The organism is Kitasatospora sp. NPDC049285, assembly GCF_040678815.1.
Lineage (GTDB): Bacteria > Actinomycetota > Actinomycetes > Streptomycetales > Streptomycetaceae > Kitasatospora.
In genome coordinates, this window is record NZ_JBFAQR010000035.1 from 1 (window position 1) to 55,976 (window position 55,976).

At 74.5% G+C, this 55,976-nt stretch carries 55 protein-coding genes and 1 riboswitch (1 of these 56 running past the window's edge); of the genes, 33 read left to right on the top strand and 22 right to left on the bottom strand.

Annotated features, from left to right (window positions below; all coding sequences use genetic code 11):
- The 6 genes from folP to AB0K51_RS21770 all read left to right on the top strand — a co-directional run.
- A partial coding sequence (gene folP, locus AB0K51_RS21745) for a dihydropteroate synthase (RefSeq protein WP_363457941.1) occupies positions 1-744 on the top strand: 744 nt, incomplete at its 5' end.
- Between the two features lie 2 nt (positions 745-746).
- Positions 747-1,244 (top strand): nuclear transport factor 2 family protein, encoded by a 498-nt coding sequence (locus AB0K51_RS21750; RefSeq protein WP_363457943.1) that lies wholly within the window; start codon positions 747-749, stop codon positions 1,242-1,244.
- A gap of 195 nt (positions 1,245-1,439) precedes the next feature.
- Positions 1,440-1,799, top strand: a complete 360-nt coding sequence (gene folB, locus AB0K51_RS21755) for a dihydroneopterin aldolase (RefSeq protein WP_363458119.1) — start codon at positions 1,440-1,442, stop codon at positions 1,797-1,799.
- Positions 1,800-1,832: 33 nt separating this feature from the next.
- The gene (folK, locus tag AB0K51_RS21760; protein WP_363457946.1) at positions 1,833-2,432 is read left to right on the top strand and encodes a 2-amino-4-hydroxy-6-hydroxymethyldihydropteridine diphosphokinase; all 600 of its coding nucleotides are present in this window, start codon (positions 1,833-1,835) and stop codon (positions 2,430-2,432) included.
- 148 nt (positions 2,433-2,580) lie between these two features.
- On the top strand, positions 2,581-3,078 hold the full coding sequence (locus AB0K51_RS21765; RefSeq protein ID WP_363457948.1) for a DUF3180 domain-containing protein: 498 nt from the start codon (positions 2,581-2,583) through the stop codon (positions 3,076-3,078).
- Positions 3,079-3,226: 148 nt separating this feature from the next.
- Positions 3,227-4,297: a hypothetical protein gene (locus AB0K51_RS21770; RefSeq protein ID WP_363457951.1), complete on the top strand. Its 1,071-nt coding sequence runs from the start codon at positions 3,227-3,229 to the stop codon at positions 4,295-4,297.
- A gap of 91 nt (positions 4,298-4,388) precedes the next feature.
- Here AB0K51_RS21770 and AB0K51_RS21775 read toward each other — a convergent pair whose 3' ends face one another.
- Entirely contained in the window at positions 4,389-4,964 is a 576-nt protein-coding gene (locus tag AB0K51_RS21775; RefSeq protein ID WP_363457953.1) for a TerD family protein, read from the bottom strand.
- A gap of 102 nt (positions 4,965-5,066) precedes the next feature.
- Entirely contained in the window at positions 5,067-5,555 is a 489-nt protein-coding gene (locus AB0K51_RS21780) for a hypothetical protein (protein WP_363457956.1), read from the bottom strand.
- 75 nt (positions 5,556-5,630) lie between these two features.
- Between AB0K51_RS21780 and arfB the strand changes: the two genes are divergently transcribed.
- Entirely contained in the window at positions 5,631-6,059 is a 429-nt protein-coding gene (arfB, locus tag AB0K51_RS21785; RefSeq protein ID WP_363457959.1) for an alternative ribosome rescue aminoacyl-tRNA hydrolase ArfB, read from the top strand.
- Positions 6,060-6,083: 24 nt separating this feature from the next.
- Here the strand turns inward: arfB and AB0K51_RS21790 are convergent, their stop codons facing one another.
- Positions 6,084-6,623, bottom strand: coding sequence for a flavin reductase family protein (locus tag AB0K51_RS21790; RefSeq protein WP_363457961.1), 540 nt, complete (start codon positions 6,621-6,623; stop codon positions 6,084-6,086).
- 321 nt (positions 6,624-6,944) lie between these two features.
- On the opposite strand from AB0K51_RS21790, the gene AB0K51_RS21795 reads away from it, so the two are divergent.
- Positions 6,945-8,771: a diguanylate cyclase gene (locus AB0K51_RS21795; protein ID WP_363457964.1), complete on the top strand. Its 1,827-nt coding sequence runs from the start codon at positions 6,945-6,947 to the stop codon at positions 8,769-8,771.
- A gap of 76 nt (positions 8,772-8,847) precedes the next feature.
- Positions 8,848-9,768, top strand: a complete 921-nt coding sequence (locus AB0K51_RS21800; RefSeq protein WP_363457967.1) for a hypothetical protein — start codon at positions 8,848-8,850, stop codon at positions 9,766-9,768.
- A gap of 41 nt (positions 9,769-9,809) precedes the next feature.
- Here AB0K51_RS21800 and AB0K51_RS21805 read toward each other — a convergent pair whose 3' ends face one another.
- The 4 genes from AB0K51_RS21805 to AB0K51_RS21820 form a co-directional block, all read right to left on the bottom strand.
- Positions 9,810-10,664 (bottom strand): class II fructose-bisphosphate aldolase, encoded by an 855-nt coding sequence (locus tag AB0K51_RS21805; protein WP_363457970.1) that lies wholly within the window; start codon positions 10,662-10,664, stop codon positions 9,810-9,812.
- A 98-nt stretch (positions 10,665-10,762) separates the two neighbouring features.
- Positions 10,763-11,965, bottom strand: a complete 1,203-nt coding sequence (nagA, locus tag AB0K51_RS21810; RefSeq protein WP_363457973.1) for an N-acetylglucosamine-6-phosphate deacetylase — start codon at positions 11,963-11,965, stop codon at positions 10,763-10,765.
- Positions 11,962-12,894 (bottom strand): ROK family protein, encoded by a 933-nt coding sequence (locus AB0K51_RS21815; RefSeq protein ID WP_363457976.1) that lies wholly within the window; start codon positions 12,892-12,894, stop codon positions 11,962-11,964. The genes nagA and AB0K51_RS21815 overlap by 4 nt, the downstream gene beginning before the upstream one ends.
- 147 nt (positions 12,895-13,041) lie before the next feature.
- Positions 13,042-13,971 (bottom strand): sugar isomerase, encoded by a 930-nt coding sequence (locus tag AB0K51_RS21820; RefSeq protein WP_363457979.1) that lies wholly within the window; start codon positions 13,969-13,971, stop codon positions 13,042-13,044.
- 162 nt (positions 13,972-14,133) lie between these two features.
- Between AB0K51_RS21820 and AB0K51_RS21825 the strand changes: the two genes are divergently transcribed.
- The 4 genes from AB0K51_RS21825 to otsB all read left to right on the top strand — a co-directional run bounded on the left by AB0K51_RS21825 (position 14,134) and on the right by otsB (position 17,555).
- The gene (locus AB0K51_RS21825; protein WP_363457981.1) at positions 14,134-14,928 is read left to right on the top strand and encodes a DeoR/GlpR family DNA-binding transcription regulator; all 795 of its coding nucleotides are present in this window, start codon (positions 14,134-14,136) and stop codon (positions 14,926-14,928) included.
- A 162-nt stretch (positions 14,929-15,090) separates the two neighbouring features.
- The gene (locus AB0K51_RS21830) at positions 15,091-16,356 is read left to right on the top strand and encodes an extracellular solute-binding protein (RefSeq protein ID WP_363457984.1); all 1,266 of its coding nucleotides are present in this window, start codon (positions 15,091-15,093) and stop codon (positions 16,354-16,356) included.
- Positions 16,357-16,424: 68 nt separating this feature from the next.
- On the top strand, positions 16,425-16,652 hold the full coding sequence (locus AB0K51_RS21835) for a DUF3263 domain-containing protein (protein ID WP_363457986.1): 228 nt from the start codon (positions 16,425-16,427) through the stop codon (positions 16,650-16,652).
- A gap of 57 nt (positions 16,653-16,709) precedes the next feature.
- Positions 16,710-17,555, top strand: a complete 846-nt coding sequence (gene otsB, locus AB0K51_RS21840) for a trehalose-phosphatase (protein ID WP_363457989.1) — start codon at positions 16,710-16,712, stop codon at positions 17,553-17,555.
- A 15-nt stretch (positions 17,556-17,570) separates the two neighbouring features.
- Here otsB and AB0K51_RS21845 read toward each other — a convergent pair whose 3' ends face one another.
- Together AB0K51_RS21845 and AB0K51_RS21850 are read right to left on the bottom strand one after the other, a co-directional pair.
- Positions 17,571-19,037: a trehalose-6-phosphate synthase gene (locus AB0K51_RS21845; protein ID WP_363457992.1), complete on the bottom strand. Its 1,467-nt coding sequence runs from the start codon at positions 19,035-19,037 to the stop codon at positions 17,571-17,573.
- Between the two features lie 97 nt (positions 19,038-19,134).
- Complete coding sequence (locus tag AB0K51_RS21850) at positions 19,135-20,157, bottom strand: glucosyl-3-phosphoglycerate synthase (RefSeq protein ID WP_363457994.1); 1,023 nt, start codon at positions 20,155-20,157, stop codon at positions 19,135-19,137.
- Positions 20,158-20,296: 139 nt separating this feature from the next.
- Positions 20,297-20,426, top strand: a riboswitch (SAM riboswitch).
- A gap of 17 nt (positions 20,427-20,443) precedes the next feature.
- On the opposite strand from AB0K51_RS21850, the gene thrC reads away from it, so the two are divergent.
- The 6 genes from thrC (at position 20,444) to AB0K51_RS21880 (ending at position 25,612) form a co-directional block, all read left to right on the top strand.
- Positions 20,444-21,721: a threonine synthase gene (gene thrC, locus AB0K51_RS21855; RefSeq protein WP_363457997.1), complete on the top strand. Its 1,278-nt coding sequence runs from the start codon at positions 20,444-20,446 to the stop codon at positions 21,719-21,721.
- A gap of 41 nt (positions 21,722-21,762) precedes the next feature.
- Positions 21,763-22,041, top strand: a complete 279-nt coding sequence (locus tag AB0K51_RS21860; protein ID WP_354641865.1) for a MoaD/ThiS family protein — start codon at positions 21,763-21,765, stop codon at positions 22,039-22,041.
- Between the two features lie 562 nt (positions 22,042-22,603).
- Entirely contained in the window at positions 22,604-22,813 is a 210-nt protein-coding gene (locus tag AB0K51_RS21865) for a cold-shock protein (protein ID WP_363458001.1), read from the top strand.
- A 304-nt stretch (positions 22,814-23,117) separates the two neighbouring features.
- Positions 23,118-24,740 carry a chaperonin GroEL gene (gene groL / locus AB0K51_RS21870; protein WP_363458003.1) on the top strand — a complete coding sequence of 541 codons (1,623 nt, stop codon included), beginning with the start codon at positions 23,118-23,120 and terminating at the stop codon, positions 24,738-24,740.
- A 264-nt stretch (positions 24,741-25,004) separates the two neighbouring features.
- Positions 25,005-25,361: a hypothetical protein gene (locus AB0K51_RS21875; protein ID WP_363458006.1), complete on the top strand. Its 357-nt coding sequence runs from the start codon at positions 25,005-25,007 to the stop codon at positions 25,359-25,361.
- Positions 25,358-25,612, top strand: coding sequence for a DUF4031 domain-containing protein (locus AB0K51_RS21880; RefSeq protein ID WP_363458009.1), 255 nt, complete (start codon positions 25,358-25,360; stop codon positions 25,610-25,612). The genes AB0K51_RS21875 and AB0K51_RS21880 overlap by 4 nt, the downstream gene beginning before the upstream one ends.
- 6 nt (positions 25,613-25,618) lie before the next feature.
- Here the strand turns inward: AB0K51_RS21880 and AB0K51_RS21885 are convergent, their stop codons facing one another.
- Entirely contained in the window at positions 25,619-26,248 is a 630-nt protein-coding gene (locus AB0K51_RS21885) for a hypothetical protein (RefSeq protein WP_363458012.1), read from the bottom strand.
- 148 nt (positions 26,249-26,396) lie between these two features.
- Here AB0K51_RS21885 and AB0K51_RS21890 point away from each other — a divergent pair, with 148 nt between their 5' ends.
- The 5 genes from AB0K51_RS21890 (at position 26,397) to AB0K51_RS21910 (ending at position 31,970) form a co-directional block, all read left to right on the top strand.
- Positions 26,397-27,116 carry an ABC transporter ATP-binding protein gene (locus tag AB0K51_RS21890; RefSeq protein ID WP_363458015.1) on the top strand — a complete coding sequence of 240 codons (720 nt, stop codon included), beginning with the start codon at positions 26,397-26,399 and terminating at the stop codon, positions 27,114-27,116.
- Complete coding sequence (locus AB0K51_RS21895; RefSeq protein WP_363458017.1) at positions 27,113-29,908, top strand: FtsX-like permease family protein; 2,796 nt, start codon at positions 27,113-27,115, stop codon at positions 29,906-29,908. Before AB0K51_RS21890 ends, AB0K51_RS21895 begins: the two co-directional genes overlap by 4 nt.
- Positions 29,909-29,933: 25 nt before the next feature.
- Positions 29,934-30,278, top strand: a complete 345-nt coding sequence (locus AB0K51_RS21900; RefSeq protein WP_363458019.1) for a PadR family transcriptional regulator — start codon at positions 29,934-29,936, stop codon at positions 30,276-30,278.
- Positions 30,275-31,201, top strand: coding sequence for a hypothetical protein (locus tag AB0K51_RS21905; RefSeq protein WP_363458022.1), 927 nt, complete (start codon positions 30,275-30,277; stop codon positions 31,199-31,201). Before AB0K51_RS21900 ends, AB0K51_RS21905 begins: the two co-directional genes overlap by 4 nt.
- A gap of 82 nt (positions 31,202-31,283) precedes the next feature.
- Entirely contained in the window at positions 31,284-31,970 is a 687-nt protein-coding gene (locus tag AB0K51_RS21910; protein ID WP_363458024.1) for a copper homeostasis protein CutC, read from the top strand.
- Between the two features lie 17 nt (positions 31,971-31,987).
- Here the strand turns inward: AB0K51_RS21910 and AB0K51_RS21915 are convergent, their stop codons facing one another.
- Positions 31,988-34,057, bottom strand: a complete 2,070-nt coding sequence (locus AB0K51_RS21915; RefSeq protein ID WP_363458027.1) for an ATP-binding domain-containing protein — start codon at positions 34,055-34,057, stop codon at positions 31,988-31,990.
- A 305-nt stretch (positions 34,058-34,362) separates the two neighbouring features.
- Between AB0K51_RS21915 and AB0K51_RS21920 the strand changes: the two genes are divergently transcribed.
- The gene (locus tag AB0K51_RS21920) at positions 34,363-34,518 is read left to right on the top strand and encodes a hypothetical protein (protein ID WP_363458030.1); all 156 of its coding nucleotides are present in this window, start codon (positions 34,363-34,365) and stop codon (positions 34,516-34,518) included.
- A gap of 6 nt (positions 34,519-34,524) precedes the next feature.
- Here AB0K51_RS21920 and AB0K51_RS21925 read toward each other — a convergent pair whose 3' ends face one another.
- Entirely contained in the window at positions 34,525-36,156 is a 1,632-nt protein-coding gene (locus AB0K51_RS21925) for a DNA repair helicase XPB (RefSeq protein ID WP_363458033.1), read from the bottom strand.
- A gap of 46 nt (positions 36,157-36,202) precedes the next feature.
- Positions 36,203-37,804, bottom strand: coding sequence for a DUF2079 domain-containing protein (locus AB0K51_RS21930; protein WP_363458036.1), 1,602 nt, complete (start codon positions 37,802-37,804; stop codon positions 36,203-36,205).
- A 200-nt stretch (positions 37,805-38,004) separates the two neighbouring features.
- Between AB0K51_RS21930 and AB0K51_RS21935 the strand changes: the two genes are divergently transcribed.
- Positions 38,005-38,277 carry a hypothetical protein gene (locus AB0K51_RS21935; protein ID WP_363458039.1) on the top strand — a complete coding sequence of 91 codons (273 nt, stop codon included), beginning with the start codon at positions 38,005-38,007 and terminating at the stop codon, positions 38,275-38,277.
- Between the two features lie 199 nt (positions 38,278-38,476).
- Here AB0K51_RS21935 and AB0K51_RS21940 read toward each other — a convergent pair whose 3' ends face one another.
- A complete protein-coding gene (locus AB0K51_RS21940) occupies positions 38,477-40,972 on the bottom strand; it encodes a helicase C-terminal domain-containing protein (protein ID WP_363458042.1) in 2,496 nt (831 codons plus the stop codon).
- Between the two features lie 198 nt (positions 40,973-41,170).
- Between AB0K51_RS21940 and AB0K51_RS21945 the strand changes: the two genes are divergently transcribed.
- On the top strand, positions 41,171-41,998 hold the full coding sequence (locus tag AB0K51_RS21945; protein WP_363458045.1) for a hypothetical protein: 828 nt from the start codon (positions 41,171-41,173) through the stop codon (positions 41,996-41,998).
- Positions 41,999-42,066: 68 nt separating this feature from the next.
- Here AB0K51_RS21945 and AB0K51_RS21950 read toward each other — a convergent pair whose 3' ends face one another.
- A complete protein-coding gene (locus tag AB0K51_RS21950) occupies positions 42,067-42,741 on the bottom strand; it encodes a TetR/AcrR family transcriptional regulator C-terminal domain-containing protein (protein ID WP_363458048.1) in 675 nt (224 codons plus the stop codon).
- Positions 42,742-42,888: 147 nt separating this feature from the next.
- Here AB0K51_RS21950 and AB0K51_RS21955 point away from each other — a divergent pair, with 147 nt between their 5' ends.
- Entirely contained in the window at positions 42,889-43,251 is a 363-nt protein-coding gene (locus AB0K51_RS21955; RefSeq protein WP_363458051.1) for a hypothetical protein, read from the top strand.
- Between the two features lie 22 nt (positions 43,252-43,273).
- Here AB0K51_RS21955 and AB0K51_RS21960 read toward each other — a convergent pair whose 3' ends face one another.
- Positions 43,274-44,284: an ABC transporter substrate-binding protein gene (locus tag AB0K51_RS21960; protein ID WP_363458054.1), complete on the bottom strand. Its 1,011-nt coding sequence runs from the start codon at positions 44,282-44,284 to the stop codon at positions 43,274-43,276.
- 101 nt (positions 44,285-44,385) lie between these two features.
- Here AB0K51_RS21960 and AB0K51_RS21965 point away from each other — a divergent pair, with 101 nt between their 5' ends.
- Entirely contained in the window at positions 44,386-44,991 is a 606-nt protein-coding gene (locus tag AB0K51_RS21965; RefSeq protein ID WP_363458056.1) for a haloacid dehalogenase-like hydrolase, read from the top strand.
- Between the two features lie 7 nt (positions 44,992-44,998).
- Here AB0K51_RS21965 and AB0K51_RS21970 read toward each other — a convergent pair whose 3' ends face one another.
- Positions 44,999-45,244, bottom strand: a complete 246-nt coding sequence (locus tag AB0K51_RS21970) for a hypothetical protein (RefSeq protein ID WP_363458058.1) — start codon at positions 45,242-45,244, stop codon at positions 44,999-45,001.
- A gap of 177 nt (positions 45,245-45,421) precedes the next feature.
- Here AB0K51_RS21970 and AB0K51_RS21975 point away from each other — a divergent pair, with 177 nt between their 5' ends.
- Entirely contained in the window at positions 45,422-46,555 is a 1,134-nt protein-coding gene (locus AB0K51_RS21975) for an alpha/beta hydrolase-fold protein (RefSeq protein WP_363458061.1), read from the top strand.
- Positions 46,556-46,880: 325 nt separating this feature from the next.
- The gene (locus tag AB0K51_RS21980) at positions 46,881-47,270 is read left to right on the top strand and encodes a cold shock domain-containing protein (RefSeq protein ID WP_363458064.1); all 390 of its coding nucleotides are present in this window, start codon (positions 46,881-46,883) and stop codon (positions 47,268-47,270) included.
- Between the two features lie 7 nt (positions 47,271-47,277).
- Here the strand turns inward: AB0K51_RS21980 and AB0K51_RS21985 are convergent, their stop codons facing one another.
- From AB0K51_RS21985 to AB0K51_RS22000, 4 genes are all read right to left on the bottom strand, one after another.
- Positions 47,278-48,129 (bottom strand): 1,4-dihydroxy-6-naphthoate synthase, encoded by an 852-nt coding sequence (locus AB0K51_RS21985; protein ID WP_363458067.1) that lies wholly within the window; start codon positions 48,127-48,129, stop codon positions 47,278-47,280.
- Position 48,130: 1 nt separating this feature from the next.
- Complete coding sequence (locus AB0K51_RS21990; RefSeq protein ID WP_363458070.1) at positions 48,131-48,868, bottom strand: futalosine hydrolase; 738 nt, start codon at positions 48,866-48,868, stop codon at positions 48,131-48,133.
- A 12-nt stretch (positions 48,869-48,880) separates the two neighbouring features.
- Positions 48,881-49,402, bottom strand: coding sequence for a hypothetical protein (locus AB0K51_RS21995; protein ID WP_363458073.1), 522 nt, complete (start codon positions 49,400-49,402; stop codon positions 48,881-48,883).
- 62 nt (positions 49,403-49,464) lie between these two features.
- Positions 49,465-50,760, bottom strand: a complete 1,296-nt coding sequence (locus AB0K51_RS22000; RefSeq protein WP_363458122.1) for an MFS transporter — start codon at positions 50,758-50,760, stop codon at positions 49,465-49,467.
- A 512-nt stretch (positions 50,761-51,272) separates the two neighbouring features.
- On the opposite strand from AB0K51_RS22000, the gene AB0K51_RS22005 reads away from it, so the two are divergent.
- Together AB0K51_RS22005 and AB0K51_RS22010 are read left to right on the top strand one after the other, a co-directional pair.
- Positions 51,273-52,154, top strand: coding sequence for a DUF3027 domain-containing protein (locus AB0K51_RS22005; RefSeq protein ID WP_363458075.1), 882 nt, complete (start codon positions 51,273-51,275; stop codon positions 52,152-52,154).
- Positions 52,155-52,222: 68 nt separating this feature from the next.
- Positions 52,223-55,555, top strand: a complete 3,333-nt coding sequence (locus tag AB0K51_RS22010) for a molecular chaperone Hsp90 (protein ID WP_363458078.1) — start codon at positions 52,223-52,225, stop codon at positions 55,553-55,555.
- A gap of 70 nt (positions 55,556-55,625) precedes the next feature.
- On the opposite strand, the gene AB0K51_RS22015 is transcribed toward AB0K51_RS22010, so the two are convergent.
- Positions 55,626-55,976 carry the 3' portion of an HAD-IC family P-type ATPase gene (locus AB0K51_RS22015; protein WP_363458080.1) on the bottom strand. 2,088 nt of this gene lie beyond the right edge of the window, so the window shows 351 of its 2,439 coding nt (coding positions 2,089-2,439); its start codon lies off the right edge, out of view; its stop codon occupies positions 55,626-55,628.

Here is a 55,976-nt window from a genome sequence, read left to right on the forward strand (position 1 = left end):
GCGGTCGCACACGGACTGGACCTGGTGGCCCGCGGGGCGGACCTGGTCGACGTCGGCGGCGAGTCGACGCGGCCGGGCGCCCAGCGGGTCACCGAGGCGGAGGAGCTGCGCCGGGTGATCCCGGTGGTGACCGAGCTGGCCCGGGCCGGGGTGGTGGTGTCGGTGGACACCATGCGGGCGAGCGTCGCCGCGGCGGCGGTCGAGGCCGGCGCCAGGGTGGTCAACGACGTCTCCGGCGCGCTGGCCGACCCGGCGATGGCCGAGGTGGTGGCGGCCACCGGGGCGCCGTTCGTGGTGATGCACTGGCGCGGCCAGTCCGCGGACATGGACGCCCTCGCGGTCTACCGGGACGTGGTCGCGGACGTGGTGGCGGAGCTGACCGCCCGGGTGGAGGCGCTGCTGGCCGCCGGGGTGAAGGAGGAGCAGCTGATCCTCGACCCGGGGCTGGGGTTCGCGAAGACCAGTGAGCACAACTGGGCGCTGCTGGGCCGGCTGGACGCGCTGACCGCTTTGGGGCGGCCGGTGCTGGTGGCGGCTTCGCGCAAGCGCTTCCTGGGTACGCTGCTCGCCAACCCGGAAACCGGGGAGCTGCGCCCGGCGCGGCAGCGGGACGACGCCACGGCGGCGGTCTCGGTGCTGTCGGCCCGGGCGGGCGCCTGGGCGGTGCGGGTGCACGATGTGGCCGGCACGGCTGACGCCGTACGAGTGGTCGCTGCCTGGCAGCGGGCGGCGCGAAGGGGGTAGGCGTGGCGGAGGCAGTGAGCGGCAACGACCGGGCGGCGCTGGAGTCGGACCGCGAGGCGGTGCTGGCGGCCAACCAGACGCTCTACGAGGCGCTGGAGACCGGCGACCTGGAGGCCGTCGAGTCGATCTGGCTGGGGCCGGACGAGGCTGACGACAAGGGCGGCGTGTTCTGCGTGCACCCCGGCTGGCCGGTGCTGATCGGGCGGGCCCAGGTGACCCGCTCGTACATGCTGATCATGGCGAACACCGAGTACATCCAGTTCTTCCTGACCGACGTCGAGGTCGACGTGCAGGGCGATGTGGCGCTGGTCACCTGCACCGAGAACATCCTGTCCGGCGGTGAGCCCGAGGAGGAGGGCGAACTGGGGCCGCTGGTGGGCGGGAAGGTCGTGTCGACCAACCTGTTCCGCCGCACCTCGGACGGCTGGAAGCTGTGGTCGCACCACGGCTCGCCGGTGCTCACCAGCGGCGACGACGACGAGGACGACGAGGACGAGTGACGGCGCGGCCCGCGCGCCGAGCAGGCGCGGGCGGGCGTCGTCAAGTGCCGCCGAGGCCAGTCCGAACGGGTGGGCGGCCGGGGAGGCGGTCTGGCGCGGTCGGTGCTCGAAGGTAGATTCGAGGGGCGGCGGGCGACCGGTGCCCGCCGGTCCCCGCCCGTGCGGGGCCGTCAGCTGGGAGCAGTGATTCGTTTGCTGGACCGCGTCACCCTGCGGGGCCTGCGTGCCCGGGGCCACCACGGCGTCTTCGAGCGCGAGCGCATCGAGGGGCAGACCTTCGTGGTCGACCTGGTGCTGTTCCTCGACACCCGGCCGGCCGCCGCGGGCGACGACCTCACCCGCACCGCGCACTACGGCGTGATCGCGGAGGAGGTCACGGCGGTGATCGCCGGGGATCCCGTGGACCTGATCGAGACGCTCGCCCAGCGGATCGCCGACCGGTGCCTGGCGCACGAGGTGGTCGAGGAGGTCGAGGTCACCGTGCACAAGCCGGACGCCCCGATCACCGTGCCCTTCGACGACGTCACCATCACCATCCGCCGGGGGCGCTCCTGACGCCCCGTCGGAAGCCGAGCAGAGGGAATTCCGTTGCCGACGACTGACCCGACCGCCTCGCCGACCACCTTCGACCTGGAACGCCGGGTGGACCGAGCCGAGTCCACCCTGCACTCATCCCGGCACGCCGCCCTCGCCCTGGGCAGCAACCTGGGCAACCGCCTGGAGACCCTGCAGGGCGCGGTGGACGCGCTCGGCGACACCCCGGGCCTGCGGATCACCGCGGTCTCCGCGGTGTACGAGACCGACGCGGTCGGCGGCCCCGCCGACCAGCCGAGCTACTTCAACGCGGTGGTGCTGCTGCGCACCTCACTGCCGCCGGCCGACCTGCTGGAGCGCGCCAACGCGGTGGAGGACGCCTTCGGGCGGGTGCGCACCGTGCACTGGGGCCCGCGCACCCTGGACGTCGACGTGCTCGACTACGAGGGCGTCACCAGCGACGACCCGCACCTGCTGCTCCCGCACCCGCGGGCGCACGAGCGGGCGTTCGTCCTGGCGCCCTGGCAGGACGCCGACGGGCAGGCGGAGATCCCCGGCCACGGGAAGGTCGCCGCACTGCTGGACGGCCTCGGTGGCGCCGCGGCGCAGGGCGTCCGGCTGCGGGCCGACCTCCGGCTGCAGCTGCCGGAGTAGCCGGCCGCCGCGGTGGCGGGAACTTCCGGCCGCACGCGGGCGTAGCTCCCTGCGGGTGCGGCCGGGCCGGTACGGTGGGCTGGTCGCCGCCGTCCCGGCCCGCCGGGGCCGCCGCCCCGCCCGTCACCAGGGAAGGAACCCCGTCCGCGTGAAGCCGCTCCGTCTCCGTCTGTTGCTCGGCATCATCGCGATCACCGGGGCGCTGTCCTGGGCCGGGGCCCGGCTGTGGGACTCGCTGGGCACCCTGCCCGGCGTGCCCGCCTACGCGCCGTACGTGCTGGCGGCGATCGCGGTGGTGCTGCTGGCCGCGGCGATCTCGCTGCGGTCCCGGCTGAAGGCGGTGCGCGAGCGGCAGCCCGGGGCGAAGGGCGTGGACCCGCTGCACGCGGCCCGGGTGCTGGTGCTGGGGCAGGCCAGTGCGCTGGTCTCCTCGGTGGTGACCGGGATCTACGCGGGCGTCGGGGTGTTCCTGCTCGGCCAGCTGGAGGTGGCAGCCCGCCGGGCGCAGGCGCAGACCGCCGGCTGGGCGGTGCTGGCCGGTGCGGCGGTGATCGCGGTGGCGCTCTGGCTGCAGCACATCTGCCGGCTCCCCGAGGACCACGACGACCCGGAGCGCCCGCGCGGGACGGCCGCCTCCCCCCGCTGAGCCGGGACCCCGCGATGCGCTGACGACGGGTCAGAAACCGGTGACTTTCGGCCAATGATCCACTCCGGTGCGTGTTTCTGGCGGACTGTCAAGGCCCGAATGGGGGGCGAGGCTGACAGGGCCCTGACTCGCACGCTAGTTTCTAGCCATGTCTCGCGGACGCCACCGTCATTCCTCCTTCCTCGGCCGGTCGCTGCCACCGGCCGCCTCCGGTGTGCTCGTGCTCGCGGCGCTCGCCGCGCTGGTGGCCAGTCCGGACCAGATCGTGGCCCGCTCGGTCGGCGTGGCGGCCGTGGTCGCCGTGGTCGGCCTGGGCCTGGTGCTGCGCCAGCGCGACCGGGCGGCCCGGACCGCCGCGGAGCTCGCCAGGGTGCGCCGGCTGCGCGCCGAGGAGCGGTTCGAGGAACAGCTCGCCGAGGCCGAGTACGCGGCCGAGGTCGCCGAGGAGCGGGCCACCCGCTTCGGCCGGCGGCTGACCGCGGAGAAGTCCCGGCTGGCGAAGGCGGAGACCGAGATCGCCCGGCTGCTGCGCGAGCGCGCGGTGATGGTCGCCGAGCAGGCGCTGAAGGAGGCGGAGGCGGTCCAGCAGGCGCTGGAGGCGTCCCGCCCAAGGAACCCGGCCTCCCCGGCCGCGTACGTCCGGGCGGCGGCCGCGCTGCGGCACCTGGAGCGGCAGGCCGCGACCGCCGAGGCGAACCGGGAGGTGGACGAGCGGGCCCAGGTCGAGCTGCGCCCGAAGATGCCGCAGCCGGTGCCCACCGCGCAGACCCTGCGCACGGTCGCCTCGGCGCTGCCGAAGCCGGTGCCGCCGACCGCCGCCGTGGTCCCCGCGCAGGCGTCCGGCGCCGTCGAGCAGGCCGTCCCGGAGCAGTCCGCTGCGGTCGTCCCGGGCGGGCGGCAGCGCCCGCGGGCGGCGAACTTCAGCTTCTTCGGCCGGCCGGGCAGCGCCCGGGCCGCGCTGCGGGCGGCCGCGCCGGCCCCGGCGGTCGGCGACCTGGCCGACGTGGTCGGGGACGAGGCGCTGGCCGCCAGCGAGCAGTACGCGGTGGTGGACGCCGGGCCGGTGGACGCCGCGCAGCAGCCCGACCACCTGGCGGTGGAGCAGCCGCCGAGCCACCAGCACGCCGAGTCGGACACCGTGCCGGAGGTGGTCGACCTGACCCCGCACGACGAGACCGAGCTGCTGGAGCTGCCCGAGCTGCGGGCCGGCCGTTCCTGACCCGCTGACCACGGATGCGCCCCGGCCCCCTCCGCACGGAGGGGGCCGGGGCGTTTTCGCGGCCGGCGCGGCGTCAGGCGGCCGCGCGGGGTCAGACGTTGACGCCGAAGTCCTGGGCGATGCCGACCAGGCCCGAGGCGTAGCCCTGGCCGATGGCGCGGAACTTCCACTCCGCGCCGTTGCGGTACAGCTCGCCGAAGACCATCGCGGTCTCGGTGGCGGCGTCCTCGGAGAGGTCGTAGCGGGCGATCTCGGCGCCGCCGGCCGCGTTCAGCACCCGGATGTAGGCGTTGCGGACCTGGCCGAAGTTCTGGCCGCGGTTGTTGCCGTCGTAGATCGAGACCGGGAAGGTGATCCGGGTGACGTCGGCGGGCAGCGCGGCCAGGTTGACGTTGATCCGCTCGTCGTCGCCCTCGCCCTCGCCGGTGCGGTTGTCGCCGGTGTGGACGACGGTGCTGTCCGGGGTGCTGGTGTTGTTGAAGAAGACGAAGTGGCGGTCGGAGTACACCTTGCCTTCGCCGTTCAGGACGATCGCGCTGGCGTCGAGGTCGAACTCGGAGCCGGTGGTGGTGCGCACGTCCCAGCCGAGGCCGACGGTGACCGCGGTCAGGCCGGGGGCCTCCTTGGTCAGCGAGACGTTGCCACCCTTGGAGAGGCTCACGGGCATGGTTGTGGTGTCCCTTCGGTCGGTTTTGCGGGGAGAACGCCGGACGGGCGGCCGTTGGTTCCATCGCTTGGTGGACGGATGGTTTCCTCCCCCGGTCGGCCGTCAGATTCTGGGGTAGCGGCCCTGGACGGTCCAGATGTTCGGGTTGTCGGCCAGGCCCTCGTGCAGATCGAACAGATCGGCAAGCACATCCTGCAGGAAGTCCCGCGCCTCGCGCCGCAGTTCGGCGTGTCGGACGACCAGCGGCGGGTCGTCGGGGCGCCAGGTGGCGGTGATCTCGACCCAGCCGAAGCGGCGGGTGAAGCGCAGCAGCTCGGTGTTCTGGGTGAAGTCCAGGTCCTCGGTGACCACCCGGGCCGAGCGGCTGCCCCGCGGGTCGTCGTCGAGCCGGTCGGCGATGTCGCACACCGCCCAGGCGAAGTCCAGCACCGGCACCCAGCCCCAGCGGGTCTCCACGTCCGAGCCGTCCGCCTCCAGGTAGACGTCGCCGGCGAACAGGTCGTGCCGCAGCGCCCGCACCGGTGCGGTCCGGTAGTCGGTCTGCGGGGGGTCGGGGAAACGGGTGGAGAGGGAGTAGCCGAGCTCGATCACGCCCGCCATTCTCCCCTCGCGGGCGGGCGGCGTTAACCGCGTGACGCGGGCGCGGCCGGACGGGATGATGGGCGCATGACTGAGCCTGTGCGCGTACGGGGTTCGGTGGTCGTCCCCGACGCCGAGCTCGTCTGGCGCTTCTCCCGCTCGTCCGGACCGGGCGGGCAGCACGTGAACACCTCCGACAGCCGGGTCGAGCTGCTGTACGACCTGGCGGCCTCCGCCGCGCTGCCGCCGGTGTGGAAGGAACGCGCCCTGGAGCGGCTGGCATCCCGGCTGGTCGACGGGGTGCTGGTGGTGCGCGCCTCCGAGCACCGCTCGCAGTGGCGCAACCGCGAGGTGGCGGCGGCCCGGCTGGCCGCGCTGCTCGGCGAGGCCACCGCACCGCCGCCGAAGGCCCGGCGGGCCACCAAGCCGAGCCGCGGCATGGTCGAGCGGCGACTGGAGAGCAAGAAGCACCGCGCCTCGCTGAAGCAGGGCCGGGGCCGGATCCGTCCGGAGTGACGCGCCAGCCCTGCTGACGGACGGTCAGCCGAGCTTGCGGTAGCCGCTGCGGAAGTACAGCAGCGGTCCGTCCGCCGGGGCGGTCACCCGGGCCTCCAGGACCCGGCCGAGCACCAGGACGTGGTCGCCGGCCGGCACCCGCTGCTCGGTGCGGCACTCGACGGTGGCCAGGGCCCCGGTGATCAGCGGCGCCCCGGAGTGCGGGCCGCGGGTGTGCGGGGCGTCGGCGAACAGCAGCCGGTCGCTGAGCCGGCCCTTCATCGCGAACCGCGAGGCCAGCGTGCGCTGTTCCTCGGCCAGCAGCGACACCGCCCAGGTGTCGACCCGGGTGAGCAGCTCGTCCATCCGCGAGTCCTCGCGCACCGAGACCAGCACCATCGGCGGCTCCAGCGACACCGAGAGGAAGGACGTGGCGGTCATGCCCACGTCCTCGCCGTCGGCGCCGCCCTCGGGGTCGTGGGCGGTCACCAGCGAGACGCCGGAGGCCAGCTGGGAGAGCGCCGCGCGGAACTCCTCGGGCGTGGCGGCGGCGGTGGCGGCGGGGGACTGCGGGGTGCTGTACACGTACCGCACGGTAGTCCCCGGTCCGGCCCGCCGGTATCGGGCCCTGGTCGTAGGTCCGGTCGGTCGCTGGGCTGAGCTGCGGGAAGGCGGCGCCGCGAGCTGACCCTCGTTCAGCGGGCCTTCGGCGGGCGTTTGTTGGGGAAGCTCCCGGTACGGCCGGATTCCGGAGCATTCCTCGGCATGAGCATTATGTGATTTGAGTCACACTGACAGGCTATTGCTGACCGAGCGTGCCTATCGCAGTGCTCCCTGTGATTCAGTTCTTCTGGCAATCGGACGACAACCTTTCAAGCACTATCCGAACAGCCGGGGAGCCCCCGCATGGAAGCCGAGTCGGAGCCCTACGTCCGCCTCGCGACCCTCCGCACCTTGCACCGGGTCGTGGCGGACCTCAACGCTGCCCGGAGCCTGGCGGGGACCCTGCAGGCGGTCGTCGAAGGCGCGGTGCACGGGCTCGGGTTCGACGCGGCGGCGGTCAGCCTGGTCCGCCCGGACGGCGACCTGGTGGTCGCCGCGGTGTGGGAGATAGAGGAGAGCGCCTTCGGCGGTCCCGCGGTGCTGCTCGGCCAGGTCGGCTCCCGGGAGTCCTGGGAGCGGATGCTGCAGGTCGCCGACCACTGGGGCACCCTGCGCTTCATCCCGCACGACCGCGGCTGGGCGATCGCCACCGACGTGCCCACCTGGACCGGCGACGGCCCGCTGCCGGTCTACTCCAACGACTGGCACCCGCAGGACGTGCTGCTCGCCCCGATGTACAGCGCCGGCGGCGACCTGCTCGGCGTCCTGTCGGTGGACCGCCCGCGCAGCGGCAAGCGCCCCGGTGCGTGGACCCGCGAGGCCCTGGAGATGTTCTCCCTGCAGGCCTCCATCGCGATCGGGAACGCCCGGCTGCGCGCGGAGATGCAGCGCGCCCTGGCCCGCCTGGAGAAGGAGCAGCAGGCCCTGCGGGCCAGCGAGGAGTCCTTCCGGCAGGCCTTCGAGTACGCCCCCAGCGGGATGGCCATCACCGAGCTGCACGGCGACGCGATGGGCCAGCTCACCCGCGTCAACGACGCCCTGTGCCGACTGCTCGGCCGCCCCCGGGCCACCCTGCGCCAGCAGCGCTTCGCCGACCTGGTGCACCCCGACGACCTCGACCTGCTGCGCCGCACCAGCGCCGAGGGCGGGCGCGCCGAACTGCGGCTGGCCCGCCGCGACGGCGGCTACCAGTGGGTCTGCCTGCGCAACTCGGTGGTCGCCGACGCCGCCGAGGGCCCCAGCTTCCTGCTCACCCACGTCGAGGACATCGAGGACCGCAAGCGACACGAGCTCCAGCTCGCCCACCGCGCCAGCCACGACGCCCTCACCGGCCTGCCCAACGGCGCCGAACTGCGCGCCCGGCTCGGCCGCCGGCTCTGCTCGCTCCCCGCGCACGCCGTCGCGCACCCCGGCGAACTCGGCCACCAGGCGCCGTCCGGCCACGCCCTGCCCCCGCCCGGTGCCCCCTACCCGCCCTCGTACGCCGCGCACGCCGCCTACCCGGGCCCCGGGGCCCCCGCCGCGCTGGCCCACGGCTACGCGGCCCCTGACGAGGGACTGGAACGGGACCGCGAGGCCTTCGCCGCCGGGCAGGTGCTGCGCCACAGCGGCGCCGCGGTGGCGCACGTGCACGCGGTGGTCCCCGCCGAGTCGCCCGGCAGCGAGGCCTGGGCCGGCCACCGCCGGGCCGCGCAGCCGCCCGGCGACAAGGGCCTGGCCGTCCTCTTCTGCGACCTGGACGGGTTCAAGTCGGTCAACGACCGGTTCGGCCACAACGCCGGGGACGCGGTGCTGATCGAGGTCGCCCGCCGCCTCCAGCAGGCCGTCCGGGAGGGCGACACCGTCGCCCGGATGGGCGGCGACGAGTTCGTGGTGCTCGCCGACGGCATCGGCCGCGAGGAGGCCAAGGACCTGGCGGGCCGACTGCGCGGCGCGATCCTCCCGCCGATGCGGATCGACAACCGGGCGATGCGGGTCGGCGTCAGCCTGGGCATCGGCTGGGCCGGCTGCGGCATGAGCATCGACGAGGTGCTGCACGCGGCCGACGAGCGGATGTACGACGAGAAACGGGCGCGCGGCGGAGCGGTGCGCGGCTCGCGCGGGGAGCGCTCGCACCGCCGCGCGGGCTGATCCGGCTTTCCCCCAGCTCAGCAATGCCAGGTAGGGTGCCCTGGGTACGAGAGCGTCCAGCACTGGGGAGTTGACCGTGACCACGGCCGGCAGCAACGAAGCGCCCGCGGGCGGCGCGGGCGACGAGGACCCCTTCGCGTACCTGTACCGCCCCGCCGAGGGCGAGCAGGCCGCACCCGCGCAGCCGCGCAGCTCGTACAGCCGCCCCATGGAGGTCGGCCGGGCCAGCTACGGCGAGCGCCCCGCGCAGCCGCCGGCCGCCCGCCCGCAGCCGGCCCAGCCCGGTCAGCCGGGTCAGGAGACCACCACCGCGCTGCCCCACCAGCCGCGGTACGCCGAGCGCTCCCGTCCGCGGCCCGGCGAGGACCGCCCGGCCGGGCGCGGCAAGGCGACCGTGATCGGCGCCGTCGCCGTGGTCGCCGCGATCGCGGTCGGCGCGGGCATCGCGCTCTCCACCGGCGACGGCGACGGCAAGCCGGACGCCGGTGCGAGCCACTCCGGCACCGCGGCGCCCGCCAGCTCCGCCCCGGTCGCCTCCAGCGCCGCGCCCAGCCCGACCGCGGCGGGCGACCCGCTCTCCGACGCGACCAAGCTGCAGGCGCAGGGCGCCGCCACCGACTCCACCGTCAAGGGCGCGATCTCCGCTGACGGCAGCTACCTCACCCTGCAGGCGGGCTCCACCTTCACCTGGACCGTCAACGCGGCCACCGCGGGCCAGTACAAGTTCTGGCTGCACTTCAACAACACCGGCGCCGACACCCCCGCCGCGGTCTCCGTCAACGGGCAGGACCACAAGGGCGGCGTCACGTTCAAGAACTACTCCAAGTCCGGCACGCCGGATCCGGCCCAGTCCTGGTACAGCACCAACATATGGCCCAACCTGCAGGCCGGGCAGAACACCCTGACGGTGACCCTGCCGGCCGGCACGTCCGGCAGCGTGCTGCTCGACCAGGTGGCCCTGACGCCGATGTCGGTGAACAGCTACCCGACGAAGTAGGCCCGTCGGGGGCGCGGTCGACCGCGCCCCCTCACGGGTCGTCAGCTCCCGGCCACGACCCTGGCGAGGTGCTCGACCGTCCGCGCCATCGCGGTGCGGGCCGGGGCGAGGTACTTGCGCGGGTCGGTCACCGCGGGGTCGCCGGCGAGGTGGTCGCGGACGGCCGGGGTGAAGGCCAGGTTGAGGGCCGTACCGATGTTGATCTTCACCATGCCGGCGGCGACCGCGGAGGTGAGCTCGGCGTCCGGCACGCCGGAGCTGCCGTGCAGCACCAGCGGGACGGGGACGGCCGCGGTGAGGCGCCGGATCAGCTCGTGGTCGAGCGCGGCGGTGCGGGTGGTCATGGCGTGCGAGGAGCCGACCGCGACGGCGAGCGCGTCCACGCCGGTGTCGGCGACGTAGGCGGCGGCCTCCGCCGGGTCGGTGCGGGCGCCCGGGGCGTGGGCGGAGAGCGGCGGTGCGCCGTCCTTGCCGCCGACCTTGCCGAGCTCGGCCTCCAGGTGCAGCCCGTGGCGGTGCGCCCAGGCGCCGGCCTCCGCGGTGGCCTTGACGTTCTCGGCGTGCGGCAGGTGCGAGGCGTCGAACATCGCGGAGGAGAACCCGGCGGCGGGGGCGGTCCGCAGCAGGTCGAAGTCCTCGACGTGGTCGAGGTGGAGCGAGAGCGGGACGTGCGCGGCGGCGGCGACCTCGGCGCAGGCGCGGGCCAGCGGCAGCAGCCGCCCGCCGTGGAAGGCGACCGCGTTCTGGCTGATCTGGAGGATCGCGGGGGTGCCGGCGGCCTCCGCGCCGGCGGCGATCGCCTCGGCGTGCTCCAGCGTGATCACGTTGAAGGCGGGCAGTCCGCGGCCGTCGGCGGCGGCGGAGGCGAGCAGGTCGGAGGTACGGGCGAGCGGCAAGGCGGGGCTCCCGGTGGGGTGAGTAGCGAGGCGCAGGTTCCGCTGCTCACCCCCGTGGCGGGAGTCCGGGGCGCCCGCGTCGCGGCGGGCGGCCCGGGTCAGGCCGGGTTGCCGACCTGAGCGAAGCGGTCCGCGCCGACGATCCACTCGCCGCGGCGCAACACCGCGACGAGCTCGTAGCTGTCGGAGTCGAGGACGACGAGGTCGGCGTTCTTGCCTGCCTCCAGGGTGCCGATGGTGTCGGCCAGGCCGAGCAGTCGGGCGGGGACGGTGGACAGCGAGGTGACGGCCTGGTCGAGGCTGAGCCCGAGGACGGTGACGGCGCGTCGGAAGGAGACGTCCAGGGTGAGGGTGGAGCCCGCGATGGAGCCGCCCTCGACCAGGCGCGCGACGCCGTTCTCGACCCGGACCTGGAGCGGGCCGAGCGGGTACAGGCCGTCGCCCATGCCGGCCGCGCCCATCGCGTCGGTGATCAGCGCGACGCGGTCGGCGCCGGCCGTGCCGTAGGCGAGTTCCAGCACCGAGGGGTGCAGGTGGATGCCGTCGTTGATCAGTTCGACGGTGACCCGCTCGTCCTCGAGCAGGGCCACGATCGGGCCGGGGGCGCGGTGCTGGATGCCCGGCATCGCGTTGAACAGGTGGGTGGCGACGGTGGCGCCGGCGTCGATCGCCTCGAGCGTCCGGTCGTAGTCGGAGTCGGTGTGGCCGACGGCGGCGATGATGCCGTTGTCGGTGAGCATCCGCACCGACTCCAGGCCGCCGGGCAGCTCCGGGGCGAGGGTGAACATCTTGGCGTGGCCGCGGGCGGCGTCGGCGAGCTTGCGCACCAGCGACGGGTCGGGGTCGCGCAGCAGGTCGGGGCGGTGGGCGCCGCACCGGTTGTGCGAGATGAACGGGCCCTCGAAGTGCACGCCGGCCAGCACGCCGTCCTCGACCAGTTCGGAGAGGACCGCCGCCTGGCGGCAGACCTCGTCGATCTCGCCGGTGACGGTGGACGCGACCGTGGTGGTGGTGCCGTGTTCCAGGTGGGTGCGGGCGGCGACCAGCGCCTCCTCCGCGATCCCCGAGGCGTACGAGGCGCCGCCGCCGCCGTGCACGTGCAGGTCGACGAAGCCCGGGACGACGGTGTAGCCGGTGAGGTCGAGGTCACCCGGCTCCGGCTCGCCGCCCAGGCCCGCGATGCGCGGGCCCTCGACGGTCAGCCGACCGCCTTCGACCACCCCGCCGGGCAGGACCAGTCGGCCGCCGGCCAGTGCAGTACCCCGCGGCCCAGCCGCCGGTCGGTTGCGTGCGCTTGTCACGCGGACACCTCCATCGAGAGCAGATCCCAGGCGAGCAGGCCAGCGCCCAGGGACGCCGCGGTGTCTTTGAGCATGGCCGGTACGACCTTCGGGGGCATCTGGAAGGTCAACCGCTCGCCGATCGCCGCGCGCAGGGGCGTGAAGAGGGTGTCACCGGCCTCCGCGAGCCCGCCGCCGACGATCACCGTCGACGGGTCGAGCAGGCTCTGCGCCAGCACGATGCCGTCGGCGAGCGCGTCCACCGCGGTCCGCCAGACCTCGATCGCCCGCGGGTCGCCGGCGTCGACCGCCAGCGCGCAGGCGGCGGCGTCGGCGGCCGGGTCGCCGACCGCGTCGGCCCAGGCGCGGGAGACCGCGGAGGCCGAGGCCAGGGTCTCCAGGCAGCCGCGGGCGCCGCAGCCGCACCGCGGTCCGCCGGGGCGGACCACCACGTGGCCGATCTCGCCGCCGTAGCCGTGGGCGCCGGCCTCGATGGTGCCGTTGATCCCGATCGCGCCGGCGATGCCGGTGCCGAGCGCGATGAACAGGAAGCGCTCCACGCCCTGGCCGGCGCCGATCCGGCCCTCGGCCAGCCCGCCGGAGCGGACGTCGTGGCCGAGGGCGACGGGCAGCCCGCCGAGGCGCTCGCCGAGCAGCTTGCGCATCGGCAGGTCGCGCCAGCCGAGGTTGGCGGAGAAGACCGCGATCCCGTTCTTCTCGTCGATCGTCCCCGGCACGGCGACGCCCGCGGCGAGGGGGCCGACGCCGAACCGGTCGCGGCCTTCCTGCGCCAGGTCGGCGGCGAAGTCGAGGATGGTGGCGATGACGGCGTCGGTGCCGTGCTCCCGCCCGGTCGGTCGGCGTGCCTCAAACAGCACGGAGCCGTCCTGGGCGAGCAGCGCGGCCTTCATGCCGGTGCCGCCTACATCGAGTGCGATGACGTGCTTCACGGGGGACAGTTTCCCTTGGCCAGGTCGAAGAGGTCTAGTCCAGTTGCTCGATTGGTCTGGTCCTGAGAGGTGAGCTTTATCGCTCTTTGGGGTCTCCTAGGGGTTTTGCGACCCGCTGCGGCGGGCTGATCGTCTTCTGGCGAACAATCAGCTCGGCTGGGCGAGGATGATCGAACGGGTCAGGTTGCGCGGCTCGTCCGGGTTCAGGCCGCGGTGCTCGGCGAGCGCCACGGCCAGCTTGTGCACCCGCACCAGGTCGGCCAGCGGGTCCAGGCCGCCGGTGCCGGAGCCGGCCACCAGCAGGCCGCCGACCGCGGCGACCTCCTCCGCCAGGCCGGTCGGCAGCTCGCCGAAGGCCCAGGCGGCACGGTTCGGCGCGGTGATCGAGATCGGGCCGTGCCGGTACTCCATCGCCGGGTAGGCCTCGGTCCAGGCCAGCGCCGCCTCGCGCATCTTCAGCCCGGCCTCCTGGGCCAGGCCGTTGGTCCAGCCCGCGCCGAGGAAGGAGATCTGCTCCAGTTCCACCAGCTCGGCCGGCACCTGCCAGGCGACGGCCTGCTCGGCGTCGGCGGCGGCCTGGGCGATGGTGGCGACGCCCGCGGGCAGCGCCCCCTCCAGCTCCAGGTGGGCGCGCAGCAGCGCCAGCACGGTGGTGGCGAAGCGGGTCTGCACCACCGAGCGCTCGTCGGCGAAGCCCAGGTCGACCAGGCGGTCGGCGACCGCGGCCACCGGCTGGTCGGTGCAGGCGGTGATCGCGGTGCTCGGCAGGTCGGTGTCGGCGAGCAGGCGCAGCACCTCGGTGGTGGTGCCGGAGCGGGTGATCGCCAGGATCCGGTCGTAGCGGCGTCCGTGCGGGAACTCGGAGGCGGCGAACGCGTCGGTCTCGCCGTGGCCGCCGCTCTCGCGCAGCGCGGCGTAGGCCTGCGCCATGAACCAGGACGTGCCGCAGCCGACCACGGCCACGCGCTCGCCGCGCTGCGGCAGGTCGGCGCCCGCGGTCTCGGCGAGCGCCGCGGCGGTGCGCCAGTCGGCGGGCTGGGTGGCGATCTCCTCGCCGGTCAGGGACGGGTGCGGCATGAGTGCGGGCTCCTTTGGGGTTCCCTTGAGGCTGCGTGCGCAAACCTGATTGTTTTATAGCCGTTTCGCGCATCATTGCGCAATGCTGTTCGAGGCATGGACTTGTGCCAAGCTGTGCGCACCGCGCGCTGGGCGCGTGCGAGAACCCGGGAGGGCGAGGGTTTGTCCAGGTACGAGCGGTGGAACGCGCTGCTGGAACTGTTGGCGGAGCACGGCAAGTTGGAGGTCGAGGAGGCCGCCGAGGCGCTGGACGTGTCGGCTGCCACGATCCGGCGCGACCTCGACCAGTTGGCCCGGCAGCAGATGGTGACCCGTACCCGCGGTGGCGCGGTCGCGCACAGCGTCTCGTACGACCTGCCGCTGCGCTACAAGACCGCGCGCAATGCCGACGCCAAGCAGCGGATCGGCGCGCTGGTGGCCACCCTGATCGCCCCCGGCGAGGTGGTCGGGCTGAACGGCGGCACCACCACCACCGAGGTGGCCCGCGCCCTGGCGGTCCGCTCCGACCTGGCCGAGCGGTCCGAGGCCGGCCCCGGGCAGGCCCTCACCGTGGTGACCAACGCGCTGAACATCGCCAACGAGCTGACGGTCCGTCCGCAGGTGAAGATCGTGGTCACCGGCGGTGTCGCCCGGCCGCAGTCCTACGAGCTGATCGGCCCGCTGGCCGGCCTGGTGCTCGGCGAACTCGCCCTGGACGTCACGGTGCTCGGCGTGGACGCGCTCGACGTCGAGCACGGCGCCACCGCGCACCACGAGGGCGAGGCCAGCGTCAACCGGATGCTCGCCGAGCGGGCCCGCCGGGTGGTGGTGGCCGCCGACTCCTCCAAGCTCGGCCAGCGCGCCTTCGCCCGGATCTGCGGCCTGGACCGGATCGCCACCCTGGTCACCGACGACCAGTTGTCGGCCGACCTGGCGGACGCCTTCACCGAGGCCGGGGTCGAGGTCCTCACCGCCTGACGGTCCGACAGTTCCGTCCGGTTATCGGAGTGTTGTGTCTTTCCCGTTGCGCTGAGCGCAACGGGAACTGACACTTCGATAACTTCGCGCACAACAGGTATGTACCACTTGACCTGGGACTGCCAGGGTCGCCGCATCATCCCTCCGGAAGGCGGTCCCCCCGTGAAGCGATCAGCGCTGCTCCCCCTGCCCGTCGTCGGGTGCCTGCTGCTCTCCGGCTGCGGCATCCTGTCGAGCGCGACGGGGGGTGTGACGCTCAACGTGGTGGCGGCCGACTACGGCGACAACGAGGCCAACTCCAGTACCCACTATTGGAACGACGTGGCCCGCCGGTTCCAGGCCGCCAACGCCGACATCAAGGTCAACGTCGAGGTGGTCAGCTGGACCGACATCGACAAGCGGGTCGCCGACCTGATCGCCAAGGGCAAGACCCCCGACATCGTCCAGACCGGCGGCTACGCCGACCAGGTCGCCGCCGACCGCCTCTACCCGGCCGGCGACGTGCTCTCCATCGACACCCAGGCCAACATCCTGGACTCCTTCGCCAAGGCCGGCCAGGTGCTCGGCAGCCAGTACGGCATACCGTTCATCGCCTCCAGCCGGGTGTTCGTCTACAACAAGGAGATCTTCCAGAAGGCCGGCATCGCCAACCCGCCCGCCACCTGGGACGAGCTGCGCAAGGACGCCGAACTCATCAAGGCCAAGGTCCCCGGCGTCACCCCGTACGCGCTCCCGCTCGGCCCCGAGGAGGCCCAGGGCGAGTCGATGATCTGGACCATGAGCGGCGGCGGCGGGCTCTCCGACAACGCCGGCAACTACACCATCGACAGCGCGCAGAACCGCGCCACCTTCGCCTGGCTGCGCACCAACCTGGTCGACAAGCACCTCACCTACGACGACCCCGCCAAGGTCGACCGCAAGACCGCCTTCGCCGACTTCACGGCCGGCAAGGTCGGCATGCTCAACGGCCACCCCGGCCTGATCGCCAAGGCCGTCAACGCGAACGTCCCGTACGGCACCACCGTCATCCCGCGCAAGGACGCGAGCGTCAAGACCACCACGCTCGGCGTCGCCGACTGGGTCATGGCGTTCAAGGCGGGCGGGCACAAGGCGGAGATCAAGAAGTTCCTCAACTTCCTGTACACCAAGGAGAACACCCTCAAGTTCGACGAGCAGTACAACATGCTGCCGGTCACCCAGGACACCCTCGAGGACATGGCCTCCAACCCCAACCACCACGACCTCACCGAGTTCCTGAACGCACTGCCGAACGCCAACTTCTACCCGCTCGGCGACCCGTCCTGGGACAAGGTCAGCAGCATGATCAAGCAGCGGATCGGCACCGCGGTGAAGCCCGGCGGCGACGACGTGCTGGCCGAGCTGCAGGGCGCCGCCGCCGCGGAGGCCGCGCGCGCCCGCAAGGGCTGACGCGGGCCGCGGTCGAGGGCCGACGGCTGCGGCGACGTGCCGTCGGCGGCTGCCGCTAGCCTGGGGGCGTGGCCGAACTGACCGAACGCGACCGGGCGGTGCTCGCACTGGAGGCCCGCGGCTGGCGGACCGCGGGCGCCAAGGAACAGGCGATCCGCGAGGAGCTCGGCATCTCCGCGACCCGCTACTACCAGCTGCTGGGCGCCCTGCTCGACCGCGAGGAGGCGCTGCGCGCCGACCCGGTGCTGGTCAACCGGCTGCGCCGGATCCGCGAGGAGCGGCGCGCCGCGCGGTAGGGCGGATCCACGGCGAATGCCGCCCGTGGCGGGCGGGCGGCGGGTAGCGTCGGGGCCATGGGAATTGCTGAGCAGATCACGTCCCAGGCGGGACGGGCCGGACTGGCGGGCCTGCTCGCCGATCCGCGGTCCGCGGTCGTCGGGCTCGACTTCGACGGCACGCTGGCCCCGATCGTCGCCGACCCGGACCGGGCCCGCGCCCATCCCGGCGTGCTGCCCGCCCTCACCGCGCTGGCCCCGCTGGTCGGCTCGGTCGTCGTGGTGACCGGCCGCCCCGCCGCCACGGCCGCCGCGTACGGCGGCTTCGCCGACGCTCCCGGCCTGGAACACCTCACCATCCTCGGCCACTACGGCGCCGAGCGCTGGGACGCCGCCACCGGCGCCGTGACCGCCCCCGAGCCGCCCGCCGGGGTGTCCGCGGTCCGCGACGAACTCCCCGCGCTGCTGGCCGCGTTGGGGGCGCCCGACGGGACGTTCACGGAGGACAAGGGGCGGGCGGTGGCGGTGCACACCCGGCGCACCGCCGATCCTGACGGCCTGTTGGACCTGCTCCGCGGCCCGCTCGCCGAACTCGCCCACCGCCACGGGCTGGTGGTCGAACCCGGGCGCATGGTGCTGGAACTGCGACCGCCCGGCGTCGACAAGGGCGTCGCCCTGCGGGGCTTCCTGGCGGAGCGCGACGCGAAGACGGTCCTGTTCGCCGGCGACGACCTCGGCGACCTCGCCGCCTACGACGAGGTCGACCGCCGCCGCGAGGCCGGACTGCCCGGCCTCCTGGTCTGCAGCGGCCCGGTCACCGGAGAGCCCCCCGTCCGGGCCCTCGCCGACCGCGCGGACCTGGTGGTCGCGGGGCCGGCGGGGGTGGTGGACGTGCTCAGCGCTGTCGCGGAACTGCTGCGGTAGCGCTTGGGGTGCTGCTCAGAGTGCGTTCAGCTGGTCGAGGAACCACTGCTGGGGCGGCAGCGCCGTCGCCGCCGCGGCCAGGCGCTTGGTGCGTTCGGCGCGTTCCGCGAGGGGCATGGTGAGGGCCTCGGCGAGGGCGTCGGCGGTGGCGATGACGTCGTAGGGGTTGACGGTGATCGCGTCGTCGGCGAGTTCCGCGTAGGCGCCGGCCTCCCGGGAGAGGACCAGGGCGCAGCCGTCGTCGGAGACCACGGGGACCTCCTTGGCGACCAGGTTCATGCCGTCGCGGATCGGGTTGACCAGGGCCACGTCGGCGATCCGGTAGGCGGCCAGCGAGCGCGGGAAGTCGTCGTTGACGTGCAGGATGAGCGGCTGCCACTCGGTGGTGCCGAACTCGTCGTTGATCTCCTGGGCGACCCGCTGCACCGCGGCGGTGTACTCGCGGTACTCGGGCAGGTCGTGCCGCGAGGGGTAGGCGAAGGCGATGTGCACCACCCGGCCCTGCCACTCGGGGCGGGTGCGCAGCAGGTGCCGGTAGGCGAGCAGGCCGCGGACGATGTTCTTGCTGAGCTCGGTGCGGTCGACCCGGACGATGGTGCGGCGGTCGCCGACCGCCTCGCGCAGGGCGGCGAGCCGGGCGTCCACGTCGGGCCGGTGGGCGCGCTCGCGCAGGAAGTCGGCGTCGGCGCCGAGGCCGTGGACGCCGAGCCGGGTGGTGCGGCCGTGGTAGGTGACGGCCAGCGCCTCGCGGTCCACGCTCGCGCCGAGGACGGCCTCGCAGCAGTCGGCGAAGGCGAGCGCCCAGCGGCGGGTGAGGAAGCCGGCCCGGTCGGCGCCGAGGATGCCCGCCAGGACGGCGGCGGCGACGTCGTCGGGGAGCATCCGGTAGTACTCGGGCGGGGCCCAGGGGGTGTGCGAGAAGTGGCCGATCCGCAGGTCGGGTCGGAGCTCGCGGAGCAGCGCGGGGGCCAGCGAGAGGTGGTAGTCCTGCACCAGGACGGCCGCGCCGGGGGCGGCCTCGGCGGCCAGCGCCTCGGCGAAGGCGGTGTTGTAGGCCCGGTAGGAGTCCCATTCGCGGCGGAACCGGTCGTCGAAGGACGGGCTGGTCGGGGTGTCGTACAGCAGGTGGTGGACGAACCACAGGGTGGAGTTGGCGACGCCGTTGTAGGCGCGGGCGAAGGTGCCGGGGTCGATGTCCAGCATCCGGACGGCCTGTCCGCCGACGTCGTGTCCGGCCAGGTCGAGGCGGCCGTCGGGGGCCTGCCGGGCGGCGGTGCGGTCGGCTTCGGAGAGCGCGGCGCAGACCCAGACCGCGGACGGGTCGTCGATCGCGGACAGCCCGGAGACCAGGCCGCCACCGCCTCTGCGGAGGGTCAGCGTGCCGTCGTCCCCGCTGCTGAAGGACACCGGACCGCGGTTGGAGGCCACCAGGATCGGGGCGGCTCCGGACTGCGTGGGGCGTTCGGACGCGTGATCGGCCATACAGCCAACCTTGCCGTGCGACCCCGTGACCAAACCACTCGGCACGACGGGCGGGGGTGAACAGTCGGGGGCGGACCCGGCGCCGCGGGTCCGGCGTTCAGCGGTCCCGGTACTCCGGGATGGCGGTCATCGGGGGCCGTTCGGTGGCCGGGACGGGATGGGTGGTGGGGGCGAAGCCGGTGGCGGTGCGGGTGTACTGGGTGAGCAGGGGGCGGAGCAGGTCCGGATCGGCCTTGAGGCGGTGGGTGCGGTCGAGGCGTTCCAGCGCGGTGCGGTAGATGGTGGCGGCCATCCGGCCGAGGGCCTGGCCGTCCTGGTGGCGGTGGTGCCGGATGCCGACGTCGACCTGGGCCAGCGCGTCCAGCCCGACCAGCTCCAACGCGTCGACCAGCAGGCCGAGTTCGACGCCGTAGCCGGTCGGGAAGGGCAGCCGCTCCAGCAGCGTGCGGCGGGCCGCGTACTCGCCGCCGAGCGGTTGGACGAAGCCCGCCAGGTGCGGCCAGTGCAGGTTGAGCAGCGGGCGGGCGACCAGTTCGGTGACCCGGCCGCCGCCCGCCGGGACGATCGCGACGCCGCCCGCGGCGGAGCCGCTCATCGACACCTCCAGCGGGCGGTCGTACATGGCCTTGACCAGGTGGATGTCGGGGTCGGTGAGCAGCGGGCCGACGATGCCGGAGACGAAGGCGGGGTCGAACTCGCGCAGGTCGGCGTCGACGAAGCAGACGATCGCGCCGCGGGTGACCATAAGCGAGCGCCACAGCACCTCGCCCTTGCCGGGCTCGGCGGGCAGCCGGGGGAGGATCGCGTCGCGGTGCACCACCCTGGCGCCGGCGGCGGCCGCCGCGGCGGCGGTGCCGTCCACCGAGCCGGAGTCGACCACCAGCAACTCGTCGACCAGCGGCACGCGTTCCATCAGCTCGGTGCGGATCGCGGTGACGATCTCGCCGACCGTGGGCTCCTCGTCCAGCGCGGGCAGCACCACGCTGACGGTTCCGGCCGGCCCGGCGGCGCGCTTGGCGGCGAGGAGCCGGTCGAGCGGCCGGTCGGCCGCGGTCCACGAGCGGCGGCGCAGCCACTCGGCCACCTCCGGCAGTACCCCGGGCACGGGCTGCTCGGCCAAGATCTCGCTCCCTGTCTCGCATCGTCTCGGGTATCGGACGGTGTGGGTCCGCAGTGCGGGCCTTCGGATACAGTCTTCGTACTGCGTTCCGACCTTCGCACGCCGGGGTCGTCCGCAGCGTAAGACCACAACTTCACAGAGCTCATCCAGAGGGACTGAGGGAACGGCCCGTTGAAGTCCCGGCAACCCTCCCGTACGGCCGTTTCGAGGCCGGCGGGACAGGTGCCAATTCCGTCCCGGACGCGACCGCGATCCGGGGAAGATGAGGAGAAAGGGCCTCGCCACCATGGCTTCTGACACTTCCGCACCCACTGTCGACCTCGGCCCCGCCGTCGCGCTGTCCTGTCGCGAGTGCGGCACCCGCTTCCCGCTCGGCCCGAGCTTCGCCTGCCTGGAGTGCTTCGGGCCGCTGGAGATCGCCTACGCCTACGACGGCTACGACGCCGAGGAGCTGCGCAAGCGGATCGAGGCCGGCCCGGCGTCGATCTGGCGCTACGCCCCGCTGCTGCCGGTGCCCGCGGACGTCGCGGACAAGCCCAACCTGAACCCGGGTTGGACCCCGCTGGTCAAGGCCGACAACCTCGGCCGCGAGCTGGGCTTCACCGCGCAGCTGCACATCAAGGACGACTCCGGCAACCCCACCCACTCCTTCAAGGACCGGGTGGTGGCCTGCGCGATCGAGGCCGCCCGGGCCTTCGACTTCACCACGCTGTCCTGCTCCTCCACCGGCAACCTGGCCGGCGCGGTGGGCGCCGCGGCCGCCCGGGCCGGCTTCAAGTCCTGCGTGTTCATCCCGCGCGACCTGGAGCAGGGCAAGGTCGTGATGGCCGGCATCTACGGCGGCGAGCTGGTCGGCATTGAGGGCAACTACGACGACGTGAACCGGTTCTGCTCCGAGCTGATCGGCGACTCGGCCGGCGAGGGCTGGGGCTTCGTCAACGTCAACCTCCGCCCGTACTACGGCGAGGGCTCCAAGACCCTGGCCTTCGAGATCTGCGAGCAGCTCGGCTGGCGGCTGCCCGAGCAGATCGTCATCCCGATCGCCTCCGGCTCCCAGCTCACCAAGATCGACAAGGGCCTGCAGGAGCTGATCAAGCTCGGCCTGGTCGAGGACCGGCCGTACAGGATCTTCGGCGCCCAGGCCGAGGGCTGCTCCCCGGTGTCGGCCGCGTTCAAGGCCGGCCGCGACGTGATCAAGCCGGTCAAGCCGGACACCATCGCCAAGTCGCTGGCGATCGGCAACCCGGCCGACGGCCCGTACGTGCTCGACATCGCCCGCCGCACCGGCGGCGCGGTCGAGGACGTCACCGACGCGCAGGTGGTCGAGGCGATCAAGCTGCTGGCCCGCACCGAGGGCATCTTCGCCGAGACCGCGGGCGGCGTGACCGTCGGCGTGCTGAAGAAGCTGGTCGAGACCGGTCAGCTCGACCCGTCCAAGGAGACCGTCGCGATCAACACCGGCGACGGCCTGAAGACCCTCGACGCGGTCTCCGACGCCGGCATGACCGCCGTGATCCGCCCGACGCTGGAGTCCTTCCGCGCCGCCGGCCTCGCCTCCGCCTGATCCCCCGGCCCATCCCCCCAGCCCCCCGAGGAGCCACCGCCATGAGCGCCACCGTCCGCATCCCGACCATCCTGCGCACCTACACCGGCGGCGCCGCCGAGGTGACCGCCGAGGGCGCCACCCTGGCCGCCGTCATCGCGGACCTGGAGGCCAACCACACCGGCATCTCCGCCCGCATCCTGGACGACACCGGCAAGCTGCGCCGCTTCGTCAACGTCTACGTGAACGACGACGACGTGCGCTTCGCCGAGGGCCTGGAGACCGAGATCAAGGACGGCTCCTCGGTGTCGATCATCCCGGCGGTGGCCGGCGGCTGCTGAGGCCGCGTCACTTTCCGCCCCGCCGCCGTCGGCCCGGAATTCCGATTTCCGGTGGCCGGCGGCGGCCGGGCGTGGTCCCCGCGGAAATGCGCCGCACACCTGCGGCTATCCGCCCGGCGGGGCGCTGGAAATCCCGCGGGGGCGGGGGAGTAGAGTGCCGGGCAAGGGCCGTTCCCCTCCTCGGCGCCTTTCAATCCTTCGTTTTTGCGCACCACGCTCCGCGCCGACGCCGCTTCGTCCCGCGCTCTGAGACGCGCGTAGGACCGGATACCGCCACTTCTGTCAGGCCGCCGTCAGAATTCTTCCGGCAATTTGCGGTGACAGGTCCGTTATGTCCGGTGGCAATTGTGCAGCTCTGCGCCTTTCGCCCCGTCATATCCCCATCGGCGGACGGCCATTCCCCGAAAGTTGGGCCTGTTGCAGAGGGCGCTTATCCGGATACATTCAGCCGCGACAGAGGCTGCGCCTTAGGGGGGGAGTCCCCAGGAGCGGCCTTCCAGACCTCTGGGTCCGCGGTCCCGCGGATCTCTGAAGGGCCAGCACAGCACAAGGGGAGTTCGGAATGGCTCAGGGCACCGTCAAGTGGTTCAACGCCGAGAAGGGCTACGGCTTCATCGCGGTCGACGGTGGAGCGGACGTGTTCGTCCACTACAGCGCGATCCAGATGGACGGCTACCGCACCCTGGAGGAAGGGCAGCGGGTCGAGTTCGAGATCTCGCAGGGTCAGAAGGGTCCGCAGGCCGACATGGTCCGCGCGGCCTCGGGTGCCTGATCCGGCCCGGTAGTCCACACACACGCCGACAGGCCCGTACGACCACGGTCGTGCGGGCCTGTCCGCGTTCCCGGGCGCAGGCGGGAGCGCCCGCGGACGCCCGGGCGCGGTGCGCGAATGGGCTTGCACTCGACACCCGAGAGTGCTAATCATTGGCGTTAGCACTCACAGTGTGAGAGTGACAAACGGACCGGGCCGGTGAGGCCCCGGGAGCGGTAGGGGAAGGGACCCCCGCTCGCTGGGCCGTCCGTCGCGGGCACCCCTTGGTCCGAGCAGTCGACCGTGTCCCGGAGGACCACTTCTGATGGCCAAGATCATCGCCTTTGACGAGGAAGCCCGCCGCGGCCTTGAGCGTGGCATGAACCAGCTTGCCGACGCCGTGAAGGTCACGCTCGGCCCGAAGGGTCGCAACGTCGTCCTGGAGAAGAAGTGGGGCGCCCCCACGATCACCAACGACGGTGTCTCCATCGCCAAGGAGATCGAGCTCGAGGACCCCTACGAGAAGATCGGCGCGGAGCTCGTCAAGGAGGTCGCCAAGAAGACCGACGACGTCGCGGGTGACGGCACCACCACCGCCACCGTGCTCGCCCAGGCGCTCGTCCGCGAGGGTCTGCGCAACGTCGCCGCCGGCGCCAACCCGATGGCCCTGAAGCGCGGCATCGAGAAGGCCGTCGCCGCCGTCTCCGACCAGCTCCTGGCCCAGGCCAAGGACGTCGAGACCAAGGAGCAGATCGCCTCCACCGCCTCGATCTCCGCCGCCGACACCCAGATCGGCGAGCTCATCGCCGAGGCGATGGACAAGGTCGGCAAGGAAGGCGTCATCACCGTCGAGGAGAGCAACACCTTCGGCCTGGAGCTCGAGCTCACCGAGGGCATGCGCTTCGACAAGGGCTACATCTCCGCCTACTTCGCCACCGACCTGGAGCGCATGGAGGCGAGCTTCGAGGACCCGTACATCCTCATCGCCAACTCCAAGATCTCCTCGGTCAAGGACCTCCTCCCGCTGCTGGAGAAGGTCATGCAGAGCGGCAAGCCGCTGGTCATCATCGCCGAGGACGTCGAGGGCGAGGCCCTGTCGACCCTGGTCGTGAACAAGATCCGCGGCACCTTCAAGTCCGTCGCCGTCAAGGCCCCGGGCTTCGGCGACCGTCGCAAGGCCATGCTCGGCGACATCGCCATCCTCACCGGCGGCACCGTGATCTCCGAGGAGGTCGGCCTCAAGCTCGAGAACGCGGGCCTCGACCTGCTGGGCACCGCCCGCAAGGTGGTCATCACCAAGGACGAGACCACCATCGTCGACGGTGGCGGCGACAGCGACCAGGTCGCCGGCCGGGTGAACCAGATCCGCGCCGAGATCGAGAACTCCGACTCGGACTACGACCGCGAGAAGCTCCAGGAGCGCCTCGCCAAGCTGGCCGGCGGCGTGGCCGTCATCAAGGCCGGCGCGGCCACCGAGGTCGAGCTCAAGGAGCGCAAGCACCGCATCGAGGACGCGGTGCGCAACGCCAAGGCCGCCGTCGAGGAGGGCATCGTCGCCGGTGGTGGCGTCGCCCTGCTGCAGGCCGGTGTCGCGTTCGACAAGCTGGAGCTCGAGGGCGACGAGGCCACCGGTGCCAACATCGTCCGCGTGGCGCTCGAGGCCCCGATCAAGCAGATCGCGACCAACGCCGGCCTCGAGGGCGGCGTCGTGGTCGAGAAGGTCCGCAACCTGCCCGCCGGCCACGGCCTGAACGCCGCGACCAACGAGTACGTGGACCTCATCGGCGCCGGCATCATCGACCCGGCCAAGGTCACCCGCTCCGCCCTCCAGAACGCCGCCTCCATCGCGGCGCTCTTCCTCACCACCGAGGCCGTCATCGCCGACAAGCCGGAGAAGGCCGCCGCGGCCGCCGGCGGCGGCATGCCGGGCGGTGACATGGACTTCTGATCCCGCCCGGGATCGGCGAGTCCTGATCGCTTCGCAGGGGCGGTCTCCCTTCACGGGGAGGCCGCCCCTGCGGCGTTCGCTGCGCGGGAGGCTGGGCAGGTGTAACGGTCTCTGCCGGACCGCCGGCGGGAGCGGGACGTTCCGAGGGCCGACGCGCCGAGATCGACGGAGGGCAGATCCAGGTCGCGTTGCCGGAGCCGTTCGGGGTGGAGTTGAGCAGTGAGGGGTTCCCGGCGGTGGGGTGAGCTGCGGGAGAATGGGTGGATGGCCAGTTCTGAGATCGAATCCGCCCTGCACAGCGCTCGGGCGCTGATCCTTGCCGACCTGACTGCCCGGGATGTGGCGGAGGCGGCGATCGTTTCGCTGGTCGAGGATGCGGTGACGCATCGGCGGTGGTGGCTCGAACAGTGGCCGGACGGGACCGAGTTCGTGCTGGGGCTGATCGCGCAGGACGTGCAGGACGCGCTGCTGGAGGGCTACGGGCGGTGGCCGCTGTGTGCCTCGTGCGCGGCCGACGACGATCCCCACGCGTTGAGTGTGGAGCCGGAGTTGGGGCCTGATCCGCACTGGGTGTGCGGGCAGCGCGGGGTGGTCGTCGCCCCCGTCGGCGGGCTGACGTGATCCTCGTCGACCCGCCGAACTGGCCCGGCCACGGCAAGTGGTGGTCGCACCTGGTCAGCGACGTCTCGTACGAGGAACTGCACGCCTTCGCCGCGACCCTGGGCGCCCCGGCGAAGGCCTTCGAACGCGACCACTACGACATCCCGGCCGCCTGGTACGACAAGGCAGTGGCGCTCGGCGCGAGCCCGGTCGGCAGCAAGGAGCTGGTGGCGCGGCTGACGGCGGCGGGCCTGCGGCGCAGGAAGCGGTAGCGCGGGTCAGCTCTCCAGCGTCCTGAGCTCCTCCGCCAGGTTCTCGCGGGCCCGGGCGTCGAACCGTTCGCGGGCCTCCGGGGTGCGGTAGAGGGCGGGGAGGGCGAGCAGCTGCCGCAGGATCGCGGCGCGGCCCTCGCGGAAGGCGTCGTCCGGGACGAAGGCGTACTCCTCGCGGACGGCGGCGGCGTAGGCGGCGTACCGGTCGGGGGCGCCGCCGAGGACGGCGAGGTCGGCGTCGCAGAGGACTTCGCCGTTGCGGTCGCCGGGTTCGGGGTGGTGGGTGACGGTGAGTCGGACCAGCCGGACGGTCTCGGCGACCAGCGGTTCGGGCAGGCCGGCCTCGCGCAGCGCGCGTTCGGCGAGGGCGGCGCTGCGCTCCTCGTTCTCGGAGCGGTCGGGCCGGTAGACGGCGTCGTGGAACCAGGCGGCGAGGCGGACGGCGTCCGCGTCCTCGGCGTGCGCGGCCAGCGTGTCCACGTGGTCGAGGACGGCCACCAGGTGGTCGGTGGTGTGGTAGCGCCGCTGCGGTTCGGCCCAGCGGCCGAGCAGGTCGCGGCCGTACGGCTCGGGGTCTGCGGTGGCACCGCAGCGGGTCAGCAGGGCGTGCCAGCGCTCGGACGGCGATGCGGTCATGACGGTCATTCTGCTCCCTCGCCCGGACCGGCCGACATCGCCTAGCCTATATGTAGTTCACCGACTTATGTCGCACACTTGAGCATCTCTCGATCGCGAGCTATACATACTCGGTATGCAAGACGTTTCGCTGCTCGAAGGGGGAGCCATGTCCGGACCGAGTGCGCAGCCGGTGCTGCGCCTGGAGGGAGTCGGCCGGGTGCACGGTCGCGGCGCGGCCGAGGTGCACGCGCTGCGCGAGTTGGACCTGACCGTGAGCGCCGGGGAGTTCGTGGCGGTGATGGGGCCGTCCGGCTCCGGGAAGTCGACCCTGCTGGCGCTGGCCGGCGGCCTGGACCGGCCCAGCACCGGCCGGGTGCTCGTCGAGGGGACGCCGCTGGAGGGCCTGAGCCGGGCCCGGCTGGCCGACGTGCGCCGCCGCGCGGTGGGCTACGTGTTCCAGGACTACAACCTGATACCGGCCCTGACCGCGGCCGAGAACATCGCGCTGCCACGGGAGTTGGACGGCGCCTCGGCCCGGACGGCGCGCCGCGAGGCGCTGGCCGCGCTGGCGGAGCTGGGCATCGGTGAGCTGGCCGACCGGTTCCCCGACGACATGTCGGGCGGCCAGCAGCAACGCGTCGCGATCGGCCGGGCGCTGATCGGCGAGCGCCGGCTGGTGCTCGCCGACGAGCCGACCGGCGCGCTGGACTCGGCCACCGGCGAGGCCGTTCTCGGGGTGCTGCGGGCCCGCTGCGACGCGGGCGCGGCGGCGGTGATGGTCACTCACGACCCGGGGCACGCGGCCTGGGCGGACCGGGTGGTCTTCCTGCGCGACGGCCGGATCACCGACCAGTCGGTGCAGCAGCGGATCGAGGTGGCCCGGTGAGCGCCCGGGCCTGGCGGGCCGCACTGCGGATCGCCCGCCGCGACGCCCGGCGGGCGGCCGGTCGCAGTGCCCTGGTGCTGGCCATGGTCGCGCTGCCGGTGCTGGGCGTGGCGGGGGCCGATGTGGTCTACCGCAGCGGGCAGTTGACCGCCGCCGAGCGTTCGGACCGGCTGCTCGGCCACGGCGACGCACTGATCGGGGCGTACGCCCCGGGCCGGACGATCGAGCAGGCGGTGTTCCCCGACGACGGGGTGCGCACCCTGCCGCAGGACCCCGCCGCCCCGCCGAGCGCGGTCCAGCTGCGCGCCGCCACCACCGAACCGGCCCGCCTGATCGGGGAGTTGCTGCCCCCGGGCAGCACCCTGGTGCCGGCCAGGACCGGACCGGCGGCCGCCGTGCACACCCGGGACGGGCTGACCCCGACCGACACCTTCGAGGCCGACCTGACCCGCCCGATCTGGCAGGGCAAGGTCGACCTGGTGGCCGGCCGGGCGCCCGCCGCCCCGCACGAGGCCGCCGCCACCCCGGCGTTCCTGGCGCAGACCGGGCTGCGGCTCGGCGACACCGTCACCGTCAAGGGCCTGGAGTCCGCACCGTTCACCCTGACCGGCACCGTCGAGCACCCCGGTGACCTGCGGAAGGCCGAACTGGTCGCCCGGCCCGGCGAGTTGTACGGCCCGCTGGACGCCGCGCAGGCCGCCGCGGGCGTCGCGCCGCTGGGCGCGGACGCCGAGGACGCCGCCGCCCGGAAGGCCGCCTGGCTGGTCGAACTGCCCGCCGGCGCCCGGCTCGACTGGCCGCAGGTCCAGGAGTTCAACCGCCACGGCTACACGGTGACCGCCCGTCAGGTGGCGCTGCACCCGCCCGCCGAGGCGATGGCCCGGCAGGACGCCGTCGGCGCCGCGGACCAGCGCGAGCGCACCGCGATGACGGTGGCCACCACGGCCGGCCTGGCGCTGCTGGAGGTGGCCCTGCTGGCCGGCCCGGCGTTCGCCATCGGCGCCCGGCAGGCCCGGCGGCAGCTCGCCCTGCTGGGCGCGGCCGGCGGCCGGCCCGGGCACGTCCGGGCGGTGGTGCTCGGTGGCGGCCTGCTGCTGGGGGCGGCCGGTGCCGGACTCGGCACGGTGCTCGGCTGCACCCTGGTCGCCGTCCTGCGGCCCTGGCTGGAACAGGCGGGCGGCAGCCGGTTCGGGCACCTGGCGCTGCACCCGGCCGACCTGCTGCCGATCGCCGCGATCGGCGTGGCGACCGCGGTGCTGGCGGCGCTGCTGCCCGCCGTCCAGGCCGGCCGCCGCGAGGTGCTGGCCGGGCTGACCGGCCGCGACGAGGTCCGTCCGCCCGGCCGGTGGGTGCCGCTGCTCGGCGCGGCGGTGGTCGCGGCGGGCGTCGCGCTGGCGCTGTACGGGGCGGTCGCCGAACCGACCGGCGGGGCCGCGGTGCTGGCCGGGCTGTCCGTCCGCACCCTGGCGGTGCTGGCCGGCGCGGTCACCGCGGAGCTCGGCCTGCTGCTGTTCACCCCGCCGCTGCTCGCCCTGTGCGGCCGGCTCGCCCGCCGCCTGCCGCTCGGCCCCCGGCTCGCCCTGCGCGACACCGCCCGGCACCGCTCCCGCACCGCGCCCGCGGTCGCCGCCGTGCTCGCCGCGGTCGCCGGAGCGGTCGCGGTCGGCGTGCACACCACCGGCGCCGAAGCCCAGGACCGGGCCGCCTATCAGCTCCGACGCCCCGTCAACTCGGTCCAGCTGGACGCCCTCGGCGAGAGCGCCGCCCTGCCGCAACTGCGCACCGCCCTCGCCCAGGACCTGCCGGACCTCGGCGAACGCGCCGACCTCGGCCAGGCGGTGTACGTCTTCTGCCAGGGCTGCAAGGCCACCGTCCACGCCGAGGGGGGCCAGCGCTACGGGCGGCCCGACACCAGCCCGCTGGTGGTCGGCGACGCCGCCGTCCTGCACAACCTGCTGGCCCTGCACGACCCCGCCGCCGAAGCCGCCCTGGCCGCCGGGAAGGTCGTCGTCACCGACCCCGCCTACCTGCACGACGGCCAGGTCCGGCTGCGCATGCAGGGCGCCGCGGGGACGGCGGAGCGGGAGCAGAGCATCCCGGGCGTGCTGGTCGAGCGGCCCGCCACGCAGCGGTACGCGCCGCTGGTGGTCGGCGCGCAGACGGTCCGCGGGCTCGGCCTGGCCGTCGAGCCGACCGGGTCGATCTGGCTGCCGGCCGCACCGCCCGTCGAGAAGGCCGAACGGCGGGCCGCCGCCACCGTGGCCCGGCTCGCCCCGTACGCGGTGCTGGAGGTCGAGCGCGGCTACCGGCCGGCCGACAGCCTGATCGGTGTCGCCCTCAGCGCCTTCGCCGCCTTGGTGGTGCTCGGCGCCGCCGTGGTCGCCACCGCGCTCGCGGCCGCCGACGCCCGCCGGGACGCCGCCGTGCTCACCGCGATCGGCGCCCGGCCGCGCACCCGGCGCACCCTGGCCGGACTCCAGGCCGGGCTGATCACGCTGCTCGGCGCGGCGCTCGGCGCGGTCGGCGGCGCCGTCCCCGCGTTCGCCCTGCTGCGCTCCCGCGCCGCCGGACAGCTCGGCGCGCCCGCGGTCCGGCTCGCGGACGCGCCCTGGCCGACGATCGCGCTGCTCGTGCTGGCGCTGCCGGTGTTGGCCGGACTGCTCGCCGCGGCCCGCCGGCCGGGCGAGGGCGGTGCGACCGGTGGGCGGTGGCGCCCGCGGCGTGCGGGTGCGCACGGTGCGACCGGTGGGCGGTGGGCTCCGGTCAGTGGGCGCCGGGGATGGCGCGGATAGGCCGGTCGGCGATATATGTAGGTGCATGACCGAACGCGCCCTGCAGGAGCCCACCCTGCTGCTGCTCACCGCCCTCGCGGACGCCCCCCGGCACGGATACGCGCTGATCCAGGAGGTCGACGCGATCTCCGGGGGGCGGGTGCGGATGCGCACCGGCACGCTCTACGGCGCCCTCGACCGGCTGCTCCAGCAGGGCCTGATCGAGGTCGCCGCCGAGGAGATCGTCGACGGCCGGGCCCGCCGCAGCTACGCCCTGACCGGTGCCGGCCGCGAGCTGCTGACCGCCGAGGCCGAGCGCCTGCGCACCGTGGCCGCCGAGGCCCAGCGCCGCCTCGGCGGCCACGCCCGCCCGCACGGGGCCACCGCGTGACCGCCCGGCCGGTCGCCCTGCGCACCGCCCTCGCCCTCTACCCCGCCCGCTACCGCCGCGACCGGGGCACCGAACTCGCCGAGGTCTTCGCCGACACCACCGCCGGCGCGGGCCGCCTCGCCACCGCCCGCGAAGCACTCGACCTCGCCGCCTACGGCCTGCGGCTGCGCACCCGCCTGACCGCCACCACCCCCGGCGGCCGCCTGCTCGCCGCCGCCGCGCCGCTGCTCGCCGGAGCCCTGGTCGGCCTGGGCGCCTTCCCCGGAGACCCGCGCACCCGCGAGGTGCTGAGCGCGGCCCGGGCCGGACTGGGGCTCGAACTCCCCGTGCTGGGCCTCGCCGTGGTCCCGCCGCTGCTCGCCGTCGCCGCGGCGCTCGGCGTCTGGCGGGCCGCCCGGGTGCTGGCCCTCGGTGTCGCGCTGCTCGCGGCGCTGCGGCTCGGCCTGCTCGTCGGCTCCGCCGCGGACTGGTGGCTGCTGCTGTACGGGGCCACCGCGCTGGTGCCGTACCTGGCGGGTGCGGCGTTGCTGGTCGCCGCGCCGCCGGAGCTGCTGGAGCGGCCCGGCCGGTGGTGGGTGGCCGTCGGGGCGGTGGGCGGCTGGCTGCTGACGCAGGCTCAGGGTGGTTTCGACACCCGGTACCTGATGGACGGTTGGTGGCCGGTCGGACTGCTGGTCGTCCCGTCGGCGCTCACGGTGCTGGGCGCGGCGCGGGGCCGGCTGCTGCCCGCGGCGGTCGGCGTCGCGGTGCTGCCGCTGACCGGGGCGTTCAGCCTGTTCAGCCTGTGGGAGCAGGTCGGCGGGGTCCCGCGGCTGCTGCCGTGGGCGGCCGGCGTCGCGCTCGGGCTGGCGGCGGCCGGACGGCTGCTGGCGGCCGGTCAGGCCGGGCGGGCGCGCAGCCGGGCGCGCCGGGCGCTCGGCTAACGGGGCGCGAACGGGGGAGGAAGCTCGGCCGAACGACGGCGGGGGGTCGCCCGGGGCGGGTCGATGTGGCAGGCTATCGGATATGTCTAGACCAATGTTCGAAGTCATCGCGCTGACCCCTCACGATGCCCGGGCCGCCGAGACGGGAGGCGCCGACCGGCTCGAACTGGTCACCGACATGGCCGCCGACGGGCTCACCCCCTCGGTCGCGGACTTCGCCGCGATCCGCGCCGCGGTGTCGCTGCCGCTGCGGGTCATGCTCCGCATCCGCGACGGCTTCACCCCCGGCGACCTCGACGACCTGCTGGCCCGCACCGCCGCCCTGCGCGCCGAGGGCGCCGAGGAGTTCGTCTTCGGCTTCCTCACCGCCGACGGGCAGGTCGACCTCCCCGCCACCCGCGCCGTCGCCGACGCCGCGGCCGGCTGCGCCTGGACGTTCCACCGGGCCATCGACCACAGCGCCGACCGCTCCGAGGTCCGCGCGGCCGTCGCCGAACTGCCCGGCCTCGACACCTTCCTCACCTCCGGCGCCGCGACCGGCGTCGACGCCGGCCAGGAAGTCCTCGCCGGCGAACTCGCCAAGTCCGGCGAACCCGGCTACCGCCAGCAGATCCTGGTCGGCGGCGGCCTCCGCGCCGAACACGTCCCCGCCCTCCGCGCCGCGGGCTTCGACGCCTTCCACATCGGCGGCGCCGTCCGCACCGGCGGCTGGGAGGGCGCCGTCGACCCGGCGAAGGTCGCGCAGTGGCGGACGCTCATCGGCGAGTGAGCCACCAGGGGAGTCGGCTACGGTGCCAGTTCCTCCGGGAGGGGGTCGGTGTGGAGGACCGCCAGGCCGGAGACGGCGCGGGTGAGGGCGACGTAGAGGCGGCGTAGGCCGGTGCGGTGGTCGGGCTCGCCGTGGATGATCGCGGTGGGTTCGTCGAGGACCACGTAGTCGTACTCGAGGCCCTTGGCGAGGGAGGCCGGGACCAGGGTGAGGCGGGATTCGGCGGTGGTCTCGGTGCCGGGGGCGAGGTGGGGCAGGCCCGCGGCGGTGAGGGCTTCGGCGAGCGCCGGGATGCGGTCGTCGGCGGCGATCAGGCCGACGGAGCCCTCGTGCCGGAGCGCCGCCCGGCAGGCCTCGACCACGGCGTCCGGCAGCCCGCCGTCCGGGACCTGGCGGATCGTCAGCGAGCCGGGGGCGTCGCGGACGGAGGTGGCGGGGGCCAGCCCGGGGGCGATCGCGGGCAGCAGCCGGGAGGCGTAGGCGATCACCTCGCCGGGGACGCGGAAGCCCTGGGTGAGCTCCTCGATGTGGGCGCCGTCCTTGCCGAGGTGGTGCAGGGCCTCCTGCCAACTTCCGGTCGCCCAGGGGGTGGTGCCCTGGGCGAGGTCGCCGAGGACGGTCGCGGAGCCGGTGGTGCAGCGGCGGCCGACGGCCCGGTACTGCATGGGGGAGAGGTCCTGCGCCTCGTCGATGACCACGTGGCCGAGCGAGGCGGTGCGGTGCACCAGGTCGGTGGTCTCGTCGATCAGGACGGCGTCGGCGGCGGACCACGGGGCGGTGCGGGCGGAGCGCGGCGGCTTGGCCCACAGGATCGCCTGCTGCTCGTCCGGGGCGAGGATGCCCTCCGCCGCGGCGGCCAGGAACACGGGGTCGGAGAGCAGCCGGTGCACCAGCTTGACCGGGTCGACCGGCGGCCAGCAGGCCTTGACCACGGCCTTGACCGCCGCGTTGCGGGCGACGGCGTCCTGGACCCGGTCGTCGGGGGCCTCGCCGCCCTGCTCCATCTTGACCAGGACGGCGTGCGCGATGCGCTGCGGGAGGGCCTCCGCCGCGGCGCCGTAGCGGATCTCACGGTCCATCAACTCGCGGATGATCTCCTCGAGTTCGTAGGCGGGGACGCGCCAGCGGCGGGAGCCGCGGACCACCACGCAGGGCTCGGTCGGCACGGTGATCCCGGAGCGGACGGCCCGGCGCAGCACCTCGGCCATCCGGGCGTCGCCCTTGATCCTGGCGGTGCCGGCGGCGTCGACGCCGCGCACCTCGACGTGGCCGACCAGGTCCTGGACGGTGGCCTGGGCGACGTCCAGCTCGCCGAGGGCGGGCAGCACCTGCTCGATGTACTGCAGGAACGAGCGGTTCGGGCCGACCACCAGGGTGCCGGTGCGGGCGAGGCGCTCGCGGTGTGCGTAGAGCAGGTAGGCGACGCGGTGCAGGCCGACCGCGGTCTTCCCGGTGCCGGGGGCGCCCTGGACGCAGACGGTGCCGGTGACGTCGGCGCGGACGATCTCGTCCTGCTCGGGCTGGATGGTGGCGACGATGTCCCGCATCGGGCCGACACGGGGCTTCTCGATCTCCGCGGCGAGCAGCGCCGACCTGGTGTCGGACTCCGCGGGGTCGGACAGGTTCTCGTCCTCGTAGGCCGTCAGCTCGCCGCCGGTGTACCCGAACCGGCGGCGCTTGGCGACGTCCATCGGCTCGGTGCGGCTGGCCCGGTAGAACGGCTGGGAGACCGGGGCGCGCCAGTCGATGACCATCGGGTCGCCGCCGGCGTCGTGGACGTGCCGGCGGCCGATGTAGAAGCGCTCGCCGCCGCTGCCCTCCGACTCGGCCTCGCTGATCGCGTGCAGGTAGTCGAGGCGGCCGAAGAACAGCGGGGTGTGGGCGAGGTCGGCGAGCGCCTTGATCCGCTCGTCGATCTGCCTCTGCAGGACCAGCGAGGAGACCCAGGTGCCGGTGACGTCGCGCAGGTCGAGGGCCTCGACGTCCTCGCGCATCGCGCGCAGCGCCGCGCGGGAGGAGGAGAGGTGGGCGCGCTCGCGACCCAGCGGATCGGCGTCGGTGGCGGTTTCGGTGGTGGGGGAGTGCACGGCGGACCTTCCCGGCCGCGCGCAACAGGGGCGGCCGACTCGTCGGGAGAGCTCACGGTGAAGGACACCGGCCGGTTGCCGAGCGGTCGGTACTCCCACGGCTGCCGACGGCACAGGCACCACGGTTCGGGAGGGGCAGACGGACGATCTTAGACCTGCGGTGCTCGGGGTGCGAATCGTTTTCCACTCGGGGTTCACCCCTCCCCTGGTCTCAGGGGCGGTACGCCGCGAGGACGACTTCGGTCCCACCGGCTCGGGTCTTCGGGCTGATGCCCGGCCGGGGCGCCCCGACCTAGCGTGGAAGCATGACGACCGAACGAGTGAACCCCCAGGTCAGCGGCGGCAGCGCCGCCACCGGCCGCCGCCGGAGCCCCGTGGCGGCGGCCGTCCGCAACGTCGGGATCGTGCTCGACACCGCCGCGCGCGTGCTCTTCCTCGGGCGCGACGGCGTCAAGCTGTAGCAGCCCCTACAGGTCGTCGGCGTCGACGATCCGGTAGGCGTAGCCCTGCTCGGCCAGGAAGCGCTGGCGGTGCGCGGCGAAGTCCTGGTCGACGGTGTCCCGGGCGACCACCGAGTAGAAGTGCGCGGCGTGCCCGTCGGCCTTGGGCCGCAGCACCCGGCCGAGGCGCTGGGCCTCCTCCTGGCGGGAGCCGAAGGTGCCGGACACCTGGATGGCGACGGTGGCCTCCGGCAGGTCGATGGAGAAGTTCGCCACCTTGGAGACCACCAGCACGCTGATCTCCTTGGTGCGGAACGCCTCGAACAGCTTCTCGCGCTGGGCGTTGGAGGTCTCGCCCTTGATCACCGGGGCGTCCAGCGCCTCGCCCAACTCGTCCAGCTGGTCGATGTACTGGCCGATGACCAGGGTCTGGTCGCCCTTGTGCTTCTCCACCAGCCGCTCGACCACCCGGCGCTTGGTCGCCGTGGTGGAGCAGAAGCGGTACTTCTCCTCCGGCTCGGCGGTGGCGTACATCAGGCGCTCCGAGTCGGAGAGCGTCACCCGCACCTCGCAGCAGTCGGCGGGCGCGATGTAGCCCTGCGCCTCGATCTCCTTCCACGGCGCGTCGAACCGCTTCGGGCCGATCAGGCTGAACACGTCGCCCTCCCGGCCGTCCTCGCGCACCAGCGTCGCGGTCAGGCCGAGCCGGCGACGGGCCTGCAGGTCGGCGGTGAACTTGAACACCGGCGCGGGCAGCAGGTGCACCTCGTCGTAGACCACCAGGCCCCAGTTGCGGGCGTCGAACAGCTCCAGGTGCGGGTAGACGCCCTTCCGCTTGGTGGTCATCACCTGGTACGTGGCGATGGTGACCGGACGGATCTCCTTGCGGGTACCGGAGTACTCGCCGATCTCGTCCTCGGTCAGCGAGGTCCGCTTCACCAGCTCGTGCTTCCACTGCCGGGCCGAGACCGTGTTGGTGACCAGGATCAGCGTGGTCGACTTCGCCTCCGCCATCGCGGCCGCGCCGACCAGCGTCTTGCCGGCGCCGCAGGGCAGCACCACCACGCCGCTGCCGCCGTGCCAGAAGCCCTCCACCGCCTGCCGCTGGTACGGCCGCAGCTGCCAGCCGTCCTCGTCCAGGTCGATCGGGTGCGCCTCGCCGTCCACGTACCCGGCGTGGTCCTCGGCCGGCCAGCCCAGCTTCAGCAGCACCTGCTTGATCTGCCCGCGCTCCGACGGGTGCACCACCACCGCGTCCGGATCGACCCGGGCCCCCACCAGCGGCGCGATCTTCTTCGACCGCAGCACCTCCTCCAGCACCGGCCGGTCCGTGGTGCTCAGCACCAGCCCGTGCACCGGGTGCTTCTGCAACTGCAGCCGCCCGTACCGGGCCATGGTGTCCGCGACGTCGACCAGCAGCGCGTGCGGCACCGGGTAGCGCGAGTACTTCACCAGCGCGTCCACCACCTGCTCCGCGTCGTGCCCCGCGGCCCGGGCGTTCCACAGCCCCAGCGGCGTCACCCGGTACGTGTGGATGTGCTCCGGCGCGCGCTCCAACTCGGCGAACGGCGCGATCACCCGCCGGCACTCCGCCGCCTGCGGATGGTCGATCTCCAACAGCAGCGTCTTGTCGCTCTGGACGATCAGCGGTCCGTTCACGTCCGTGCATCCCCTTCCGGCCGGGCCAAACCTCCAGTGTGCCGCATCAGCCCATGAAGAAGTTGTGGCCGACGTCCGGCGGGATGACCTCCTGGACCGGCTTGGTGACGCCGGGGGCGGGGAGGGGGGCGCCGGGGAGGGGGCCGCCGGGGTGCTGGAGGAGGGTGACGCCGTCCTGGTCGAAGAGTTCGCGGTAGCCGCGGGCCAGCAGCGAGGCGCGGTACTCGGCCTGCTCGGGGTCGCGCTGGAACGGGAAGGCGCGGTGGGTGTAGCGCAGCACCACGTACTCCTGGCCGCGCGGGACGCCGTCGGCGAGCACCACCTGAGTGCGGTTGGTCAGGCGCGGGGCCACCTGGTTGTCGGCCTCCACGGTGGCGCCGTCCGGGATCAGCGCGGCGGCCCGGGTCAGCGCGGCCAGCTCCGGCTTCGGCTGCCACTCGTACGGCAGCAGCAGGTGGTAGAGGCCGAGTCCGGCGGAGGCGGCGAGTGTGAGGGCGGCGGCGGTGGCGCCCAGCCGGCGGGCGAGCACCCGGCGGTCCTGAGCCCAGAGCAGGCCGAGCGCCTCGATCGCGGCGGTGACCAGGATCGGCCACAGGAACGCGTCGTAGTGCCGGGCGATCGACCAGTGGTTGGGGTTGTCGGAGAGGATCCGCTCGGCCAGCAGCGGCAGCGCGACCAGCGAGGTCGCGGAGCGCAGCGGCAGAGCGGCCGTGGTGACGACCAGCCAGGTTAGCAGGACCGGCTTCAGCGGGCTGGAGAACGCGGACTCCACCAGCAGCCACGGATGGCCCAGGACGTGCCGCAGCGCCTCGCCGCCGTTCGCGCCGAGCTGCCCGTAGTTCCAGTAGTAGCCCGGCTCGCCGCCCATCGCCGGGATCAGGTAGCCGATCTCGACCGCACTGGCCAGCGGACCGCCCAGCAGCAGCGCCCAGCCGAACGCCTGCGCCCGCCGGTCGCCGCCGCCCCGCTCGCGCAGCAGCACCACCGCGCCGAACGCCGCGACCGCCAGCCCCAGGTCCTCCTTGGTCGCGCACAGCAGCAGCGCCGCCAGTCCGGCGGTGACCCAGCGCCGGGCCCCGGCCCGCTCGAACAGCACCAGGAACAGCGGGACGGCGAACCCCACCTCGTGGAAGCCGCCGCGTGCCGAGATCAGCAGCGGCCAGCCCAGGCCGTACACCAGCGCGCCCAGGTCGCGGACCCGGCGGCGCACGCCGTCGTCGGCGCGGGCGAACGACCGGTCGGCGATCCGGCGCACCAGCGGGACGCCCGCCGCGAACAGCGCGGACTGGGCGATCAGCAGCATCCGCGGGTCGTCCCACACCCAGTACAGCGGGGCGAGCAGCGCCAGCACCGGCGAGAAGTGGTCGCCGAGCAGCGAGAAGCCCGCCGGGAACTCGTGGTGGACGCTCTTCAACGTGGAGACCGGCAGTTCGAAGTGCGCGTAGCCGCGCACGCCCTGGTCGAAGATCCCGAGGTCGAACCCGCCGAGCTGCAGGGCGCTCCACTGCTGCAGGCCGAGCGCCAGGCAGACCGCGAAGCAGAGCAGGGTGAACAGGACGGTGCGGTGGCGGCGGGTCAGCCGCGCCCCCGCGGTGCGGGCCGGCGCCGCGGGGGCGGCGGTGCTCGGCGGAGCGGAGGCAGTGGTCACGTCTCTGGTCCCGTCGGGGGGCCGCTGGGCCCCGGTCGGCCAGGTGGACGCCGGCGGCCACCCCTGTTCTGTTCGTTCGGCAGTCTAACCTCCGTCCCTGAACGCCCCCGGACGTTCGCCGAACCGGACGCCCGCGCACCGGAAGGGTGACCCGGCCTCCGGAAGGGTGACCGGCACGGCGGACGCTCGTTGGGCAGCCCATGACGAAGCGCAACCGATTCCTCGCCGGCCTGGCGCTCACCGGCGCGGCCCTCGCCACCGCGATGGGCGCGGCCCCCGCCCAGGCCGCGACCGACACCGCCGCCCTCGACCAGGTAGCCGACATCGGCCAGCCCGGCGGCCTGCTCGGCACCGTCGCCTTCACCGGCACCGGCCTGCTCACCGGCGTCGAGCCGAAGATGCCGGACCCGCACGCGATCGTCGAGGAGGCGAAGCACCAGAAGGCGGAGCAGGACAAGGCCTCCGGCCACTAGTCGCGAAGCGCGAGCGCACCGACAGGGGCGCTGGGGGCACCTCCCGGCCCCCCTTGGGGCTGGGGGCGGAACTGCGCGAGCAACGGATCACGCACAGCCAGGTCGCGCCCACGTGCAGGCCACCGTCAGGCGTCGCGATCTTGCTGGTGGGTGCCTCCCGCTTCGCGCAGTTCCCGCGCCCCTGGTTGTGCGTGTGTGCTCACGCGGGCTCGTCGACCTCGGCGACGCCGGTGATGCGGTGGAGGGCGAAGCTGCGGACCTCGTCGGAGAGGTGGTCGTAGGCGGTGACGAAGCCGCCTTCGACGCGGACGGGGTCGATGACGCGCTGGGAGGCGAGGCCCTCGGCGTTGACGTAGCCGATCCACATGCGTTCGCCGAGCAGGACGGCGGTCTGCAGGGCCGCCAGGGTGTCCGCGGCGGCGCTTCGGGGCAGCGCGGCCGCGGCCGGGCCGGGGACGGTCTCCTTGCGGACGGCGGTCGCGGCCCGGTCGCCGGCCCGGATGGCGCGGACGGCGGCCGCGAGCAGCGTGTCGTCGGGCCGGGCCGGGCCGTCGGGCACCGGCGCGGGGGCGGTGCGCGGCGGGGTGCGGCGGCTGTCGGGGCGGGTGATCATCACGTCGCCGTCGGCGGACTCGGCGGCGGGCGCGTAGCCCATGGTGCGCAGGACCGAGAGCAGGGTCTCCGGTCCGGACTGGGCGGCGAGCACGGTCGGGGCGAGCAGCCGCAGGCGCAGTTCGGCGGCCCGCCGGTCGGCCATCACCTCGCCGAGCAGCTGCGGGTCGTCGCAGCGCAGGTAGGACGAGGCGGCGCCGACCCGCAGCACGCCGTGCCGCCGGGCCACGTCGTCGATCAGGTACGCGAGGGGCTGCGGGACGGGCGTGCGGGAGTGCTGCGCGAGGAAGGCCTGCAGGTCGGCGGCGGTGCGGCCGGCGTCGAGGGCGCGGCGGACCGAGTCGGGGGTGAAGCGGTACACGGTGGCGCCGCCCTTGGACTCGATGTCGGCGCAGAGTGCGAGGGCCTGGGCGAGCGGGGTGAGCAGCGGGCCGGGGGCGATCGCGGTGAGGTCGGGCTGCAGGATGACGTGGTCGAGCGGTTCGGGCAGCAGCGGCGCCAGGACGTCCGCGGGCTCGCGGTGTTCCAGCAGGGCGCGGCCGGCGGCGGCGAGTGCGCCACGGCCGGTGACGCCGAGTAGTTCGGCCTCGTGCAGGGTCCAGTCGGTGAGCTGTTCGCGCAGGTCACGGCCGTCGGGGCCGGTGGGACCGCCGCGCAGCGGGCGGTGCCAGCGCAGCGCGGGCAGCAGGGCGGCGGGGCTCGCGGCGGTGCCGGGCGGGAGTTCGGCGAGCCGGGTGAGGACGGCGCGGCGCACCGACGGGGCGAGGGTGCGGTCGAGTTCGGGTCCGAGGGCGGCGCGCGGCTTGCCCTTGCCGTCGGGGGTGCCGGCCAGCCGGCCGACCCGGGTGGCGGTGAGCCAGCTGCGGGCCAGCAGGGACCAGCGTTCGGCGGTGTCCTGCTGCAGCCACTGGTCGTACGCGGGGGTCGGCGCCCACGCCTCGTCGACCTCGCCGTCGGGAGCCAACAGGCCTGCGGTGTAAGCGAGTTCTAGCCAGAACGCGGCGTCCTGCTCGGGGCATTCGAGGAGCGCCGCGGCGCGCTTGAGGTCGCGGACGCCGAGGCCGCCGGCCCGCAGGGTGGGCGGCGGGGTGAGGCCCCACGACTCCAGCAGCTCCTCGACCGTGCGCACCGCGGTGGCGGCCTGCCCGGCGGCGGTGCGGTCGGCCTGGACGGGGTCGCGCTCGACCACGGGGGCGACCGGCGGCGGGGCGGCGTCGACGGTGCGGTGGGTGCGGCCGCCGCGCAGGTGCAGGGCGAGTTCGCGGGGCAGCACGACCGAGGTCGGGCTGGTCGGGAGCAGCAGGCCGCGGGCGAGCAGCCATTCGACCGGGCTGTGCGCCTCCTCGGCGGTGACCTGGCGTGCGGCGTCCGGCACGGTGCCGCTCGGTGGGCCCCACACCAGGCGCTCCAGCAGGCCGAGGGCGGGCTGCGGGGCCCGGTCCAGCAGTGCGCCGAGCCGCTTGCGGTCGTTCAGCAGGGCGGTCAGCGCCGCCACGGCGGTCACCGGGTCCGGGGTGGGCGGCAGACCGGCCCCGGCGAGCAGCTGCTGGAGCCGGGCGGGGGACATGCCGACGGTGGCCTCGGCGAGGGTCGGGCCGAGACCGGTCCGACCGGGGTTGGCGGCGCTCGGGGCGAGCGCCTCGCGGACGGCCAGGACCAGGCGCAGCGCGGAGTCGGGGCCCCACAGCAGGGCCTGTTCGCGCAGCCGCTCCAGCGCGGCGGGGAAGGCCGCCGTCACCGCGGCCCGGTCGACCGGGTCGGCTCCCGGGTGCGGCTTCACCCGGGCCGGGCCGGTCAGCAGGCTCCGTACCGCGCTGTCCGTCGCGCCCTCCGGCGCGGCCGCCAGCGCCTCCGCGACCTGGAGCGTGAACCGGTCGAGGCGTTCCAGCGCGCGCAGCACCGAGGCCCGGCTGGAGAGCCGGGCGGACAGCTGGGTGAGGTCGTTCGGCACCGGGTTGAGCAGGTCCGGCCGGCGCCGGAGCAGCGCGGCGACGGCCTCGTCCCCCCGGCCGCGGAGTTCCTCGGCCAGCGTGCGGGGGGCGGTGGCGCGGGTGGCGCGCGGCGCGCTCTGCGGTGCGGTCATCCGGTCCAGACTAGTCAACCCGGCGCGATGGAGCCCAGAACGGCGGAAGAACTCCGCGCGAACCACCGTCAGCCACCCGTCCGGGGCCGTCCCGGCGCGCGGTGCGGGGTGGGGCGTGCGGGGGCGCGGGGCTCGCTTGGGGGCGGCGGGGGTGGGTACGGTCAGGGGCGGCGGGGACGGCTGAGGTGAGGCGGGGCGATGGCGGGCGGCTCGTGGTGGCGGGACGGCGGATCCGCGGAGGGCGGCGGGGAGAGCGTGTACCTGCCCCGGCAGGCGGTGGACTCGCCGCCGGCGGTGCCCCCGGTGCCGGGCGTACCGCCGCAGACGCCCGCGGTGGAGCTGAAGAAGCCGGACCCGGAGCCGTCCGGGCCGACGGACGCGGAGGTCCGGCGGGCCGCCGAGTACGCGGAGGGCCGCGGCCGCACCGACGTCACCGAGGCCTACCCGGGCTGGGACGCCGTCTACTTCGACCTGCCGACCGCCCCGCCGGAGCCGGCGGCTGCGCCGGAGCCCGCCGCGGAGCCGCTGACCCCGGCCGTGCCCGAGCCGCCCGCCGCCCCCGAGCCGCGGCCCGGCCTGGGCCGCCGCGCGCTGAAGGCGCTGTTCGGCCGGCCCGCCCCGGCCGCCGACGCCCCGCCCGTCGAGGAGCCCGCGGCGCAGCCCGGGCCGGGCGCGTCCCGGCGTCCCGCGCCGCTGCTGCTGCTCGGTGCGACGGCGCTGCTGGCGGGCGCGGTGACCGGTTCGCTGCTGGCGATGCTGGCCGGATGGGGCGTGTCGTACCTGTCGCGCGGACTGGCCGACATGACCCGGAAGTTCGCCGTGCTGGGCATCCCGCTGGCCACCCTCACCGGCTTCGCGGTGTGGAACTGGGGCCGGGAGCAGGGCCGTTGGGGCACCGCGCTGGCTCCGGGCAGCGACGCGGGCGCAAGCACCTGGGCCGGCGCCCCGGGGGCGCTGCGGGTGGCGGCGGTGATCACGGCGGTGTTCCTGCTGGTGGTGACGCTGCGTCGGCGCAAGTCGGAGTGAGGGTCGACCGGGTGTCGTGACGCTGCGTCGGGCAAGCCGGAGTGAGGCCCGGACGTTGTGACGCCGGGTCAGGCGGCGAGGCGGGTCTCCAGTCCGGCGAGCAGCGCGTGCAGGCCGAGTTCGAGGGTGTCCTCGGGGGCGTCCGCGTAGTCGGCGGGGCTCTCCCGGTCGAGCCGGGCGCGCAGCCGGGGGTAGTCGCGGCCGACGGCGACGGCCTTGGCCATGGTGTCGGCGATGGCCTGCTCGGGGTCCTGGCCGTCGCGGCCGAGCCGTCGGTGCAGGGAGGCGGTCGCGGCGACGGCGAGCGCGTTGCCGAGGACGTAGGTGAAGACGGCGGCGGCGATCACGTCGGCCTGGGCGGGGGTGAAGCCGGCCCGTTCGTACAGGTCGAGCGTGTGGTCGTCGAAACGGGCCTTGCCGGGGCCGTGGAACAGGTACGAGCCGAAGGCCTGCACCAGCCACGGGTGGCGGGCGAGCATCGCGTGCAGGTCGAGGGCGAGGGCGGTCCCGGCGGTGCGCCACTGGGCGGGGTCGCGCTCGGGCAGCGGGATCTCGTGCCAGACCAGGTCGCCGGCCGCCAGCACGAGTTCGTCCTTGTTCTTGACGTGCCAGTAGACGGCGGTGGCGGCGGCGCCCAGCCGTTTGCCGAGGCTGCGCATGTTGAGGCCTTCGAGGCCGTCCTCGTCGAGCAGTTCGACGGCGGTGCGGACGATCTGTTCGCGGGTGAGCGTGTCGCGTGCCATGGCCTCACCCTAGGGCGGCCGGAGGCTCCTGCACAAAGTTCAGGAATCCCGGTCGTCCGGGCCCGCTTCGGCGCCGCCGCGACCGTCGCCGCCCGCGCCGAACTGCGCCGCCAGGGCGTGCGCGGCACCGTGCTGGAGGAGAACGGGATGCGCTTCGACGCGGGTGGCCACGAGACCTGGGCGCCCGTCGCGATCGCCGCCGTGCTGGCCGCCACCGCCGCGCTCGACCTGACCGGGCGGAGCTGGGCCGTGGTCCTGCACCAGGTGGTCCTCGGCCTGGTGCTGGCGATCAACTGCGTGATCCTCTACAGCAACCTGACCGCCGCGCCCTCGGTACGGGCCGCCTTCGCCCGCAAGGGCGACGAGGAACTGGCCCGGATCGACGTGGCCGCGCTGCTGAAGGCCGCCGAGTCCGGCTTCCCGCGCTGGGTGTGGATCCTGCAGAACGCCCGCCACGTGGTGGTCTTCCGCGCGGCGCTGCTCGCCATGGGCACCGCCGCGCCCGCCTGACGCACCGCCACCGAACGGGTCGTCAGGCCACGCCGAGCAGGTGCAGCAGCTCGGCGATCAGGAAGTGCGCGCCGGTGTAGCCGATGCCCTGGAACCACAGCCGGTCGTCGACCGGGAAGGCGTGGTGGGAGCGGACCGCGCCGAGCGACTGCCAGGCGGGGGAGGCCAGCGCGGCGGTCAGGCCGGAACGGTCCGGGTCGCCGTAGCCGGCGTACAGCAGCACGTCGCCGTCGGCCTGGGCGAGCTGGTCGGGCGTCACCTCGACGGCGAACTGGTCGGTGTTCTGCGGGTCGGGGCGGGGCAGGCCGAGGTCGGCGAGGACCGAGCCGGGGAAGTTCTGCCGGGCGTACAGGCGGACGGTGGGGGAGCCCTCGACGAAGCGCACCAGGCTGATCCGGCGGCCCGCCGCCCCGGCGGCGGCCAGTGTGCGGGTCGCCTGATCGACGTGCCGGGCGTAGCCCGCGACCACGGCGGCGGCCTGGTCGCGGCGGTCCAGCGCGGCGGCGTGCAGCTGGAAGTTCTCCTTCCACGGGGCGCCGGTGGTGCGGGTCAGCACGGTCGGGGCGAGGGCCTGCAGCGCAGCCAGGTGGGCGCCGTCGCGCAGTTGGCTGGAGAGGATCAGCTGCGGGCGGGTCGCGCCGATCGCGGCGGCGTCGGGCGGCGCGGCGATGTCGCCGACCACCGCGACCCGGGCCAGCCGGGAGGCCGGCCAGTAGTCGGGCGGCCCGGCGTCGAGCGGGGCCTTCGCCGCGCCCACGGGGGTGATGCCGAGCGTCATCGCGGAGTCCAGCTCGGCGGTGTCCAGCGCGACCACCCGGATCGGTCCGCCGGGCACGACCACCGGGCCGTCCGCACCGGTGACGGTCGCACTCGGCGTCGGCGTCGGCGTGGGCGTCGGCGTGGGGCTGGGCGAGCCGCTGCCGGACCGGTCGGGCAGCGGCAGTTCGACGGGCAGCGGACGCGGGCCGCAGCCGGTCAGCAGGACGGCGCCGAGCCCGGCGAACGCGGCCCGGCGGGAGAGGGGGCGTGACACCTGGGACCTCCGACGTCGCGGGCGGTTTCCGGCAGTATCGCCGTCCCCCCGCGCCCGGCCCGGCTCATCCGGTGGGAAACCCCGCTGACTAGGCTGGCCGTATGGCTCTCACCGTCGGCTTCGACCTGGACATGACCCTGCTCGACACCCGGCCCGGCATCAAGGCCACCTACGAGGTGCTCTCCGCCGAGACCGCGACGTACATCGACGCCGACCTCGCGGTCAGCCGGCTCGGCCCGCCGCTGGTCCACGAGCTCGCGCACTGGTTCCCGGCGGACCGGGTGGAGGTCGTCGCCGACCGCTACCGCGAGCTGTACGCGGAACACGCGGTGTCCGGCAGCCTGGAGCTGCCCGGGGCGCTGGCCGCGGTCGCCGCGGTGCGTGCGGTGGGCGGCCGGGTGCTGGTGATCACCGGCAAGTACGAGCCGAACGCCCGCCGCCACCTGGACGGCATCGGGCTGGAGGTGGACGCCCTGGTCGGCGACCTGTGGGCGGAGACCAAGGGCGACGCGCTGCGCGCGCACGGCGCGCACGTCTACGTCGGCGACCACCTCGGCGACATCCGGGGCGCCCGGGCCGCCGAGGCCGTCGCGGTGGGCGTGGCCACCGGCCCGTACAGCGCCGCGGAGCTGGCCGAGGCGGGCGCCGACGTGGTGCTGCGCGACCTCACCGAGTTCCCCGCCTGGCTCACCGCCCACCTGGGCTGACGGGCCGTCAGGCGGAGGCGGCCGCCGCGCGCCGCTTGCGGGCGTCCGCGCGGGCCGTGGTGAACAGCCCGGTCAGCGAGACCAGCAGCCCGGCCGGCATCAGCATGCACAGCCAGTAGGCCACCGTGGGCAGGCGCGGCAGGTCGAGGAAGAGCGGCACGAAGGTGGCGATCGTGGCGAGCATCCCGACGCCGAAGACGATCCCGCCGACGCGGACCAGGGTGTCACCGGGATCGGTGGACTGACGGCTCACTTGCGACTCCTCCTGCTGCGGCTGCCGCCCCCAGTCTCCCACCGACCGCGGCCCCGCCCCGCCCGCCCCCGCCGATCGGCGGGGGCGGAGCCGTCCGGTTTCCGACTGAACGCTCAAGGTTCCCAGGAAACACTCAGGCATGCTGGGACCGGCGAGTGCGAGAAGTGGGAGCGGGGCGTGGGTCTGACCAGTCACAAGGTGCTGGCGCTGTCCGCGCTGGTCTCGGCGCTGATGGTGGCCGGGACGGTGTGGCTGTGGCCGCGGCTGGCCCGGCGCAGCTGGCAGGCGGTGCTGGGGCGGCTGGGCACCATCGTCGGCACCCAGCTGGCGGTGATCTGCACGCTCGGGCTGCTGGCCAACAACTACTTCGCCTTCTACAGCAGTTGGGACGACCTGCTGGGCACCGGCGACGCCGGGCCGGTGACCGTCCAGAACCAGCTGCGCGGCCGCACCGAGGGCGTGCAGAAGCTGGCGGCGGAGAACGTCCGCGGCACCAACTCGGTCGGGCGGGACCCGGCGCAGGTCGGGAGGCTGGAGAAGGTCCGGCTGTCGGGGGCGACCACCGGCCTGGCCACCGAGGGGTACGTCTACCTCCCGCCGCAGTACTTCCAGCCGGAGTTCCAGCACCGGCGCTTCCCCGCCGCGATCGCCATCACCGGCTTCCCCGGCGACGCCAAGAACCTGATCACCAAGCTGAACTACCCGGCGGTGCAGCTGCAGTTGACCCGGGAGGGCAAGGCCAAGCCGACCGTGCTGGTGCTGATGCGGCCCTCCCCGGCGATGCCCCGGGACACCGAGTGCGAGGACGTCCCGGGCGGCCCGCAGGCCGACTCGTACTTCAGCGCGGACGTGCCCGCCGCGCTGCGCTCCGCCTACCGGATCGCGGACGGGCCGGGCAGTCTCGGCGTGGTCGGCAACTCCACCGGCGGGTACTGCGCGTTGAAACTGGCGATGCGTCACCCGCAGGTGTTCTCCGCGGCGGTGTCGCTGTCCGGGTACTACAGGGCGGCCGAGGACGCCACCACCGGCGACCTGTTCGGCGGCAGCGCGCAGCGCCGGGACGAGGCCGACCTGGGCTGGCGGCTGGCCCACCTGCCCGCGCCGGCCACCGCACTGCTGGTCGGCGGCAGCCGGGAGGGCGACGGCGACTACTTCGCCGACACCGAGCGGTTCACCGCCGCCGCGAAGGGCACCGGCACCAAGGTCTCCTCGATCACGCTCGACACCGGCGGGCACAACTTCACCACCTGGTCGCGGATGCTCCCGGCCTCGCTCGGCTGGCTCGGCGGGCACCTCGCGGACCCGTCCTGACCGGCCCGGCGTCACTGCCCGCAACTCCGCGCGCGCAGGGAGTTTCGACCCTCGCCCGCCCCGGGTATGCAGCCATCGCGCGGGTCGACCAGCGGCTGGTCCACGAACGCCCGCCCGTCGCCGATCGGGGGTGTGAGCCAGTGGAAGGCGCGGAAGGCGCGAGGCCCGGGCCCACCCCGGTCAGGAATCCCCTCGGTGTTCCGGCGGACGCTGAGGGATCATTGCTCTACTGAGCGATACCGGCCGCCCGCACACCGTGGTCGGCCCGCCCACCCATCCGCGACCCGACGGGGTCGCTCGCACCCGATACCGAGGACTTTTCGAGATGCCCACCGGCCAGGTCAAGTGGTTCAACGAGACGAAGGGCTACGGCTTCCTGTCGCGCGACGACGGAGGCGAGGTCTTCGTCCACACCAAGGCGCTGCCCGCGGGCGTCACCACGCTGCGGCCGGGCCAGCGCGTCGAGTTCGGCATCGCCGCCGGCCACCGCGGTGACCAGGCGATGACCGTGACGCTGCTGGACGCGCTGCCGTCGGTCGCCGCCAACCAGCGCAAGAGCGCGGACGACATGGCCCCGATCGTCCAGGACCTGATCACCAAGCTGGACAGCGTGCTGCCCGGCCTGCAGCGCGGCCGCTACCCCGCCCGCGCCGAGGGCCAGAAGATCGCGATGGTGCTGCGCGCCATCGCCGACCAGTTCGACGCCGGGGCCTGAGCCCCCGTCAGCCGAAGGCCAGCGCACCCGGGTCGACCGCGGGGACGAGTCCCTGCCCGGCGGCCCGGGTGAGCAGGCCGCGCACCGCCGCGTAGCCCTCCTCGCCGAGGTCGGCGGTGAACTCGTTGACGTACAACCCGATGTGCTGGTCGGCGACGTCCGGGTCCATCTCCTGCGCGTGCGCCAGCACGTACCCGCGGGAGGCCGCCGGGTCGTCCCAGGCGGCCCGCACCGAGGCGCGGATCGTGTCGGCGAGCGCGCGCAGCCGCTCCGCGCCGAGCGAGCGGCGGGCCACGATCGCGCCCAGCGGGATCGGCAGCCCGGTCGCCGCCTCCCAGGCCTCGCCCATGTCGGCCAGGCAGTGCAGCCCGTAGTTGCGGAACGTGAACCGGGCCTCGTGGATCACCAGTCCGGCGTCCACCCGCCCGTCCCGTACGGCGGGCATGATCTCGTGGAACGGCAGCACCACGATCTCGCCGAAGCCGCCCGGCACCGCCTCGGCCGCCCACAGCCGGAACAGCAGGTACGCGGTGGAGCGCTCGCTGGGCACTGCCACCCGCCGGCCCGCCAGCGCCGCCGCGTCGATCGGCTCCGCGGTGAGCACCAGCGGCCCGCAGCCGCGGCCCAGCGCGCCGCCGCACGGCAGCAGCGCGTACTCGTCCAGCACCCAGGGCAGCTGGCCGTAGGAGATCTTCAGGACGTCCAGCTCGCCGCGCTCGGCCAGGCCGTTGGTGACGTCGATGTCGGCGAACCGCACCTCGGGCGCCTCGGCGCCGGGCACCAGGCCGTGCGCCCAGGCGTGGAAGACGAAGGTGTCGTTCGGGCAGGGCGAGTACGCCACGGACAGCGGCTCGGCCATCTCAGACCTCCTGGAGCAGACGGTTCGGCGGCAGCGCGGTGAAGGCCCGCTCCAGGGCCCCCAGCGCCTCGCCGATCCGCCAGGCCGCGCGGTCGCGCGGCCCGACGGCGTTGGACACGGCGCGCAGCTCACCGACCGGGAGCCCGTGCCGGGCGGCCGCCTCGGCCACCCCGAAACCCTCCATCGCCTCGGCCAGCGCCCGCGGGTGACGCTCCCTCAGCCGCTCGGCGCGCTCCGCCGAACCGGTCACCGTGGAGACCGTCAGCACCTCGCCGACCGCCGCGGCCAGCGCGTTCGCGGCCAGCCGCACCACCCCGGCCGGCACCTCGTGGCGGACGGTGCCGAAGCCCAGCTCGGTGACGTCCGCGAAGCCGTCCGGCGTCTCGGCTCCCAGGTCCGCGGCGACCAGCGCGTCGGCGACCACCAGCGAGCCGATCGGGGCGTGCGGCGCGAAACCGCCCGCGATGCCCGCCGACAGCACCAACCGGTAGCCGCCGTAGCGGCCCAGCGCGGCCGCGGTGCCGGCCGCCGCGGCGGCCGGGCCGACGCCCGCCGCCAGCACGTCCACCGCGGTGCCGTCCGGGTGCACGGCGCGGCGCAGCTCCCCGCCGGGCAGCGGCAGCGGCCGGGCGCCGTCGCGCAGCCCGCGCAGCACCGCCTCCGCCTCGGCGGGCACGGCGACGACGACGAGCAGTCCGGCCGCGCGGCCGGACTGCTCGTCGTGGTGCTCAGCGGTCATCGACCGGCTGGGTCAGCGCTTGTTGTTCAGGTCGAAGAACCAGACCGCGTAGAACTCCTTGGTCTCCGGGTTCTGCGACACCACGGTCACCGAGGTGGTGGCGGTCTGCGACATCAGCGTGGTGGCGGGCTGCGAGCCCGAGTAGGTGACGCCGGTGGCGTTGCTGATGATCGAGGCACGGCCGGAGCCGGAGCCGCCGTCGGTCATCGCGTACCAGCCCTTGTCGGCCAGGTCCTTCGGCACGCCGACGCCGATCCGGTCGCTGGAGCGCACGTCCAGCCGCGGCAGCTTCTTCGCGTCGCTGGCCTTCTGAGCCTTCGTGGCGCAGTCGTTGAGGAAGTCCTCGGTGAGCGGCTTGCCGCCGTCGTAGCAGAACGGCTCGGCGGTGATCGACGAGGTGCCGACGACCATCGTGGCCTCGTTCTTGGCGGGCTTGCCGTTGTCGACGGCCTGGTAGATGCCGAAACCGACGAGACCGGCGCCGACGACGGCGGCGCCTGCGAGTCCGGCGATGACGCGGGTGCTGAGGCTCATGCGCAAGAGGCTACCCGGCTTCCGCGATCACGGGACGCCGGGGTGCCCGAGTCGCCCGCGGGTTACGCCACGCGCGGACGGGTCGCCGCGCCGCGCGGCCGTACCCGCAGCAGCGAGTGGAAGGTCCACAGCAGCATCAGCGCCATCACCGCGGCCGCCACCGACAGGCCCAGCACCGCGTTCAGCGGCAGCGAGATGCCCACCACGCCGCCCACCACCCAGGAGAGTTGCAGGGCCGTCTCGGAGCGGGCGAACGCCGAGGTGCGCACCGCCTCCGGCACGTCCCGCTGGATCAGCGCGTCCAGCGCCAGCTTCCCCAGCGAGGCCGCCATGCCTGAGGTCGCCGCCACCACCGTCACCGTCGCCACCCCGTACCAGAGCGCCGCCGCGCCGACCGCGACCGTCGCCAGCAGCACCATGGTGGTCACCATCACCTCGGAGCCGCGGGTGCGCAGCCACGAACCCAGCACCGAGCCCAGCGCGTTGCCCACCCCGGCGGCCGCCGCGACCACGCCCAGCGCCGCCGTCTCCGGCAGCCCGCCGATCGGGTCCTTGCGGATCAGGAACGCCAGGAACATCACCAGGAACCCGACCAGCCAGCGCAGCGACGCCACCCCGCGCAGCGCCATGATCACCGAGGGTCCGACCGCACGCAGCACGCCGCGCGGCCGCGGCTCGTGCGGCTCGGCGTGCAGCTCGGCCCGCTTCTCGCCCTTGGCGGAGTCCACCTTGTGCGGCAGGTGAAAGGCCATCAGGGCGCCGATCACGAACACCACGAAGGCTCCGCGTAGCGGCCAGCCCGGCCCGATCAGGTGCAGCAGCCCGCCCACCCCGCCCGCCACCAGCGTCGCCACCAGGCCCGCCAGCGTCACCCGCGAGTTCGCCTTCACCAGCGACAGCTGCGGTGGCAGCAGCCGCGGCACCACCACGCTGCGCACCACCCCGTACGCCTTGGACGCCACCAGCACGCCCAGCGCCTCCGGGTACAGCGCCAGCCCGCCGGAGGTCACCGCCCCGGCCATCACCCAGGCCAGCATCGCCCGGGCCAGCATCGACATCGCCATCGCCGTGCGGCGGCCGTGTGGCAGCCGGTCCAGCAGCGGGCCGATCACCGGGGCCAGCACCGCGAACGGCGCCATGGTGATCAGCAGGTACAGCGCGACCCGGCCGCGGGCCTCGCCGGTCGGCACCGAGAAGAAGATGGTGGACGCCAGTGCCACGGTGATCAGCATGTCGCCGAAGGAGTTCAGGGCGTGCAGCTCGATCAGCTTCGCCAGCCCGGACTCGCCCGCGCCCTCCGCGGAGGTCGCCCGCCGGATCCGCCGCCCCGTCCCGTGCACCACCCGCCCGGTGCGCACCCCCGCCGCCGACGCCCCGCGGGCGAGTGCGCCGCGCTGCTTGACGGTCGGCGGTTCCGGTACGTCCTGACTGCCCGTCGGGTGTGACCCACCCGCCTCCGGCGCGCCGGGGACCGTCGGCTGCTGCCGCGACACGGCGTGCGCCTCCGACCGGCTCTCGGCCTGCCCGGGGTGCAGTCCGTGCTGCGGCGGTTTCTCTTCCGCCACATGCCCATCCTGCCTGAGATCGGCGCGCCGTACGAGTGATTGCCGCGGGCTCGGCGCGCCCGGGCCCACCGCCCCGGACTGTGCCCCACCACCGACCGGCGGGTAGCCTGCACTACGCGCATGCCCGGCGCGGCGCTGCGGGGGGTGACCGACCGGGGCGGCGCGGCCCGGCCACGGAGCGGTCCCGGGTCGAGCAGAATAGAAGAGACGTGGCAGCGGCGTCCGAGCGAGCCCGCCAGCGGACCGCCTCGGGAGAGACCGCAGGATGACAGGACTGGGAGAGAACCGACGCCGTGAGTGCTGCGATGCGAAGCCGTACCCCTGACCGGCTCTGTGCCGAGGCCGTCGACCTCGCCCGCCAGGCAGTCGTGGAGAGCGTCGGGGAGGCCGTCGTCGGCCTCCACCTGAACGCGAACGCCGACGCCGACCGCGTCGTCACCCACACCTTCGAGTGCCTCGACCCCGCGTACCGGGGCTGGCGCTGGGCGGTCACGGTGGCCCGCGCGCCGCGCGCCAAGAACATCACCCTCGACGAAGTGGTCATGCTGCCCGGCCCGGACTCCGTCCTGGCCCCGCAGTGGGTGCCGTGGAGCGAGCGGCTGCGCCCGGGCGACCTCGGCCCCGGCGACCTGCTGCCCACCGGCGCCGACGACGCCCGGCTGGAGGTCGGCTGGTCCGGCGACGACGAGCTCGCGCCCAACTCGGCGCTGGCCGAGGCCGCCGAGGAGGACGTCGTGGTCGCCGACCCCGGCATCCAGCCGCCGCCGGCCCGCGCCGAGATCGGCTCGGTCGCCGAGGAACTCGGCCTCGGCCGCCCCCGGGTGCTCTCCCGGCTCGGCCTGCACCAGGCCGCCGAGCGCTGGGAGCACGCGTACGGCCCGCAGACGCCGATGGCGCAGTCCGCCCCGGCGTCCTGCTCCACCTGCGGTTTCCTGGTGCCGATCGGCGGCTCGCTCGGCCAGGCCTTCGGCGTCTGCGGCAACGAGTTCGGCCCCGCCGACGGCCAGGTCGTCTCGCTCGCCTACGGCTGCGGCGCGCACTCCGAGGCCGCGATCCTCCCCGCCCCGCCCGTCCCGGCCGAGCTGATCCTCGACGAGACCGTGGTCGAACCCCTCCACATCCACCCCGACCGGACCTCCGGCTCGGTCGAACCGGACGCCCCGGCGGAGGAGTTGGGCCACTCGTAGGCCCCCCGTCGGGCCGCCCACCGGCTGCGCCCGCCGGGGCCGCCACCCCCTGGCAGAATGCCGACCGTATGCAGGCATTCGCATGGCAACCGCGAAGGGCGGCCCGGCACGTGGAGTCTCGGATCATCGGCAGTGCGGCGTCCCCCCAGGGCGCGGACGTGTTCGACACGGCCCAGCTGCGGCACACCGTGCTGGAGGCCTGGACCGCGGCGCCCGCCCGCTTCCGGGAGGACGCCAACGCCGAGGAGGAGCTCGCCCTCGGCGGCTACCGGGACCGGCTGATCGTCGAACTGGCGCAGAACGCCGCCGACGCCGCCGCCCGCGCCGGCCACGGCCCCGGCCGGTTGCGGCTGACCCTGCAGGGCGGCGTGCTGGCCGCCGCCAACACCGGCGTCCCGCTGGACGCCGCCGCCGTCGAGTCGCTCTCCACCCTGCGCGCCTCCGCCAAGCGCGGCGACGCGGGTCCGGTGGTCGGCCGGTTCGGCGTCGGCTTCTCCGCCGTCCTCGCCGTCACCGACGAGCCCGCGGTGCTCTCCGCCGCCGGCGGAGTCCGCTGGTCGCTCACCGAGGCCCGCGCGCTGGTCGCCGAACGCCCGCAGCTCGCCGAGGAGTTGACCCGTCGCGAGGGCCACGTCCCGCTGCTCCGGCTGCCCTTCCAGGCCGAAGGCGGCGCCCCCGAGGGCTACGACACCGTGGTCGTCCTCCCGCTGCGCGACGCCGCCGCCGAGGACCTCACCCGCCGGCTGCTCGCCGAGATCGACGACGCCCTGCTGCTCACCCTCCCGGGCCTCGCCGAGGTCACCGTGGAGACCCCCGACGGCGTGCGCACCCTCACCCGCACCGACGACCCGGCGCGGCCCGACGCGCTCGCCACCGTCACCGTCACCGACGGCCCGGACAGCACCACCTGGCAGACCGTCAGCGCCAGCGGCCCGCTCGACCCCGCGTTGCTCGCCGACCGCACCACCGAGGAGCGCGGCCGCCCCTGGTGGTCGCTCACCTGGGCCGTCCCGGTCAACCACGCCGGCCACCCGCAGCGCACCCGCACCGCCGCCGTGGTCCACGCGCCCACCCCCAGCGACGAGCCGCTCGGCGTGCCCGCGCTGCTGATCGCCTCCTACCCGCTCGACCCGACCCGCCGCCACGTCGCGCCCGGCCCGCTCACCGACTTCCTCACCGAACGCGCCGCCGACGCCTACGCCGACCTGCTGCGCGCCCGCGGCGCCGACACCCACTCGCTGAGCCTGGTGCCCGCCCGCCTCGGCCAGGGCGCCCTCGACAACGCGCTGCGCGCCGCGATCCTGGACCGCCTGCCCGGCACCCCGTTCCTGCCGCACCCGCGCGGTACCGAGGAGGGCACCCCGGCGCTGCGCCCGCGCGACGCGGTCCTGCTGGAAGGCGCCGACCACTCCGTGGTCGAGGCGCTCGCCCCGATCTTCCCCGGCCTGCTCCCGGCCGGCCTGGAACGCCGTACCGAACTGCGCACCCTCGACGTCCGCCGCGTCCCGCTCGCCGAGGTGGTCGACCAGCTCGGCGGCCTGGAGCGCGACCCCGTCTGGTGGCGCAGCCTCTACGCCGCCCTCGGCGGCGCCGACCCGGAGTCGCTCGGCGCGCTGCCCGTCCCGCTCGCCGACGGCCGCACCGTCACCGGGCCGCGCCGCGTCCTGCTGCCCTCCGACGCCGCCGACTGGGCCGGCTACGAGGGCTACCCCGAGTCGCTCGCCGAAGCCCTCGACCTGCTCGACCTGCGCCTCGCCCACCCCGACGCCGCCCACCCGCTGCTGGCCAAGCTCGGCGCCGGCAGCGCCACCCCCGCCGGCATCCTCGACACGCCGGAGGTCAGGGCCGCCGTCGCCCGCTCGCTCGAAGTCGGCGAGGACGACTTCGACGGCGCCGTCGACCTCGCCGACGCCGTCCTCGCCCTGGTCAGGGCCGCCGCCCCGGCCCCCGGCGAACACCCCTGGCTCTCCCGCCTGGCCCTCCCCGACGACGAGGGAGAACTCGCCCGGGCCGGCGAACTCCTGCTCCCCGACGGCCCGTTGGCCGCGCTCGCCCGCGAGGACGACGCCGCCTTCGTGGACGAGGACCTGCTGGAGCGCTGGGGCCCCGAGGTCCTCGCCGCCGCCGGCGTACTGGCCACCTTCACCCTGGTCCGCGCCGAGGACGTCGTCCTCGACCCCGACGACCTCGACCGCCTCGACCCCACCGTCCCCGCCGACCGCGCCGCCGGCGGCGCCCCCACCGGCCTGATCGACGAGGCCCCCGACGGCCTCGCCGACTGGTGCGAGGACGTCCTCGAAGCCCTGCACGCCGACGACAGCGCCGAGTTGGGCGTCCCCCCGGTCGCCGCCGAGCTGCTCGCCGTCCGCGACCTCGACCTGGTCGACGACGACGCCTGGCCCGAAGCCCTCGCCCTGCTCTCCCGGCCGCCCTACCGCGACGCCGTCATCACCCCCGTCCGCACCCTGCTCCCCGACGGCTCGTACGCCGACCTCCCGCCGTACACCGCCTGGTGGCTGCGCGACCACCCCGTCCTGGACGGCCGCGAGCCCGCCGGCCTGCGCGCCGCCGGGGCCGACCCGCTGCTGCGCGGCCTCTACGACGAGGCCCGCACCACCCTCGACCCGCAGTTCCTGCACGCCCTCGGCGTCCGCACCACGCTGGCCGCCCTGCTCGCCGAACCGCACGGCCCCGACGAGCTGGTCGACCGCCTGGTCGACCCGGCCTCCGAGGTGACCCACCGTCAACTCCACGGCATCTACTCCGCGCTGGCCGCACTCCCCGCCGACCGCGTCGAAGGCCTCGACGTGGTCCGCGCGCTCGCCCCGCTCGACGACGCCACCGGCCGCCGCGACGACCGCACCGTCATCGTCGACGCCACCACCGCGGTCGTCGCCGACGCCCCCGACCTGGTCGAACTCCTCCACGACCACGCCGTCCTCCCGGTTCACCCCGCCCTCGCCGCCGCCCTCGCCGAACGCCTGCACGTCTCCCTCGCCAGCGAGGTGGCCGGCGGCCGCGTCCTCTCCGAGGGCACCCTGCACCGCACCCCCGCGGTGGTCCGCGAGCTCCTCCCCGGCTGCCCCGCCGTCTACGAGGAGCACGACGAACTCCTGGTCGTCGGCCCCGACGGCGAGGACGCCCACGTCGCCTGGCGCTGGGACCCCACCGCCACCGCCCCCGAACGCCCCTACGACCCCGACGACACCGACCCCGCCGACGAGGACGACGAATTCGACGTCCCCCCCGTCCCCGGCCTCCTCCACGCCGCCACCCCCGAAGGCCTCGCCGCCGGCCTCGCCTGGTCCGTCAACCAATGGCACCGCCGCTTCGAGATCCTCACCGCCCTCACCGAACCCGACCGCGCCTACGAACTCCTCGCGGCCCGCGACTACGAATGAGCTTTCAGGGGCCCGGGCTCGCCGTTCCGCCCCCAGCCCCAAGGGGGGCCGGGAGGTACCCCCAGAGCCCCTATTCGCCCTTCCGCACGAAGACCCGCGAGGTGACCTCCAGCAGCAACCCCGCGATCACCGCGATCAGCACCCCCGTCAGGGGATCGCGCCAGCCCACCAGTTGGAGCTGGAAGAAGTCCGACAGCCAGGGGACCACCAGGACCAGGGCGAACGCGCCGCACATCGCGCCGATCAGCAGCAGCCGCCACCACGTGTACGGCCGGGCCACGATCGCCAGGACCCAGATCGCCACGATGAAGAGCGTCAGCGTGGCGACGCTGGTGTCCGCCTCCAGCGTGGTCTCGTCGTCGCCGCGGGCCAGCGCGTACGCGACGAAGGTGGCGGTGCCCGCGATGATCCCGCCGGGCAC

What these genes read in the sequence shown, in the direction of transcription:
- AB0K51_RS21770 (WP_363457951.1), top strand. Translation starts at nt 3,227, where the DNA reads ATGTCTCGCGGACGCCACCGTCATTCCTCCTTCCTCGGCCGGTCGCTG.
- AB0K51_RS21775 (WP_363457953.1), bottom strand. Translation starts at nt 4,964, where the DNA reads ATGCCCGTGAGCCTCTCCAAGGGTGGCAACGTCTCGCTGACCAAGGAG.
- arfB (WP_363457959.1), top strand. Translation starts at nt 5,631, where the DNA reads ATGACTGAGCCTGTGCGCGTACGGGGTTCGGTGGTCGTCCCCGACGCC.
- AB0K51_RS21795 (WP_363457964.1), top strand. Translation starts at nt 6,945, where the DNA reads ATGGAAGCCGAGTCGGAGCCCTACGTCCGCCTCGCGACCCTCCGCACC.
- AB0K51_RS21820 (WP_363457979.1), bottom strand. Translation starts at nt 13,971, where the DNA reads ATGCCGCACCCGTCCCTGACCGGCGAGGAGATCGCCACCCAGCCCGCC.
- otsB (WP_363457989.1), top strand. Translation starts at nt 16,710, where the DNA reads ATGGGAATTGCTGAGCAGATCACGTCCCAGGCGGGACGGGCCGGACTG.
- AB0K51_RS21845 (WP_363457992.1), bottom strand. Translation starts at nt 19,037, where the DNA reads ATGGCCGATCACGCGTCCGAACGCCCCACGCAGTCCGGAGCCGCCCCG.
- thrC (WP_363457997.1), top strand. Translation starts at nt 20,444, where the DNA reads ATGGCTTCTGACACTTCCGCACCCACTGTCGACCTCGGCCCCGCCGTC.
- AB0K51_RS21860 (WP_354641865.1), top strand. Translation starts at nt 21,763, where the DNA reads ATGAGCGCCACCGTCCGCATCCCGACCATCCTGCGCACCTACACCGGC.
- AB0K51_RS21865 (WP_363458001.1), top strand. Translation starts at nt 22,604, where the DNA reads ATGGCTCAGGGCACCGTCAAGTGGTTCAACGCCGAGAAGGGCTACGGC.
- groL (WP_363458003.1), top strand. Translation starts at nt 23,118, where the DNA reads ATGGCCAAGATCATCGCCTTTGACGAGGAAGCCCGCCGCGGCCTTGAG.
- AB0K51_RS21875 (WP_363458006.1), top strand. Translation starts at nt 25,005, where the DNA reads ATGGCCAGTTCTGAGATCGAATCCGCCCTGCACAGCGCTCGGGCGCTG.
- AB0K51_RS21885 (WP_363458012.1), bottom strand. Translation starts at nt 26,248, where the DNA reads ATGACCGCATCGCCGTCCGAGCGCTGGCACGCCCTGCTGACCCGCTGC.
- AB0K51_RS21890 (WP_363458015.1), top strand. Translation starts at nt 26,397, where the DNA reads ATGTCCGGACCGAGTGCGCAGCCGGTGCTGCGCCTGGAGGGAGTCGGC.
- AB0K51_RS21900 (WP_363458019.1), top strand. Translation starts at nt 29,934, where the DNA reads ATGACCGAACGCGCCCTGCAGGAGCCCACCCTGCTGCTGCTCACCGCC.
- AB0K51_RS21910 (WP_363458024.1), top strand. Translation starts at nt 31,284, where the DNA reads ATGTCTAGACCAATGTTCGAAGTCATCGCGCTGACCCCTCACGATGCC.
- AB0K51_RS21920 (WP_363458030.1), top strand. Translation starts at nt 34,363, where the DNA reads ATGACGACCGAACGAGTGAACCCCCAGGTCAGCGGCGGCAGCGCCGCC.
- AB0K51_RS21935 (WP_363458039.1), top strand. Translation starts at nt 38,005, where the DNA reads ATGACGAAGCGCAACCGATTCCTCGCCGGCCTGGCGCTCACCGGCGCG.
- AB0K51_RS21940 (WP_363458042.1), bottom strand. Translation starts at nt 40,972, where the DNA reads ATGACCGCACCGCAGAGCGCGCCGCGCGCCACCCGCGCCACCGCCCCC.
- AB0K51_RS21945 (WP_363458045.1), top strand. Translation starts at nt 41,171, where the DNA reads ATGGCGGGCGGCTCGTGGTGGCGGGACGGCGGATCCGCGGAGGGCGGC.
- AB0K51_RS21950 (WP_363458048.1), bottom strand. Translation starts at nt 42,741, where the DNA reads ATGGCACGCGACACGCTCACCCGCGAACAGATCGTCCGCACCGCCGTC.
- AB0K51_RS21955 (WP_363458051.1), top strand. Translation starts at nt 42,889, where the DNA reads ATGCGCTTCGACGCGGGTGGCCACGAGACCTGGGCGCCCGTCGCGATC.
- AB0K51_RS21965 (WP_363458056.1), top strand. Translation starts at nt 44,386, where the DNA reads ATGGCTCTCACCGTCGGCTTCGACCTGGACATGACCCTGCTCGACACC.
- AB0K51_RS21980 (WP_363458064.1), top strand. Translation starts at nt 46,881, where the DNA reads ATGCCCACCGGCCAGGTCAAGTGGTTCAACGAGACGAAGGGCTACGGC.
- AB0K51_RS21985 (WP_363458067.1), bottom strand. Translation starts at nt 48,129, where the DNA reads ATGGCCGAGCCGCTGTCCGTGGCGTACTCGCCCTGCCCGAACGACACC.
- AB0K51_RS21990 (WP_363458070.1), bottom strand. Translation starts at nt 48,868, where the DNA reads ATGACCGCTGAGCACCACGACGAGCAGTCCGGCCGCGCGGCCGGACTG.
- AB0K51_RS21995 (WP_363458073.1), bottom strand. Translation starts at nt 49,402, where the DNA reads ATGAGCCTCAGCACCCGCGTCATCGCCGGACTCGCAGGCGCCGCCGTC.
- AB0K51_RS22005 (WP_363458075.1), top strand. Translation starts at nt 51,273, where the DNA reads ATGCGAAGCCGTACCCCTGACCGGCTCTGTGCCGAGGCCGTCGACCTC.
- AB0K51_RS22010 (WP_363458078.1), top strand. Translation starts at nt 52,223, where the DNA reads ATGCAGGCATTCGCATGGCAACCGCGAAGGGCGGCCCGGCACGTGGAG.